Source organism: Streptomyces sp. NPDC056628 (genome assembly GCF_042792555.1).
Classification (GTDB): Bacteria; Actinomycetota; Actinomycetes; order Streptomycetales; family Streptomycetaceae; genus Streptomyces.
Genome location: NZ_JBHTWG010000043.1, coordinates 1 through 56,130, shown reverse-complemented (window position 1 = coordinate 56,130; position 56,130 = coordinate 1). Strand labels below are relative to the sequence as shown.

The window sequence follows — 56,130 nt, the reverse complement described above, 5'->3', positions numbered from 1 at the left end:
CCTGCACACCTACAACCACCACCGCTGCCACACCGCACTCGCAGGCCAGCCACCCATCAGCCGCGTGAACAACGCTGCGGGTCAATACACCTAGGCCCACACGGCGTCCAAGAACGGCTCCACGGCCGTGCGCCAGCCCTCCGGCTGGTCGTAGTGCACGAGGTGGCCTGCGTCCGCGACCTCCGCGTACTGCCCGCGCGGCAGGACGCGGACCATCTCCTGGGCCTCGGCCCGTCCCAGCTCGCCGTCGAGTCCGCGCACGACCAGCGCCGGGCACCTGACCTGTGCCAGTTCCTCCCAGTGCGCGTCGTACACCCAGGTCTCGCGGGTGCGCAGCATCTGCTCCGGGTCGAAGACCGGACGCCAGCCGTCCTCGCACTCGTGCATGACCTCGGCGTAGAACTCGCCGCGGGCGGGGTTGGGGCGCTCGACCCACGGGTCGTCCTCGCCGAACCACTTGCGTACGTCGGCGAGCGTGGCGAAGGGGACCGGCCAGGCCTTGAACCACTCCGCCCACTCGCGCTGCGAGGCCGCGCCGAGCGCGGAGGCCCGCATGTCGCAGATGACCACGCCGCTCACCAGGTCGGGGCGGCGCGCGGCGAGCTGCCAGGAGGTCAGGGCGCCCATGGCGTGGCCGACGAGGACGGCCCGGCTCAGGCCGAGCTGTTCGAGGGCCGCCTCGGCGTCGTCGACGTACGCCTCGCGGGTGTACGCGGCCCCGACGGGCTTGTCGCTGCGGCCGTGGCCCCGCTGGTCGAGGGCGATCGCGCGGTACCGCTCGGAGAGCCAGCGGGCGGTGGAGGCCCAGTGGGAGGCGCGGCCCATCAGGCCGTGCAATAAGAGCACTCCGGGGGTGTCCCTGGGTCCCGGATGAGGATCGGACTTCGGGGGGTCGCCGAACTCCCAGGCCGCGAGACGTACGCCGTCCGTCCCGGTCACGTCGATGCGCCGCGCCATTGGTCCTGGCACCCCCTAGCTCCACTCGGACCGCTCGCGTGGGCCGGTCCTGTGCTCCGCGTCCGCCTGCTGTGTCTGTGCCTGCCGTATCCGCCGTGACCCGTCCGAAGCACCGCGCCGCCCGCGTCACCCGCGGCGACGACTCCCTCGCGAACGATGTGCGTGTCGTGTGCGTCCGACGTGATCTTATGCGCACATCTCTGCAGCGCACGGCCCGCCCGACCTGTCACCGGAGACTATCGAACTCTTATTCGAAAATGCGGTTCTCGCGGACAACACCCCACGTTCGGGTGACCCCTTGTCACGATTGATCGCCTTCGCCCGGGGGAGACCTTCATCGGGAGGCGGACCGCTCGGGGAAAACGGTCCGAGGGGGATGACCCTGGGAGCTCGGGGCTCCGGGTCAGCAGGGGAGGACAGGCCCCGGCGCCACACGGCGCCGGGGCCCTCTCCACGGCGACGGCACATCTCCTCCCGCCCCTTCCCCGGCCGGACGCGGCGGCGCCGGGTCACGGCCAAGAGCTCTCAGGTCGCATGCCTCAGCCGACAGCCTCGCACGCGCGCGGGCCCCGCGCTGCGATTCGGAGCACTGGATCTTGCCGGACGGCCAGATCCGGGGAGCACCACGACTCCCCCTCGCACAGCCGCTTCGGGGCCGCACCCCGCGGGGCGCGGCCGGGCTCAGCGCTTCGCGACGAACACGTGGGAGGCGACCTCCGAGTCCAGCTCGGCCGCCTCACCGCTGCTGCCGACCAGGACACCGCCCGCCGACTCGGTCACGCTCACCACCGAGCCGGGCCGCACACCCGCCCGGCGCAGCGTGTACATCAGCTGCGCGTCGGTCTGGATCGGCTCACCGATCCGGCGCACGACCACCGTCTTGCCCTCGGCGCCCGGGTCCAGGTCGGCCAGCGAGACCATGCCCTCGTCGAGGAAGGGGTCGGCGCCGTCCTTCTCGCCCAGCTCCTCCAGGCCCGGGATGGGGTTGCCGTACGGCGACTCGGTGGGGTGGCGCAGCAGCTCCAGCACCCGCCGCTCCACGGCCTCGCTCATCACGTGCTCCCAGCGGCACGCCTCGGCGTGCACCTGCTCCCACTCCAGGCCGATCACGTCGACCAGCAGACACTCGGCCAGGCGGTGCTTGCGCATGACACGGGTGGCCAGCCGGCGCCCCTCGTCGGTGAGCTCCAGGTGCCGGTCGGTGGCGACGGACACCAGGCCGTCCCGCTCCATCCGTGCCACGGTCTGGCTCACGGTCGGCCCGCTCTGGTCCAGCCGCTCGGCGATCCGGGCGCGCATGGGGACCACACCTTCCTCCTCCAGCTCGAGGATGGTGCGGAGATACATCTCCGTGGTGTCGATCAGTCCGGACATACGTGCCCCTCGATTAGCTCTGCGATGAGATCAGCCGGAAGCGAGACAGCTCCGCGGCGCGTGCGCTGGCCCTGACTCAATTCTGCCGGATGGCGCTGACAACCGTGCCGCGCCACCGAAACCCCGACACCGTCCGGCCCGCGCGGGGCCGGGCCACCGCGCCGGCACCCCGTATTGACACCGCACTGGTCCAGACCGCACCGTGATCCGCGACACACCCCGACGCACCACCCGGCACCCCGGAGGGCCCCGCATGAGCGACAGCACGCCGGCCGAGCAGTTCTTCGACGCCGCGATCGGCCTGCTCCAGCGGGCCCGCGCCGAGGAGGCGGAGGCCATCGAGGCGGCCGGCACCCTGCTCGCGGACACAGCCGCCGGCGGGGGGCGGCTGTTCGCCTTCGGCGCCGGGCACTCCTCCCTGGCCGCCCAGGACGTCGTCTACCGCGCGGGCGGCCTGGCCCTGATGAACCTGCTCGCGGTGCCGGGCGCCGTGGGCGTGGACGTCGTGCCCGCCACGCTGGGCTCCGCCCTCGAACGCGTCGACGGGCTCGCGACCGCCGTCCTGGACAGCTCGCCGCTGCGCGCCGGCGACGCGCTCGTGGTCGTCTCGCTGTCCGGGCGCAACGCGCTGCCGGTGGAGATGGCCCGGCACGCGCGCTCCCTCGGGGTGCGGGTCATCGGCGTGACGTCGGTGGCGTACGCCGCGCAGACGACGTCCCGGCACGCCTCCGGCACCTTCCTGAAGGACCACTGCGACGTCGTCCTCGACTCGAAGATCGCGATCGGCGACGCGGAGCTGACCCTCGACACCATCCCGGCGCCCTTCGCCCCGGCGTCCACGGTCGTCACCTCGGCGCTCCTGCAGGCCGTCATGGCGACCGCCGCGGCCTCGCTGGCCGCCCGGGGCATCGAGGTCCCGCTGCTGCGCTCGGGCAACGTGGACGGCGGCCACGAGTGGAACCGCCGGATCTTCGAGGAGTACGGCGACCGGATCTTCTACCGGCACTGACCGGGAGCGGGCACCCCCTACGGGGTGTCCGCCGATCCCGCCAGGTCCAGCGCGGAGGCGATGCGCACCGCCACGTCCTCCGCGTACACCGCGTCGCTCCGCTCGAAGGCGGTGCGGCCGGCGCCGCGCAGGAACGTCACGACGCCCAACGTCCGGCCCCGGCTGCGCAGCACCGCGCACAGGGCGTACACCGCGTCCGCCGGCCACTGCCGGCTCACGGCCCAGGCACGCGCCCGCTCGGGCGGCACGTCGCCGGCCGCCGCACGGACCGACCCGGCCCGTGCCACGCACTGCAGCGCCGGGTGGCCCTCGCCGTAGCGCACGGGGAGACCGGCCTCCCCGCCGAGCCGGGAGGGGCCCGGGGCGCCGGACGGCGTGACCGCGACCCGGACCAGCCGGACCGGGCCCGCGGCCTCCGCGTCGCGCACCGCGCCGCCCGCGACCCGGTCGATCAGGGCGTGGTCGGCGAAGCCCGCCAGCGCGAAGTCCAGATGGACGGTCGCCGCCTCGGCGGGGTCCTCGCACTCCGCCGCGGCCCGCGCCGCCCGGTGCAGCTGGTTGGTCCGGAACCGCAGCAGCGCCGCCTCCTGCTCGGTCTGCTTGGCCTGGGTGACGTCCTGGAAGAACCAGCCGACGCCGAGCGGCACCGGCTCCTCCGCGAGCGGCGAGGCGAGGCGGACGAATCCGCACCGCCAGCAGCGGCGCCGGTCGCCCTCCGGGGTGCGCACGCTCACCCAGATCTCGGCCGGGGCGGGGGGCGCGCCCTCCGCCAGCACATGGGTGAGCGCGCTCTCCAGCTCCTCCACGCCCTGGGCGAGCAGGTCGCCGAGCGGCCGGCCGAGCACGGAGGTGCGGCCGATGCCGAGGGCACGGGCCGCGTGGGCGTTCACGACGGCGGGACGCAGGTCGGCGTCGACGAGGACCACGCCCCAGGACGCGTCATCGAGGAGCGCCTCGCTGAGCGCGATGGACCGCTCCAGGTCGATCTGGGTGTGCACCTCGCTGAAGGCGCAGTACACCCCGGCGGGCTCGCCGTCCGGGCCGCGCACGGCGGCCGACTGGGTGCGCACGAGGACCCGGCCGCCGTCCTTCGTCAGCAGCGCGAACTCGTGCACCTGGCGGCCGGGCGCCCGCATCGCGGACATCAGCCGGGCCTCGACCTCCTCGGCGTCCGCCGGGCGCACCGCCCAGCCGGCGAACCCGGGCCGGCCGACGGCCTCGGCGGCGGTCCAGCCGAGGATGCGCTCCGCCTCGCGGTTCCAGTGGGTCAGGACCCCGTCCGCGTCGAACGCGCACAGGGCCGCGTCCATCCCGTCCAGCAGGGCGGCCAGCAGATCGGACCCGCCCGCCGGACTCTCGGCACCGGCCGACGACTCGTCCGGACCGTCCCGCTCGGGTTCGTCCGGTCCCAGCTCGTCGGTGGTCCCACTACGCCGGGAAGCACTCACCTGGACCCCCTGCCAAGCCGCGCCCGTCGGTACGGCGCGCCGGTTCACTCACTCACCCTCATCTAACTGGAACGTGACTCAGCCCACACCGGGTTCCCGCAAGATTGAAGGAATCGTTGCACCGGCCGTCCCCGGCCCCTCCAGCCGCAGGTCCACCCATTCCCCGGCGGCCCCGTCCAGCACATAGCGGTCGGTCTCGACGAAGCCCCGGGCACGCGCGAACCGCAGCCCGTCCTCGTTGACGGCGAGCACACACGTCTCGACGGCCCGGGCACCCAGCGCCCGCGCGTGGGCGAGCCCGTCCGCGTAGAGGGCCGTGCCGTACCCGCGGCCCCGATGGCCGGGCAGCACGCGCGCGATGACCGTCGCGACCGCGTCCTCCCCCTGGGGCGGACGCACGGTCGAGCAGCCGACGAGGACGTCGCCCTCGTACGCGTTGCGCAGGCGGTACCGCCCGGCGCGCTCGCGCACCTCGTCGAGGCTCAGGGCGGCGGGCGGCACGATGACGTTGTGGACGTGGCGCCACTCCTGGAGCGCCGTCTCGCCGTCCACCGGCACGATCCGCGGCTCAGACACCCGACCCACTCCCCTTGCGGGCACAGACCTCGATCTCGATGCGCATCCGCGGGTCGGCGAGCCCGCACACCATCATCGTCGCCGCCGGGCGCACCTCGCCGAAGTACCGGCGCAGCACCGGCCAGCAGGGCTCGAAGTCGTCCCGGTCGGGCAGCAGGTAGCGCACCCGCACCACGTCGGCGAAGGACGCCCCCGCCTCCTCCAGCGCCGCCCCCACGTTGCGCAGGCACTGCTCGGCCTGCTCCACCACGTCCTCGGAGATGGTCATCGCCGTGTAGTCGAACCCGGTCGTGCCCGACACGTGCACCCGGTCGCCGTCGACCACCGCACGCGCGTACCCGATCTGCTCCTCGAACGGCGACCCGCTCAGGATCGCCGTTCGCACCCCGCCTCGCTCCGTCATACGCGGAACGCTAGGTGAGGGGCGTCGTCCGCGTCCAAGAAAAAAAGGGGTTGAGCGAGGCGGGTTCGGTTCTTAGGGTGGGCTGTACTTCGGAAAGGAGGTGGTTCGGCAGATGTATGCATACCGGACGGAAGAGGTGGCTGCGGGCTAGCGGCCCGTCACCCCACCACGTGCGGTGCCGGACCAGCGTGTGAGCCTTGCACGCAGCCGGCCAATTCCACGCAGTCACCCGACCCGCGAGCTCGCCGGTACGTCCGGCCGGCTCCCCCGCCCCGGCGGAGGGACCTGAGCTCGCGGGTCGCTGCGTTCCCGGGCCGTCCCGGGCGGCTCACGGGCTGAGCCGCTCCACCCGCCAGCCTCCGTCGGGCTCGGCCACGTACCGCAGCCGGTCGTGCAGCCGGTTCTCCCGGCCCTGCCAGAACTCGACCATGCTCGGCAAGACCCGGAAGCCGCCCCAGTGCGGCGGCACCGGCACCTGTTCCACACCCTCGGGATAGCGTGCGGCGAGCTCCGCGTACGACGCGTCGAGCTCGGCGCGGGAGGCCATGACGGACGACTGGGCGCTGGCCCAGGCGCCGAGCTGGGAGCCGTGCGGCCGGGTGCGGAAGTAGGCGGCCGTCTCGTCGCGGCCGGTGCGCCGTGCCACGCCCGTCACGATGACCTGGCGCGCCATCGGATGCCAGGGGAACAGCAGCGAGACGTACGGATTCTCGGCGAGGTCGCGGGCCTTGCGGGAGTCGTAGTTGGTGTAGAAGACGAAGCCCCGCTCGTCGAACTGCTTCAGCAGCACGGTGCGCGAGCTGGGCCGGCCCTCGCCGTCGGCCGTGGAGACGATCATGGCGTTCGGTTCGAAGAGGTGGGCCTGCGCCGCGGCCTGCCGGAACCAGCGCGCGAACTGTTCCACCGGGCCGTCGGCCAGGTCGTGCTCGGCGAGGCCCTCGGCCCGGTAGTGCTTGCGCATCGCGGCCGGGTCGAAGTCGGGCGCGGCGGGTTCGAGGGAGGCGTCTGGGTCGGTCACGCGGTCATCCTGCCGTATGAGGGACGCGGCACCGGGGACGGTCGCCACCGGATCCCCGCATGGCACTGAGTGCCGCGAGACCTCCCCAAAAGTGGCACTCAGGGATATCGTTCGGGGAAGTGGCCCGGGTTGGATGAGCGCCGGGCGCACGGGGCATCACAGGGATACGCCCCGGACCGCGAGTCCGACGAGGCCCGTGGCACCCGGACGATCCGGGGTAGCGGGTCCGTGACCGTGGATCCGCCGGGGGCGCGCATCCCGTCTCGCCGGCCGCACGAGTGTCGTTCCACCCACCACAACACCATCCGTCGCACCCATCACGAGGAGCCGCCTGATGTCCGACTTCGTACCCGGGCTCGAGGGAGTCGTCGCGTTCGAGACGGAGATCGCCGAACCCGACAAGGAGGGCGGCGCGCTCAGGTACCGCGGCGTCGACATCGAGGACCTGGTCGGTCATGTCTCGTTCGGCAACGTCTGGGGGCTGCTCGTCGACGGTGCGTTCCGTCCCGGGCTGCCGCCGGCCGAGCCCTTCCCGATCCCCGTGCACTCCGGGGACATCCGCGTCGACGTGCAGTCCGCGCTCGCCATGCTGGCACCCGTGTGGGGCCTGAAACCGCTCCTGGACATCGACGCGGAGCAGGCCCGCGACGACCTCGCCCGGGCGGCCGTCATGGCCCTGTCCTACGTGGCCCAGTCCGCGCGCGGCCAGGGCCTGCCCATGGTGCCGCAGAGCGAGATCGACAAGGCGCAGTCCGTCGTCGAGCGCTTCATGATCCGCTGGCGCGGCGAGCCCGACCCCAAGCACGTGGCCGCCGTCGACGCCTACTGGACGTCCGCCGCCGAGCACGGCATGAACGCCTCCACCTTCACGGCCCGCGTCATCGCCTCCACCGGCGCGGACGTGGCCGCGGCCCTCTCCGGAGCCGTGGGCGCCATGTCCGGTCCGCTGCACGGCGGGGCGCCCTCCCGGGTGCTGCACATGATCGAGGAGATCGAGCGCACCGGGGACGCCGAGGCGTACGTGAAGCAGACCCTCGACCGGGGCGAGCGCCTGATGGGCTTCGGGCACCGCGTCTACCGCGCCGAGGACCCCCGCGCCCGGGTGCTGCGCCGCACCGCGCGGGAGCTCGGCGCCCCCCGCTTCGAGGTCGCCGAGGCCCTGGAGAAGGCGGCCCTGGCGGAACTGCACAGCCGCCGCCCGGACCGGGTGCTGGCCACCAACGTCGAGTTCTGGGCGGCCATCGTGCTGGACTTCGCCCAGGTCCCGGCGCACATGTTCACGTCGATGTTCTCGTGCGCCCGTACGGCGGGCTGGTCCGCGCACATCCTGGAGCAGAAGCGCACCGGCCGCCTCGTCCGCCCCTCCGCGCGCTACGTGGGCCCGGGCCCGCGCAACCCGCGCGAGGTCGAGGGCTACGCCGACATCGCGCGCTGACCGCCCGGCCGGCGGGCGGCTCCACCCCCGCCGGCCACCTCACGCGGGCGGCGCACGCGGCGTCGGTGATCCACTGCGCCAGTATGCTGGGGCGGCTGCGGCACCCCCAGTCATCGCCCTTCCCGACAGGGCGAGTTGTGGCCGCGGCGACCCACACGTCCCCCGGCATGAGGATGGGAACAGGTGCTGATAGCGGGCCGCTACCGGCTGATCGAGTCGATCGGACGCGGGGGCATGGGGGAGGTCTGGCGGGCCTACGACGGGACCCTGGACCGGCAGGTGGCCGTCAAGCTGCTGCTGCCCCAGGACTCCGACCCGACCGCCGCCTCCCGGTTCCGGCTGGAGGCGCGGACCGCGTCACGGATCGACCACCCCAACGTGGTGGGCGTCCGCGACTTCGGCGAGCACGACAACCAGCTCTACCTGGTGATGGAGCTCGTCGAGGGCGACAGCCTCGCCCGGGTGCTCACGCGGTCCGGCGCCCAGCCCGCCGACCGCGTGGCCCGGATGGCCGCCGAGGCCGCCGCCGGACTCGCCGCCGCGCACCGGCAGGGCGTCGTCCACCGGGACATCAAGCCCGGCAATCTGCTGCTGGACGCCGACGGCGCCCTCAAGATCGGCGACTTCGGCATCGCCCGCTTCCTCGACGACCCCGGCGCCGCGCTGACCGCCACCGGGCAGATCGTCGGCACCAGCCTCTACCTCGCCCCCGAGCGGGCGCTGGGCAAGCCCGCCGGACCCGCCTCCGACGTCTACGCGCTGGGCTGTGTGCTCTACCAGATGCTCACCGGGCGCCCGCCGTTCAACGCCGACACGGCCGTCGCCATCCTGCACCAGCACCTGGACGCCACACCCGTGCCGCCGCGCGAGCTGGGTGTCACCGGGCTGCCGCCCGCCTTCGAGAACTATCTGCTGGGCCTGCTCGCCAAGGACCCCGAGCACCGGCCGGGCGCCCAGCAGGCCGCCGACTGGTTCGCCGCCGGCGCCTGGCGGGGCCGCCCCGAGCCGCTCCCCGAGCCGGCCGCACAGCCCTCCCGGCCCGCATCGACGGCCCCGGTCCCCGCCCCCGTGTCCCGGCGGCGTGGCGCGACCGGCGGCCCGACCACGTACATGCTGCCCTCGGCCCAGGCGGCCCCCGAGCCGCGCCCCCGGGCCCAGGCCCCCGTGCGCTCGCGCGCGCGGGCCCGGAGCCGGTCCGCGTCCCCGTCCGGGTTCGGCGCCCGGCGCATCGCCGCCACGGCCGCGGGCGCGCTGCTGTTCGTGGCCGCGATGCTGCTCGGCATGACGTGGTTCGCGCCGGACGACACCGGGGGTGCCGGGACGACGTCGGAGGCCCCGCCGACCGCGGGCGCCTCGGACCCGGCCGCTCCGCCGTCCCCGGCCGCCGTGCAGGACGACGAGGACGGGGACGACTGAGGCGCACCCGACGGCGCTCAGCCCAGGGCCTCGTCCAGCAGTCGGGCCCACTGCGCCACCACCCGGGCCCGGCGGCCGGTGTCGTCGGTGAGCAGGTTGGCCAGGCCCAGGCCGCGGGCCATGTCGAGCAGGCCCTGCACGGACTCCCGGACGCCGGGGCGCGACTCGTCGGCGTCCAGCAGCTCCACGGCGATGCGATGGGTCTCCCGGCCGACGCGGGCCTCCAGCTCGGTGACCCGGGGACGCAGCTGCTCCTCGTCGGACGCGGCGACCCACAGGTGCAGGGCCGCGCGGAACAGGGGGCCGGTGTAGAGGTCCACGAGGGCGGCGACGACCGTGTGCCGGTCGTCTGACGCGCCCTCGGGGAAGAGGGCGCGCAGGGCCGTGGAGCGCTCCTCGGCGACGTACTCGACGGCCGCCGTGAACAGGTCCTCGCGGGTCGGGAAGTGATGCTGGGCCGCGCCCCGCGAGACGCCGGCCCGTTCGGCCACGACGGACACCGTGGAGCCCGCCCAGCCGTGCTCGGCCAGACAGGCCACGGCGGCCTCCAGGAGCCGCTGCCGGGTGACGCGGCTGCGGTCCTGCTTGGGCACGCGGTCCACCCGGTCGCCGGCCGTGCTCACACCACCCATTCCGGATCCCGTCTTTCGAGGAAGGCCGTCATCCCCTCACGGGCACCGGAGGAGGAGAACAGCCGGGCCGAGAGCGCGGTCAGTCCGGCCGCGTCCCGGTCGAAGGTTTCCAGCACCCTAGCCGCGAGCAGCGCTTTCGTCTCGGCCAGGGCCTGGGGGGCGGCCCTGCGCAGGCCGTCCAGGACGGGTTCCAGGACGGCGTCCACGTCGTCGCCCTCGGCCGTCAGCAGGCCGACGCGGACCGCCTCCGGCGCGGTGAACCGCTCCCCGGTGAGGTAGTAGCGGGCGAGGGCGCGCGGGTCCGCGCGGGGCATCACCGGCAGCGAGATCACCGCCGGGGCCACCCCGATGCGGACCTCCGTGAACGCGAAGGTGGCCGTGCGGGCGGCGGCGGCGATGTCGCAGGCCGCGAGGAGCCCGAGGCCGCCGGCGCGGACGTGTCCGGTGACGCGGGCGACGACGGGTTTCGGCAGGGCGACGATCCCCCGCAGCAGCGCCACCAGCGCGTCCGGGTCCGGCGGGTCCCGCAGGTCGGCACCCGCGCAGAAGGTGTTCCCGGTGTGGGTGAGCACGACCGCGCGCACCTCGGCGTCCTCGCCGCACTCCGTCAGTGCCCCGGCCAGCTCGCCCACCAGGGCCGCCGACAGCGCGTTGCGGGTGTCCGGGGAGTCGAGGCTCAGGGTGTGCACACCGCGCGCGTGGGCGCGGCCGATCAGCGTCATGCGCTCTCCTTCGGCGTCCGCAGTTCGCGGCGCAGGATCTTGCCGGAGGCGGCCCGCGGGACACCGTCGATGAAGGTGACCCGGCGGACCCGCTTGTAGGGGGCGACGCGTTCGGCGACGTGCATCATGACGTCGCCCTCGGTCAGCTCCGGCGCGGACGGCTGGCGGACCACATAGGCGTGCGGGACCTCGTTGCCCTCGTCGTTGTAGCAGCCGATCACCGCGGCGTCCGCGATGCCGGGGTGGGTGAGCAGCAGGGCCTCCAGTTCGGCGGGGGCCACCTGGAAGCCCTTGTACTTGATGAGCTCCTTGACCCGGTCGACCACGAACAGCCAGCCTCCCCCACTCTCGGCTTCGCTCGAGCGGGAGGTGCCCCCACCGTCGACATAGCCCACGTCGCCGGTGTGCAGCCAGCCGTCCTCGTCGATCATCGCGGCGGTGGCGTCGGGGCGGCCCAGATAGCCCTTCATGACCTGGGGCCCGCGGATCAGGATCTCGCCGGACTCGCCGACGCCGAGGTCCTTGTCCGGGTCGTCGAGGGAGACGATGCGCATCTCGGTGCCGGCGATCAGCTTGCCGACGGTCCCGGGCGGCGCGTCGGCCATGGCGGCCAGCGGGACGACATGGGTGCCGGGCGACAGCTCGGTCATGCCGTACGCCTGGCCGACCGGCGGCAGGCCGAGCCGCTGGGAGCAGGCGGCGGCGAGCCTGGCGTCCAGGGGCGCGGCGGCGCTGACGATGTGCTCCAGCGACGACAGGTCGTACTCGGCGACCAGCGGGTGCTTGGCGAGGGCCAGCACGATGGGCGGGGCCACGTACAGGCCGGTGATGCGGTGGTTCTGGATGGCCGCGAGGAACGTCTCCAGGTCGAAGCGGGGCAGCACGACGACCGTGGCGCCGACCCGCAGGGGCGCGTTCATCAGCGCGGTGAGGCCGTAGATGTGGAAGAACGGCAGCACGGCGAGGATGCGGTCGCCGGGCCCGGCCGGCATGGAGGGTTCGAGCTGGGCGAGGTTGGTGGCGATCTGCCGGTGGGTGAGCATCACGCCCTTGGGGATGCCGGTGGTGCCGGAGGAGTAGGGCAGCGCCGCGACGTCCTCCACCGGGTCGATGGCGACCCGCGGCTCGGGGGCGGTGGAGCCCAGCATGTCGATCAGCGACCGGTGTCCGGGCGCGCTGTCGCACACGAGGATCTCCTGGACGCCGCCCGCGAGTTCGGCGGCCCGGCGCGCCGTCTCCAGCAGCGGCGACACGGTGACGATCCACCGGGCCGCGCAGTCCTTGAGCTGCTTGGCGAACTCCTCGGGGGTGGCGAGCGGGTGCACCGTGGTGACGGAGGCACCCGCGCGCGTGGCCGCGTAGAACGCGGTGGGGAAGGCGATCGTGTTCGGGCTGTGCAGGGCGAGCACGTCACCCTTGCGCACGCCCGCCTCGGCCAGACCGGCGGCGACCCGCCGGTGGAAGCGGTCGAGCTGTTCGTAGCTGAGGGTGGTGCCGTCGGTGCCGTCGATGAGCGCGGGGGCGTCCCCGAACTCGGCGGCCCGGCCCAGCACCGCCTCGTGGATGGGGAGTTCTACGGCCGGGACGTCTGCGTACTCGCTGCGGAACACGGTTCCTCCTCGCGACACGGTGCCGGTCGGCTGCCGGTCAGTACGACTTGGGCAGACCCAGGGTCTGGTGGGAGACGTAGTTGAGAATCATCTCCCGGCTCACCGGGGCAATACGAGACACGCGCGCGGCGGTTATCAGCGACGCGAGCCCGAACTCGCGCGTGAGGCCGTTGCCGCCGAGGGTGTGCACGGCCTGGTCGACGGCCTTCACACACGCCTCCCCGGCCGCGTACTTGGCCATGTTGGCCGCCTCGCCCGCGCCCACGTCGTCCCCGGCGTCGTACAGGTAGGCCGCCTTCTGCATCATCAGACGGGCCAGCTCCAGGTCGATGTGCGCCTGCGCGAGGGGATGCGCGATGGCCTGGTGGGCTCCGATGGGCGTCTTCCAGACCGTGCGGTCGCGGGCGTACTCGACGGCGCGGGCCAGCGCGAAGCGGCCCATGCCGATCCCGAACGCGGCCGTCATGATGCGTTCGGGGTTGAGGCCGGCGAACAGCTGGAGCAGGCCCGCGTCGTCGTCGCCGACGAGCGCGTCGGCGGGCAGCCGCACGTCGTCCAGGGTCAGCTCGAACTGCTTCTCCACGGCGCTGAGTTCCATGTCGATCTGGCGCCGCCCGAAGCCCTCGGTGTCGCGCGGGACGATGAACAGGCACGGCTTGAGCTTGCCGGTGCGGGCGTCCTCGGTGCGGCCGACGATGAGGGTCGCGTCGGTGATGTCGACGCCGGAGACGAACACCTTGCGCCCGTTGAGGATCCAGTCCCCCGAGTCCAGGTCGCGGCGGGCGGTGGTGGTGATGCGGTGGCTGTTGGACCCGGCGTCCGGCTCGGTGATGCCGAAGGCCATGGTGAGGGAGCCGTCGGCGAGGCCGGGCAGCCACTGCCGCTTCTGCTCCTCGGTGCCGAAGCGGGCGATGACCGTGCCGCAGATCGCCGGGGAGACGACCATCAGCAGCAGCGGGCAGCCCGCGGCGCCCAGTTCCTCCAGGACGATGGAGAGTTCGGAGATGCCGCGGCCTCCGCCGCCGTACTCCTCGGGCAGGTTGACGCCGAGGTAGCCGAGCTTGGCCGCCTCCGCCCAGAGGGTCTTCTGGTCGTACCCGCGGCCGTGGCGTCTGCCCAGGGCCGCCACGGCGGCCCGCAGGGCCTTGTGCTCGTCGGTCTCGATCGTGGCCATGTGACTCCTTCGTCGTGGCTGGCCGTGCAGTTCGGCAGTGCGAGGGCGTCAGGCGGAGGGCTGGACCACCGCCAGGAGGGCGCCGACGGACACCTGTTGTCCGGGGGCGGCGTGCAGGGCGGTGAGCGTGCCCGCGCTCGGTGCGGTGATCCGGTGCTCCATCTTCATCGCCTCCAGCCAGAGCAGCGGCTGGCCGGCCTCCACGGCCGAGCCCTCCGCCAGGCCGTCGGCGACGCGGACGACCGTCCCCGGCATGGGGGCCACCAGGGACCCCGGGGCGAGCTGTGCCGTGGGGTCGGGGAAGCGGGGCAGCGCGGTGAGACGGGTGCCGTTCACGTGCACCTCGTCGCCGTACCGCGCCACCTCGAAGGTGCGCCGTACGCCGTCGGCCTCGAGGACGACCCGGTGCGCGTCCGCGTGCAGGACGCGCACCCCGTCGGCCTCCGGGCCGGTGCGGGTGTGCCGGTAGCGGACCTCGTGCTCCTCGTCCCCGACGGCGTACCGCTTGACCTGCGGCTGGGAGGAGACGTTGCGGAAGCCGCCGAAGCGGGAGCGGCCGTGCGCGTCGGCGAGGGCGGCGGCCAGCGGGGCGTACGGGTCGGGCTCGGGCGTCGTCAGGCCGGCCAGGTGGCGGTCGTAGAAGCCGGTGTCCATACGGGCCCGCGCGAACTCCTCGTGGCGCAGGGAGCGGACGAGGAGGTCGCGGTTGGTGACGGGGCCGTGGATCACCGCGCGCTCCAGCGCCGCGGCCAGCGTGCGGACGGCTTCGGCGCGGGTGGGGGCGTGGGCGATCACCTTGGCGAGCATCGGGTCGTAGTGGACGCCGATGTCGTCGCCGCCGGTGAAGCCGGTGTCCAGGCGGACGGCGCCGGGGACGGCGAGGCGGTGCAGGCGCCCGGTCTGCGGCGCCCAGTCGCGGGCCGGGTCCTCGGCGTACAGGCGGGCCTCGACGGCGTGCCCGCGCGCGGGGGGCGGCTCGGGGTCCAGGGCGTGGCCCTCGGCGATCCGCAGCTGCTCCGCGACCAGGTCGACGCCGAACACCTCCTCGGTCACCGGGTGTTCGACCTGGAGCCGGGTGTTCATCTCCAGGAAGTGCGCGGTGTCGCCGGCGACCAGGAACTCGACGGTGCCGGCGCCCACGTAGTCGACGGCACGGGCGGCCCGGACCGCGAGCGCGTGCAGCTCGGCCGTGAGGGCGGCGGGCAGCCCGGGCGCCGGGGACTCCTCGACGACCTTCTGGTGGCGGCGCTGCAGCGAGCAGTCCCGGGTGCCCAGCGGCCACACCGTGCCGTGGGTGTCGGCGAGGATCTGCACCTCGACGTGGCGGCCCCGCTCGACGTACGGCTCGACGAACACCTCGCCGTCGCCGAAGGCGCTCGCGGCCTCCGCGCGGGCGCCGGCGAGCGCCGCGTCGAGCTCGTCCAGGCGGCGCACGATCCGCATCCCGCGCCCGCCGCCGCCCGCGGCGGCCTTCACCAGGACGGGCAGGTCGGCCTCGGTGACCTCGCCGAGCGGGGCGAGGCCCATCAGTTCCTTGGCCCGGGTCTTGGACGCCATCGCCTCGATGGCCTCGGGCGGCGGGCCGATCCAGACCAGGCCCGCGTCGAGGACGGCGCGCGCGAAGCCGGCGTTCTCGGAGAGGAACCCGTAGCCGGGGTGCACGGCGTCCGCGCCGGCGGTCAGCGCCGCCTTCACGATCAGGGCGCCGTCCAGGTACGTCTCGGAGGGCGCCGCCCCGGGCAGCCGTACGGCCGTGTCGGCCTCGCGGGTGTGCAGGGCGTTCGCGTCGGCGTCCGAGTACACGGCGACCGTGCGGACGCCCAGGTCGCGGCAGGTGCGGAAGACGCGGCAGGCGATCTCGCCCCGGTTGGCGACGAGGACAGAAGTGATCACTGGTGGTTCCCTCACATCCGGAAGACGCCGAAGCCGCCGCGCGCGCCCTCGTAGGGGGCGGTGTGGACGGCGGACAGGCACAGGCCGAGGACGGTGCGGGTGTCGCGGGGGTCGATGACGCCGTCGTCGTACAGCCGCCCGGACAGGAACATCGGCAGCGACTCCGACTCGATCTGCTGCTCCACCATGGCCCGCAGCGCGGCGTCCGCCTCGTCGTCGTACGGCTGCCCCTTCGCCGCCGCCGACTGCCGGGCGACGATGGAGAGCACCCCGGCGAGCTGCTGGGGTCCCATCACCGCCGACTTGGCGCTCGGCCAGGCGAACAGGAAGCGCGGGTCGTAGGCCCGGCCGCACATGCCGTAGTGCCCGGCGCCGTAGGAGGCGCCCATGAGGACGGACAGGTGCGGGACGCGGCTGTTGCTGACCGCGTTGATCATCATGGCGCCGTGCTTGATGATGCCGCCCTGCTCGTACTCCCTGCCGACCATGTAGCCGGTGGTGTTGTGCAGGAACAGCAGCGGGATGTCGCGCTGGTTGGCCAGCTGGATGAACTGGGCGGCCTTCTGCGACTCCTCGCTGAACAGGACGCCCTGTGCGTTGGCGAGGACGCCGACGGGGTAGCCGTGCAGGCTCGCCCACCCGGTCGTGAGGCTGGTGCCGTACAGGGGCTTGAACTCGTCGAAGTCGGAGCCGTCGACGATCCGGGCGATGACCTCGCGCGGGTCGAAGGGGGTCCTCAGGTCGCCGGGGACGATGCCGAGGAGTTCCTCCGGGTCGTACTTGGGCGGCTCGGCCGGTCCCGGATCCGGGTAGGCCTTGCGGTGGTTGAGCCGGGCGACCACGCGGCGCGCCCGGCGCAGGGCGTCCGGCTCGTCGGCGGCGAAGTGGTCGGCGAGGCCCGACACACGCGCGTGCATCTCGGCACCGCCCAGCGACTCGTCGTCGCTCTCCTCGCCGGTCGCCATCTTCACCAGCGGCGGGCCGCCGAGGAACACCTTGGCGCGCTCCTTGACCATGATCACGTGGTCGGACATGCCGGGCACATAGGCGCCGCCCGCGGTCGAGTTGCCGAAGACGACGGCGACGGTGGGGATGCCGGCCGCCGACAGCCGGGTCAGGTCCCGGAAGATGGCGCCCCCGGGGATGAAGATCTCCTTCTGGGAGGGCAGGTCGGCGCCGCCGGACTCCACGAGGTTGATCACGGGCAGCCGGTTGGCGAGGGCGATGTCGTTGGCGCGCAGCGCCTTCTTCAGCGACCACGGGTTGCTGGCCCCGCCGCGCACGGTCGGGTCGTTGGCGGTGATCAGGCACTCGACGCCCTCGACCACCCCGATGCCGGTGACCAGGGAGGCGCCGACGGTGTAGTCGCTGCCCCAGGCGGCCAGCGGGGACAGCTCCAGGAAGGGGGTGTCCGGGTCGAGCAGCAGCTCGACGCGTTCGCGGGCGAGCAGCTTGCCGCGCCCCCGGTGCCGCTGGACGTATTTCTCGCCGCCGCCCGCGAGGGCCTTGGCGTGCTCGGCGTCGAGTTCGGCCAGCCTGGCGAGCATGGCCTCGCGGTTGGCCCGGTGGTCGGGGCTCGTCGGGTCCAGGGCGGTGGGCAGGACGGTCACAGCAGACTCTCCGGGATGTCGAGGTGGCGGCTGCGCAACCATTCACCGAGGGCCTTGGCCTGCGGGTCGAAGCGGTGCTGGGCGGCGACGCCCTCGCCGAGGATGCCCTCGACGGCGAAGTTCAGGGCGCGCAGGTGCGGCAGGACGTGGCGGGTCACCGCCAGCTCGCGGCTCTCCGGGATCAGCTCCCGGAACCGGTCCACGGTGAGCGCGTGCGCGAGCCAGCGCCAGGCGTCGTCGGTGCGGGCCCAGACGCCGACGTTGGCGTCCCCTCCCTTGTCCCCGCTGCGGGCACCCGCGACCAGGCCGAGCGGGGCGCGCCGGGTGGGCCCGGCCGGCAGGGGGGCCGGCGGCGAAGGCTCCGGGACGGCGTCGAGCACGGCCGTCTCCTGGGGCGGAGGCACGCTGATCCGGCGTCCGTCATAGAGGACGGCCACATGGTCGACGGCACCATGGGGGACGTACACACCCTCGAAGACCCCATAGGGGGTTCCCTTTCCCGGGGGCGCGAGCACATGGAAGCCGGGGTAGCTGGCGAGCGCCAGCTCGATGGCCGCCCCGCTGAGCGCCCGTCCGACGTTCTCCTGGGACGGGTCCCGCACGACCAGCCGGAGCAGGGCGCTGGCCGTCTCCTGCGTCGGCGCGTCGGGCCGGTCGGTGCGGACCAGGACCCACCGCACCTCGGCGGGGCGGGACTTGGCGAACGCGTCGTCCATCTGCCCTCGTACGAGCGCCGCCTTGGCCTCGACGTCCAGTCCGGTGAGCACGAAGACGACCTCGTTGCGGAAGCCCCCGAGCCGGTTCACGCCGACCTTGAGGTCCGGGGGCGGGGCCTCGCCGCGCACCCCGTCGATCCGCACCCGGTCGGGGCCGTCCTGGGTGAGCCGTACCGTGTCCAGCCGGGCGGTGACGTCGGGTCCCGGATAGCGGGCGCCCGCCGTCTCGTAGAGCAGCTGGGCGGTGACCGTGCCGACGTCGACGAGGCCGCCGGTGCCGGGGTGCTTGGTGATGACGCAGCTGCCGTCCTCGTGCAGTTCGGCGAGGGGGAAGCCGGGGCGGGTCGCGGCGGCCGCGTCGAAGAACGCGTAGTTGCCGCCGGTCGCCTGCGCACCGCACTCCAGGACGTGCCCGGCGACGACGGCGCCCGCGAGCCGGTCGTGGTCGCCGGGCTGCCAGCCGAAGTGGGCGGCGGCGGGCCCGGTCACCAGGGCCGCGTCGGTCACCCGGCCGGTGACGACGACGTCCGCGCCCTCCCGCAGGCAGGCGGCGATCCCGAAGCCGCCGAGGTAGGCGTGGGCGGCGAGCGCGCCGGGGTGGCGGGCGGCCAGGTCGTCGCCCTCGACGTGGGCGACGCGCACGGGGACGCCGAGCCGGTCCGCGAGGGCCCGTACGGCGTCGGCGAGCCCGGCCGGGTTGAGCCCGCCCGCGTTGGCGACGATCCGCACGCCCCGTTCGTGCGCGAGGCCGAGGCACTCCTCCAGCTGGCGCAGGAAGGTGCGGGCGTAGCCGGCGCCGGGGTCCTTCAGCCGGTCGCGGCCGAGGATGAGCATGGTCAGCTCGGCGAGGTAGTCACCGGTGAGGACGTCCAGCTCGCCGCCGGTCAGCATCTCGCGCATGGCGTCGAAGCGGTCGCCGTAGAAGCCGGAGGCGTTGCCGATCCGCAACGGCCGGGCGGCCGCCGTCACCGGGCCTCCCCCTTCGGGCCGCGTCCGGCGCCGGGCGGGCCCGCGAAGACCTGCGCGATGTCGAACCAGCGGTCGGCGTCGGGGCCTTCGGCGCGCAGGTCCAGGTCGGAGCGGTGGGCGCGCTGGGTGACCAGGCGGCAGAAGTCGACGGCGGACCCGGTCACGCGCTGGTCGGCGTCCTCGGGCCCGTAGGTCCACAGGTCGCCGGAGGGGGCGGTCAGTTCGATCCGGAACGGCTCGAACGGCACGGGCAGTCCATGGACGCCGAAGGCGAAGTCACGGGTGCGCACCCCGATCCACACCACATGCCGGAGCCGGTCGGTGGGTGGGCGCACCACACCGAGGGCGTCGGCGATGTCCAGTCCGTGGGCCCAGGTCTCCATGAGTCGGGCCGTGGCCATGGAGGGCGCCGACATGGGCGGGCCGTACCAGGGGAACCGGGCGCCCTGGGGCGCCGCGCGCAGGGCCGTGTCGAGGGCGGCCCTGCCTTCGCGCCAGCGCGCCAGCAGCTCGGCGGGCGGCAGTGCGGCCCCCTCCTCGGCACCGTCGTCGACGAAGGAGCCCGGCGACACCAGCGCCTTCTCCACCAGGGCGTGGAAGGCGTCCGTGTCGGTCGCGGCCAGCAGCGCCGAGTGGTCCGTCCAGGCCAGGTGCCCGATCTGGTGGGCGACGCTCCAGCCGGGCGCCGGCGTGGCGAGCGCCCACTGCTCGGGACTCAACTCGGCCACCAGCCGGTCGAGTTCCTCGCTCTCCTCGCGCAGGTCGTCGAACACGGGCGTCGGATCGGACACGGGACGCTCCCCTCGGGGCACGGCGGTGTGCGGCGTGCTGAGGAGCATGGCAGCGCGGAATAAAACAAGCAAGCACGCTTGCATAATTGCGGTCGTTCGGTGCATGACCCGGGGTGAGGGCCATGCGGCCGCTGCGTGCTCAATACACTCGGCGATCGCGCCCATCGCGGCGCCAACTCGCATATCGGGGGACGAACCATGAGCAACTGGAACCCGGGCGGGCAGCCGCCCCAGGGGCCCCAGCCCTACCCGCCGCAGCCGCCTCAGCCCTATCCGCCCCAGCCCTACGTGCCGCCGCAGCCCCACCCGGGACCGCCGATGCCGCCGCCCGGCGGGCCGATCACCCGGCTGCGGCGGCGGATCGGCCCCATCCACACCGCGCGCCGGGTCTTCACCCCGTCACGGCCGGGCATCGTCTCGGACCCGGAGGTGGCGCGCATGCGGAAGATCAGGACCCTGGTCGGCGTGGGCGCGTTCATGTGGATGTCCTACACCTACAAACTCGCCCCCAGGCTCGGCGACGCGGCGGACGAGCAGGTCGACCAGTCGTGGACCAGCGCCCTCGTGCTGGCGGCCACCCTCCCGGTCGTCGTCGGCATCCTGTACGGCCTGGCCGCTCCGGCGGCGCGACGGGACCTGCTGCGCCGGGCCGGGCGGTGCTTCGGCGCGATCGTGGCCATGATGGCGGCGGCCTCCGTCTTCCCGGCCATCGTGCTCTCGGGGTTCTACGAGGGCAGTCCGCTCGGGGAGGGCCCGCTGACGGCGACGAAGATCTTCCAGCTTGTGGCCACCCTCTTCGTCCTCTTCTGGGTGCTGCCGTTCGTCGTCTGGGGCGTGGGACTCGCCGTCCAGCACGTCTTCCGCACCGCGGACATCCACGAGACGGTGCCGCCGCTGCTGATCATGGCGATGGCGTGGGAGATGGCGCTGATCGACGTGCTCACCGGTGCCCACGCGGGCGTGCCGGCGCTGATCCGGTACGTGTTCATCCTGGGTGCCCCGGTCTCCGTCACGGCGGTGGGCCTGTGGGAGCTGCGCCGGTTGCGCGTGCACTACGGGCTGGGTCTGCGGGGACTCCTGATGCGCTAGGAAAGCGCCTTCGAGGACGTGCCGGGGGGTGCGGCCTTCGCCTTCCTCCGGCCCACCTGGGTCCGCACCGCCCCCATGCTCGCCGCGATGACGAGCGCGATGGCGAGCGCCTGCGGGGTGGACAGGGCCTGGTCGAGGACGAGGAACCCGGCGGTCGCGGCGATCGCCGGCTCCAGGCTCATCAGGATCGCGAAGGTGCCCGCGGGCAGGCGGCGCAGGGCGAGGAGTTCGAGCGTGTACGGCAGGACCGAGGAGAGCATCGCCACGGCCGCGCCCAGCCCGATCGTCACCGGATCGGCCAGCTTGGCGCCCGATTCGGCCAGGCCCAGGGGCAGGAACAGCACCGCCCCCACCGCCATCGCCAGCGCGAGACCGTCGGCCTGCGGGAAGCGCCGGCCCGTACGGGCGCTGAAGACGATGTAGGCCGCCCACATGGCGCCCGCGCCCAGGGCGAAGACCACACCGAGCGGGTCGAGGCTGCTGAAGCCGCCACCGCCGAGCAGGAAGACACCGGCGAGGGCCAGTCCCGCCCACACGAGATTGAGGGCGCGCCGTGAGCTCAGCACGGACAGGGCGAGCGGGCCGAGCACCTCCAGGGTGACGGCTGGGCCGAGCGGGATGCGGGCGACCGACTGGTAGAAGAGGCCGTTCATCGCGGACATGGTGACGCCGAAGACGACCACCGTGCCCCAGTCGGTCCGGGAGTGGCCGCGCAGCCGGGGCCGGCAGACCAGCAGCAGGACGACGGCCGCGACCAGCAGCCGCAGCGCCACCACGCCGAGCGCGCCGGCCCGCGGCATCAGGCTGACCGCGAGGGCGCCGCCGAACTGGACCGAGATGCCGCCGGCGAGCACCAGGCCCACCGGGCCGAGGGAGCCCCGGCGGACGGGGGTGCCGGCGGCCGGTGCGGAGGGGACCGGGGCGCCGGCGTGCGCGGGCGCGGCGGCTTCGGGGATGCTCACGGGCGTTCCAGGGCTCGACTGGGGATGCGTTCAGCTTGCTGTACTGCCAAGTCCAGAGTAGTGGACTCGGTCAGGCGTGTGAACCCGTCATGCCACTGTCCCAGAGTATGGACGCCGGAGCCGCCCCGGCCCTACCTGCGGGCCATGTACAGATGCAGGGCCCGGTGCAGCAGCCGGTTGACCGGGAGGTCCCACTCGCCCAGGTACTCGACGGCCTCACCGCCCGCGCCCACCTTGAACCGCAGCAGGCCCAGGAGGTGGTCGGACTCCTCCAGGGTGTCGGTGATGCCCCGGAAGTCGTAGACGGCGGCGCCCGCCGCGTGCGCGTCGGCGATCATGTGCCACTGCATGGCGTTGTTCGGCTGGACCTCGCGCCGGCGGCTGGTGGAGGCGCCGTAGGAGTACCAGACGTGCTCGCCGACGGTGAGCATCGTGGCGGCGGCGAGGACCTCGCCGTCGTGGTGGGCGAGGTAGAGCCGCATCCGGTCGGGGTCCTCGGCGGTGAGCGCGGTCCACATGCGCTCGAAGTAGGGCAGCGGACGTGGGACGAACCGGTCGCGCTCGGCGGTCTCCCGGTACAGCTCGTGGAAGACGGGCAGGTCCTCGCGGCCGCCCCGCACGATCTTGACGCCCGCCTTCTCGGCCTTCTTGATGTTGCGCCGCCACTGCTGGTTGAGCCCCCGTCGGACGTCGTCCAGCGACCGCCCGGCCAGCGGCACCTGGCAGACGTACCGGGGCTGGCCCGCGGCGAAGCCCTCCTCGCCCGCCGGCTCGGACCGCCGCCATCCGGCGGCCCGCAGCCGCTCCTCGACCTCGGCGGCGCGCGGGTCGTACGCCGTGGGCTCCACGTCGCGCAGCCGGTGCGCGGCGGGGTCGGCGATGGCCGCCTTCACCGTGTCGGGGCTCCACCGGCGCGCGACGACGGGCGGACCCATCCGCACCGAGAACGCCCCCTTGCGCCGCAGGTGCGCCACCATCGGCTCCAGCCACCGCTCGGCCAGATCGGGCGCGTGCCAGTCGATGAGCGGCCCCTCCGGCAGATAGGCCAGGTACTTCCTCAGGCGGGGCAGCGGGCGGTACAGCACGAGGCCCGCGCCCAGCAGCCGCCCCTCCTCGTCGAACCACCCCAGGCTCTCCGCCGTCCAGTCCGGCTTCACCTCGCCCCAGGACGGGACCTGGGTGTGGCTGGCGGAGCGGCGGGCCGCGACGAACGCCAGGTGCTCGTCGCGCGTGATGGGCCGGAGGAGGAGGGGCATGGGGGCTCCTGTCGGTGACCGGACGGACGGTCCGGGAGGGGGCCGCGGCCGGGGCGGCGTTCCACTGATCGTCAGCCTAGGCGCGCCCCGCTCCCCCCTCATCTCCTGCGGGCCCATCCGATCCCGGACGGCCCAATCCCGCCGTCTCCAGCGCCTCCGCGAGGACCTCGGCCAGGTGCCGGCCCCGCACGCCCGCGAGCTGCGCCAGCTGGGTCCGGCAGGAGTAGCCGTCCGCCAGGACCACGGCGTCCTCCCCTGCGTCCCACACGGCGGGCAGCAGCTGCTCCTCCGCGCATGCCACGGACACGTCGTAGTGCCCCTTCTCGAACCCGAAGTTCCCCGCGAGGCCGCAGCAGCCGCCGCTCAGCTCGCCCGTCAGCCCGGCCGCCTCCCGCAGCCGCCGGTCGGGTCCGTCGCCGAGGACGGCGTGCTGGTGGCAGTGGGTCTGCCCGACCGCCGGCCGCCCGATCCGGGGCGGCGCCCAGCTGGGCGCGTACCGCTCCAGGGCCTCGGCGAAGGTCAGGACGCGGTCGGCGAGCCGCCGGGCACGGGGGTCGTCGTGCAGCAGCTCGGGCAGGTCCGAGCGCAGCGACGCGGCACAGCTGGGCTCCAGGACCACCACGGGCGTGTCCCGCTCCAGCAGCGGCTCCATCAGGTCCAGCGTGCGCCGCAGCACCGCGCGGGCCCGGTCGAGCTGACCGGTGGAGACGTACGTCAGCCCGCAGCAGACACGCTGCCGGCCGCGCAGCACGGACAGCGGGTCCATCGCCACCCGCATCCCTTCGCCCCGCCCGGACGGGGTCATGCGCACCGTCGGCGGCAGCGCGACCCGCAGACCGGCCGCCTCCAGCACCCGGACGGCCGCCTGCCCGACGGACGGCGTCAGATGCTCGGTGAAGGTGTCCGGCCACAGCACGACCCGCTCCCCGCCCGCCGGGGCCGCGGGCCTCTCCCTCGTCTCCCACCAGCGGCTGAAGGTGCGGGTCGCGAGTCGCGGGAGCCGCCGCTCGGGCGCGATCCCGCCGAGCCGTTTCGCCAGCCGGGCCAGCGGCCGGACGGCGGCGAGGGCGTTGACCAGGGCCGCCGTCCGCGTACGGTCCACCAGGCGCAGCCACCGGGGCAGCCGGCCCATGCTGTGGTGCGCGGCGGGCCGGCGCCGGCCCGCGTAGTGGTGGTGCAGGAACTCCGCCTTGTACGTGGCCATGTCCACGCCCACCGGGCAGTCGGAGCGGCACCCCTTGCAGGCCAGGCACAGGTCCAGCGCGTCACGCACCTCGTCCGAGCGCCACCCGCCAGTCACCAGTTCCCCGGCGAGCATCTCGTGCAGCAGCCGGGCACGCCCGCGCGTGGAGTGCTCCTCCGCTCCGGTCACACGGAACGACGGACACATCACGGCGGACCCGGACACCGACGTCGTACGGCACTTGGCGACACCGACGCAGCGCCGTACGGCCGCCGCGAAGTCACCGCCGTCCGCCGGGTAGCCGAAGGCGACGTCCACCGGCTCGCGGGGCAGGACCGCGAAGCGCAGGTTCGTGTCGAGCGGCGCCGGGCGCACCAGCATCCCCGGGTTGAGCAGGCCGTCCGGGTCCCACACACCCTTGGCCCGCTCGAAGAGGCGGACCATCTCCTCCCCGTACATCCTCGGCAGCAGCTCGGCCCGCGCCTGCCCGTCGCCGTGCTCCCCGGACAGCGAGCCGCCGTGCGCCACGACCAGGGCGGCCAGCTCCTCGGAGAAGCGCCGGAAGCGGCCGACGCCCCGCTCGGTGAGCAGGTCGAAGTCGATCCGCACGTGGATGCAGCCGTCCCCGAAGTGCCCGTACGGCGCCCCGCGCAGCCCGTGGGCGGCCAGCAGCGCCCGGAACTCCCGCAGATACGCCCCGAGCCGGCGCGGCGGCACCGCGCAGTCCTCCCAGCCGGGCCACGCCTCCGTGCCGTCCGGCATCCGCGTCGCCGTGCCGCTCGCGTCCTCCCGCAGGCGCCACAGGGCCCGCTGCCCGGCCGGGTCGGTGACGACCGCCGCGTCGAGCACGTCGGCGGCGCGCACGACCGCCTCCGCCCGCGCGCGTGCCTCGCCCGCCGACTCCCCGCCCGTCTCCACGAACAGCCACGCGCCGCCGCGGGGCAGCGCGGCCGACGCCGGCACGAGGTCGGCGGCCATGCCCTCCACGGTGAGCGGCCCCAGCGGCAGCAGCCCGGCGGCCGCCTCGGCGGCGGCACTCTCGTCGGCGTACGCCAGCACCGCGAGCGCCCGCGCGCGGGGCGCCGGCACGAGCTGGACGACCGCCTCGGTGAGCACGCCGAGCGTGCCCTCGCTGCCGCAGAACGAGCGGGCCACGTCGGCGCCGTTCTCGGGCAGCAGCGCGTCCAGCGCGTACCCGGAGATCCGGCGGGGCAGCTCGGGGAAACCGGTCCGCAGCCGCGCCAGGTCGCCCTCCACCAGGGCGCGCAGCCCCTCCGGCGCGCCCGCCCACTCCCGGCCCAGGCGCAGCCGCTCGCCGCGCGCCGTGAGCACGTCCAGCTCGCGCACGCTGTCGGCGGTCGTCCCCCACGCCACGGAGTGGGATCCGCAGGAGTTGTTGCCGATCATGCCGCCGAGGGTGCAGCGGCTGTGCGTGGACGGGTCGGGCCCGAAGCGCAGGCCGTGCGGGGCGGCGGCCTCCTGGAGCCGGTCGAGGACGAGTCCGGGCTGCACGACGGCGGTGCGCGTCCCCGGGTCCAGTGACACCAGCCGGTCCATGTGCCGGGTGAAGTCCAGGACGACACCGGTGCCGGTGGCCTGCCCGGCGATGGACGTGCCCCCGCCGCGCGCCACCACCGGCACCCCGTGCTCCCGGCACACCGCCAGCGCGGCGGCGACGTCGTCGGCGTCCCGGGGGGCCACCACCCCCAGCGGGACACGCCGGTAGTTGGACGCGTCCATCGTCGTCAGCGCACGGGACGTGACGTCGAACCCGACCTCGCCCCGGACGGCCGCCCGCAGTTCCGTCTCCAGTTCCGCCATGCGTCCACTCAACCAGCCCGGTGACGGCGGGCACCGGCGCGGGGCCGGGACCACGCCGTCTCACCGGACGGACGAGGTTTCACCCGGGTTTCCTCCACCGGCTACCCTCCGTGTCGTGGCTGAGATCCAGATTCCCGCTGACATCAAGCCCGCCGACGGACGTTTCGGCGCTGGCCCCTCCAAGGTGCGGACGGAAGCGCTGGACGCGCTGGCCGCCACCGGTACCTCCCTCATGGGCACCTCCCACCGCCAGGCCCCGGTGAAGAACCTGGTCGGCCAGGTGCGCGAGGGCATCAAGGAGCTGTTCTCCCTGCCCGACGGGTACGAGGTGATCCTCGGCAACGGCGGCTCCACCGCGTTCTGGGACATCGCGACGCACGGCCTGATCGAGAACAAGTCGCAGCACCTCACGTTCGGCGAGTTCTCCTCCAAGTTCGCCAAGGCCGCGAAGCTCGCCCCCTGGCTGGCCGACCCGGACGTCGTCTCCACGGACCCGGGCACCCACCCCGAGCCGGTCGCGGCGGCGGGCGTCGACGTCTACGCCTTCACCCACAACGAGACCTCCACCGGTGTCGCCATGCCGATCAAGCGCGTGGCCGGCGCCGACGAGGGCGCGCTGGTCCTGGTCGACGCCACCTCCGGCGCCGGCGGCCTGCCGGTCGACATCGCCGAGACGGACGTCTACTACTTCGCCCCGCAGAAGTCCTTCGCCTCCGACGGCGGCCTGTGGATCGGCGTCTTCTCCCCGGCCGCGATCGAGCGCGCCGAGCGCGTCCACGCGAGCGGCCGCCACATCCCGGAGTTCTTCTCGCTGCCCACGGCGATCGACAACTCCCGCAAGAACCAGACGTACAACACCCCGGCCCTCGCCACCCTCTTCCTGCTGAACCAGCAGCTGGAGTGGATCAACGGCCAGGGCGGCCTGGACTGGGCGGTCCGCCGCACCGCCACCTCCGCCCGCACGCTGTACGGCTGGGCCGAGGACATCAAGTACGCGAACCCGTTCGTCACCGACCCGGCCAAGCGCTCGCAGGTCATCGGCACGATCGACTTCACGGACGAGGTGGACGCCGCCGCCGTCGCCAAGGTGCTGCGCGCCAACGGCATCGTCGACACCGAGCCGTACCGCAAGCTCGGCCGCAACCAGCTGCGGGTGGCGATGTTCCCGGCGATCGACCCGGCGGACGTCGAGGCGCTGACGAAGTGCGTCGACTACGTCATCGAGAAGCTCTGACCTTCCCGCGTACGTGACGAAGGGGGCGCCCAGCGAGTGTCGCCGGGCGCCCCCTGTCGTTGTGTCGGTCGATCAGCGGGCGGAGCCCAGGATCGCGCTCAGGGTGCCGGTGCCGGCCGCCTTCCGCGCCGCGGGCTGCGGCGTCGGGTCGGGAAGCTTGTCGCACACCGCGTCGACCGTGCCCTTGCCGTGCGGGACCTTGCCGTTGGTGAGGTACGCCGCGAGGTGCTTGTCGAGGCAGGCGTTGCCGCTCAGCGTGATGCCGTGGTTGCCGCCGCCCTGCTCCACCACCAGGCTGGAGCCCTTCAGCAGCCGGTGCATGGTCACGCCGCCCGGGTAGGGCGTGGCCGCGTCGTCCGTCGCCTGGAACAGCAGCACCGGCGGGAGCTTGCTGTTGACGACGTTCACCGGCTTCAGCGTCTTCGTCGACCAGTACGCGCACGGCGCGTTGTACCAGGCGTTGTTCCACGCCATGAACGGGGCCTTCTCGTACACCGCCCAGTTGTCCTTGCGCCACTGCTTCCAGTCGCGCGGCCAGGAGGCGTCACGGCACTGCACGGCGGTGTAGACGCTGTAGCCGTTGTCACCGGAGGCGTCGATCGCCGCGATGTTGTCGTACGCCGTCACCAGCGCCGCCGTGTCGTGGTCGTTGACGTACGCCGCGAACGTCTTGGCCAGCGTCGGCCAGTACCCGTTGTAGTAGCCGCCCGGTATGAAGATGTCCTCCAGCTCGGAGGCGCCCACCTTGCCGCCGGCCGGCTTCTTGGCCAGGGCCGCCCGCATGGCGTACCACTTGGCCTCGATCCTCTTCGGGTTCGTGCCGAGCTTGTACGTGGAGTCGTACTTGGCGATCCACGCCATGAAGGCCTTGTGGCGCTTGTCGAAGGCGTAGTCCTGCTGGATGTTGTCGTCGTACCAGACACCGGTCGGGTCGACGATCGAGTCCAGCACCAGGCGCCGCACCCGCTCGGGGAACAGCTTGGCGTAGACGGAGCCGAGGTAGGTGCCGTACGAGTAGCCGAAGTAGTTGATCTTCGACGCGCCGAGGCCCTTGCGGATCGAGTCCATGTCCTTCACGGCGCTGACCGTGTCGATGTACGGCAGGACGTCCGCGTATTTCGTGCCGCAGGCCTTCGCGAAGGCCTTGGCGCGCGCCAGGTTGGCCTTCTCCAGCGCCGGGGTGCTCGGCACGGAGTCGGGGCGCACGGGGTCGAAGTGGCCCGGCTTGCAGTCCAGGGCGGGCTGGCTCTCGCCCACTCCGCGCGGGTCGAAGCCGATGACGTCGTACTGGGCGGCGACGTCCTTGGGCAGGGAGGACGCGACGAACTCGGCCAGCGACAGGCCACTGCCGCCCGGGCCACCGGGGTTGACGAGCAGCGGGCCCTGGGACTTCGGCGCGGTGTGCGGCACGCGGGAGAGAGCCAGCGTGATCTGCCTGCCGCGCGGCTTCGCGTAGTCGAGCGGCACCTTGACCGACCCGCACTGGAGCGTCGGGGTGTCGTCCGTCCCGCACTTCTTCCAGGCGACCTTGGCGACGGCGGTCGACAGGGCCGTGCTCGCGGAGTGTGGCGAGCTGGCGTTGGCGGGAACGGCGGTGAGTGTCCCGGCCAGGACGACCGTGGCGCCGCACAGTACGGCTGCGCTTCTTCTCATGGAGTTCTCTCGCAACGGTGTCGGGGTCAGACCCACGAGTGACGCGGGCCGTGCCGCATCGTCGCCGAAGTGCGCACCGTTCATATGCGAATTCGAGCAAGACTTGACCAAATCGAGGCACAGCCCGCTCTCAGAAACCCCACGGAAAATGGGAGTTACGGCAATTCCGGACACCCGGCCGGCCCGGCTCCCCCCCCCTCGTCAGGCGAAGGACGGAGCCGGGCCGGGCACGACCTACCGGCTCAGCTTCTGGAACCGCCGCACCGCCAGCGGCAGGAAGATCGCCGTCAGGATCACCGGCCACACCCCGGCCATCAGCAACGCGTGCTGCTCCACCCAGGAGTCGCCGCCGCCCACCGGCGTGCCGAACAGTTCGCGGGTCGCAGCGGCCGTGGAGGAGATCGGGTTCCAGGCGGCCACCCAGCCCAGCCAGTCGGGCATGAGCTGCGGGGCGACGAAGATGCTGGAGATCATCGTCAGCGGGAAGGCCACCGCGAACAGACCGCCCGCCGCCTCCGGGTTGGGAACCAGCAGACCAAGCCAGACGCCGAGCCAGATCAGTGCGAACCGCAGCCACAGCAGCAGCCCGAACGCGGCGAGGAAGCCCCAGCCGCCGTCCGGACGCCAGCCCATGGCCAGCGCGGTGAGCATCAGGATGGCCAACTCGGCGCAGGCGACGATCAGATCGGTCACCCCGCGTCCGGCCACCACCGCGGAGGACGCCATCGGCATGGAGCGGAAGCGGTCGATGACGCCCTTGGTGGAGTCGTACACCACGACGGTCGCGGTGTTGATGAAGCCGAAGGCCATGGTCATCACGAACATGCCCGGCATCAGGAAGTCCTGGTAGTCGCCGCCCCCTGGCACCCTCATCGCGCTGCCGAAGACATAGCCGTACAGGAGGACGGAAAGGATCGGGAAGCCCAACTGCCAGGCGATGTTGACCGGCTGGCGCTGGTAGTGGGTCAGGCCCCGGCGGACGATGTTCCAGCAGTCCGCGAGCGCCCAGTACACCCGGCCGCGGCCGGCCGGTCCGGTCAGGTCGAGCGCGCTCATGCCGCCGCCTCCTTCTCCGTGCGATGTCCGGTCAGGCGCAGGAACACGTCGTCGAGGCTGGGCCGGCGCAGACCGATGTCCTCGACCCGTACGCCCTCGTCCTGCAGCGTGCGGGCGACGTCCGTGAGGGCGGCCACCCGGTCGGTCACGGCGGCGTGCACCCGCAACTCGGTCTCGTCCGCCTCGGGTTCGCCGTCGGCGACCCGGGCGATGACCTTTGCCACGCGCGGGATCTCGGAGCGTTCGGCGACCACCACCTCGATCCGGTCGCCGCCGACCCGGTTCTTCAGGGCGTCCGGGGTGTCGTCGGCGATGGCCCGACCCTGGTCGATGACGGTGATCCGGGAGGCCAGCCGGTCGGCCTCCTCCAGATACTGCGTGGTCAGCAGCACGGTCGTGCCGTCCGCCACCAACGCCCGTACGGAGTCCCACACTTCCCCGCGGCTGCGCGGGTCGAGCCCCGTCGTCGGCTCGTCCAGGAACAGCACGGCCGGGGCGAGGATCATCGACGCGGCCAGGTCCAGCCGGCGCCGCATGCCGCCGCTGTAGTCGCCGACGCCCTTGTCGGCGGCGTCGGTGAGGTCGAACTGCTCCAGCAACTCGGCGGCCCGCAGCCGGGCCCGCCGGCCGCCCAGGTGGAACAGCCGCCCGAACATCTCCAGGTTCTGCCGCCCGGTGAGCACCTCGTCCACCGCCGCGTACTGCCCGGTCAGTCCGATCCGCGCCCGCACCTCGCGCGGCCGGCGGGCCACGTCGAGCCCGGCCACGGCCGCCCGTCCGCGGTCCGCCCTGATCAGCGTCGACAGGACGCGGACGGCGGTGGTCTTGCCCGCGCCGTTCGGGCCCAGCAGTCCATGCACGGTGCCCGCGCGGACGGCGAGATCGAAACCGTCCAGGGCGCGCTTCTCGCCGTACCGCTTCTCCAGGCCCTCCGCCCGTACGGCGTGACCGTCGTCGTTCATGGGGTCCCCCTTCCATTAACCGGGTACACCGTACCCGATGGCGCGTACGGTGTACCCAGTTTTCGGACGCGGATCTAGACTGCCCGTATGAGCAGCGGTGGCGGCGGTACGGAGACCAGTGGCAGCGGCGACATCGCGCGCACCCTCGACCTGCTCTGGGGCACGGGGCAGATGCCCAGCCGGGGGCCGAAGCCGGGCCTCACCCTCGACCGCATCGTGGAGACCGCCGTCGAGGTCGCCGACCGCGACGGGATCGGCGCGCTGTCGATGCGCCGGATCGCGGCGGAGCTCGGCACCGGCGCCATGTCCCTGTACCGCTACGTCCCCGGCAAGGCGGAGCTGCTCGACCTGATGCTGGACCGGGTGCAGCGCGTCTCGGCGGACGCGGCGGAGCTCGGCGACGGCGGCTGGCGCTCGGCCCTGGAGGCCCTCGGCCGGGCGACCCTCGCCCTGTACCGGCGGCACCCCTGGCTGCTGGAGGTCAACCAGTCCCGGCCGATCCTCGGCCCGAACGCCCTGGACGGCCTGGAGAAGATGCTCGGCCGGATCAAGCCGATGGGCCTGACCGACCCGGAACTGCTGTCGGCGATCATCATGATCGACGGATACGTCGTCGGAGCCGCGCGGACCCAGCTGTACCAGGAGGAGGCGGAGCGCAGCTCGGGGCTGACGGACGCCCAGTTCTGGGAGGCCCAGCGGCCGGCGCTGGAGAAGGCCATGCTCAGCGGGCGCTACCCCGTCCTGGCCGGCCTCTCCGAGGACACCTTCGGCCCCGACTTCGACCACTTCGAGTTCGGCCTGCAGCGCATCCTGGACGGCCTGGAGGTGTTCGTCGCCCGTCGCACGGCGGGCGACGCGGACCGAGCAGGCACAGGGCGCACGGCGGGCGACGCGGACTGAGCGACGCTCACGCCCGCCGGAACAGCCTCCGCAGGGCGAAGAACACGACCAGGACGGCCAGCACCGCCACGGCACCGACCTTCAAGGTTCCGTCCGTGCCGTCGTCCCCGTCCGGGGAGGCCGAACTCCCGCCCGACGACGACGAGTCGGAGCCGGTGTCCCCCGGCGCGTCCTTCGCCACCACCGCGCTGTTCACGCCCTCGCTGCCGAGCATGATCTTGCTTCCGTCGGGCGAGTACGCCACGGACTCCCCCTGCCCGAGCGGCACGCCGACCCGCCCCAGGCGCTTGAGCCTCCCGCCGTTCCAGTCGTAGGCGAGGCCCCCGAAGTAGCCGCGTACGACCAGGGTCTTGCCGTCCGGGGAGAAGGCGGCGTCGGTGGCCCACAGGTCCACGGGCGTGACCGGCTCGAAGACGTTCGCGCCGGACGGGGAGAGCTCGGCCGGTCCCTCGTACAGGTGCCCGCCGTCCTCCTGCTTGTCGATGAGGTAGACGCGCCCGGTCTTCGGGTGCACCACCATCGACTCGGCGTCGCGGGTGCCGTCGGAGTACTTCACGACGTACTGCGTGGCCCGGACCGTCTGGTCCTTCAGGACCTTCGGCTCGGGCAGCCGGTAGATCCACACATAGGGCCACTCCACACCGTCGTTGTCGCCGATGTCGCCGACGTACAGCTGGTTGTCGGGGCCCATGGAGATCGCCTCCACGTCCCGCGGGGTGCCCACGCCGGTCATCGTGATCCGGGCGACCGTCCTGCCGGTGGCGCTGTCGACGGCGTACAGGTAGGCGCCGGTGTCCTGGTCGTTGTGCGTCCAGTAGACGCCCTTGTGCTGCCGGGAGGCGGCCAGGCCGCTGGACTCGGTGATCCGCGGGTCCTTGATCGTGAAGTCCTCGTTCCCCTTCCCGTCGGCGGCAGACGCGGGCAGCGTCAGCGCACCGGTGAGCAGGACCCCGGCGAGTACGGCGAGCGGTCGGCGCATGCCCCAAGCCTGCCATCCCGCCCGGGGGTTCGGAGCCGGGGTCCGCGCGGCGCCGCCCCGGACGGGGCGCCGCGTGGCGGGCTTCACACCCCACCGGCCCCTCGCGCCCTCGGAGATCGTCCATCATGAGCGGATGCTCAGGTTCATGCCCGTCGGCGACTCCATGACCATCGGCAGCGCCGGCGAACACACATGGCGCTACCGCATGTGGCAGCACCTGCGGGACACCTACGGCGGCCCCTTCGCCCTCGTCGGCCCACGCGAGACGCTGTACGACAAGGCCACGGAGGCCCCGAGCTCGTACGAGTACGCCGACCCCGACTTCCCCCGCGCGCACCTCGCCGGCTGGGGCGAGGGCTGGCAGCACATGGCCCCGCTGATCGCCGACGCGGTCCGCGCGCACCGGGCCGACGTGCTCCTCGTCTCGCTGGGCCTGATCGACCTGGGCTTCTACACGAACGCCGAGCAGACGGCCGAGAACGTACGGGCCTTCGTCGCCGAGGCACGGACGGCCGGCCCGCGCGTGCGCATCGTCGTGCTGCCGGTGATACCCAACGTCCGGGCCACCAACGACGCCCCTTTCGCCGCGCAGGTCACCCGCTTCAACGAACTCCTGGCGAAGGCGGTCGCCGACCTGGACCGGCCCGGCTCCCCCCTGCTACTGGCGTCGCCGCCGCCGTCGTACGACATCGATCGGGACACGTACGACGGCACCCATCCGAACGCGAGGGGCGAACACAAGATCGCCGCCGCCTTCGCGGACGCGATGCACCAGGCGTGGGATCTGGGCGGGCCGTACGACTCCCCGCTGTGACGGGACGCCGGCCTGTGAGCTTCGTCTCCGTGCCGCCGTCACCCTGCGTACCGTTGTACCGCGCGGCCGCACCTGACCGTGGGGCGGCTGGGGAGAAGCGCCACGATGACCGTCCTCGAAGGCAGGATCGCGATGGCCGACGCCGAAGCCGACACCCCGAGCCTGGGCGCGTGGTTCGTGCGGCAGCAGCGCATCGCTGACGATCACCGCTCCTGCGGACCCCGAGTGGAAGCGACGAAGCCGCCGCCCCCTACTCGCCTCGAAGGCACGCTGAAGGCGACGGCTCCGACACAGACCCGCTACCTCACCACGCGAAGGCTTCGGGAGACGGTCCGGGACCGGGGAAGATCTCGTCCAGAGTGCTCAGCATCTCCTCGCTCAGCTCCAGCTGCAGGGCGCGCAGCGCCGAGTCCAACTGCGCCTGCGTGCGGGGGCCGACGATCGGACCGGTGACGCCGGGGCGGGTCAGCAGCCAGGCGAGCGCCACTTCACCGGGCTCCAGGCCGTGCTTGTCGAGGAGGTTCTCGTACGCCTGGATCTGCTCGCGTGTCTTGGTGTCCTTGAGCGCGTCGGCAGCGCGGCCGCTCGCCCGGCGCCCCTGTGTGGCCTCCTTCTTGAGGACGCCGCCGAGCAGTCCTCCGTGCAGCGGAGACCAGGGGATGACACCGAGGCCGTAGTCCTGCGCGGCCGGGATGACCTCCATCTCGGCGCGGCGCTCAGCGAGGTTGTAGAGGCACTGCTCGCTGACCAGGCCGATGGTGCCGCAGCGCCGGGCGGCGATCTCGTTGGCCTGGGCGATCTTGTAACCGGGGAAGTTGGACGACCCCGCGTAGAGGATCTTGCCTTGCTGGACCAGCACCTCGATCGCCTGCCAGATCTCCTCGAACGGCGTCGCCCGGTCGATGTGATGCAACTGGTAGATGTCGATGTAGTCCGTCTGAAGCCGCTTGAGGGAGGCGTCGACGGCCCGGCGGATGTTCACCGCGGAGAGCTTGTCGTGGTTGGGCCAGGCGTCCCCGTCACCCGCCATGTTCCCGTACACCTTGGTGGCGAGGACGACCTTGTCGCGCCGCCCGCCGCCCTGGGCGAACCACGTACCGATGATCTCCTCGGTGCGGCCCTTGTTCTCACCCCACCCATAGACGTTGGCCGTGTCCAGAAAGTTCAGACCCGCGTCGAGAGCGGCGTCCATGATGCCGTGGCTGGTTGATTCGTCTGTCTGCGGACCGAAGTTCATCGTGCCGAGAACGAGTCGGCTGACCTTGAGTCCGGTGCGTCCGAGCTGGGTGTACTTCATGGGCCACAAGCCAACTGCTTCGAGTCCGCTCCAGGCAAGGACATCAGGTTCCGCCGTCAGGAGTCGTCTCCGAGGTGCCGGTACAGCGTGGCACGGGAGACGCCCAGAGCCTTGGCCAGGGCACTGACACGCTCTTTTCCTTCGCCTTTCTCGCGCGGGCCACGGCCAGCGCGTCCTCGTTCACGACGGAGGGTCGTCCACCGGTACGCCCCTGCGCCCTGGCTGCGTCGAGTCCGGCGCGGGTGCGCTCCTTGATGAGGCTGCGCTGCGCTTGCTGGTGTTCTCGTCCAGCTTCTTGTTGGCCAGCTCCCACTCCTCGTGCGCGATCAGAGGCTCCGCGCGCTGGAGGGGCTGGCCGTCCGCGTCCCGGACGACCCGGCGTCGTGTCGTCCTCTTCCCGTCGACCGTCACCTCCTCGGACACCTCCATCTGCCCCAGGATGCAACGGGAACGTACGACCTTGGCCGTGTTCGCGGCGGTCCAGCGGCTGCCCTTCGGGGTCTTGCCGCTACGGATCATCTGGGCGTCGAGTGACGTCGGGGTCTTCGACACGTCCTCGTTGAGCCACTGCGCGATGCTGTTCGCCGACTCGCCCGCGATGAGACGGCGAACGATCTCACGGAGCGTCCCGGCCGTGTCGGTCCCGTAGTCGTCCGGGACGAGCTTCCATCCGTCGCCGGTCTCCTGTTTCTCCTCCCGGTAACCGTACGGAGTGCGGCCGCCGCGCCAGCGCCCCTCCTTCACCAGGTGGTTGTACGAGGACTTGGCCCGCGCCTTGATGGCTTCGAGCTCCCCTTCCGCGAAGGACGCGATCAGGCTGAAAAGGAGCTTCCCCATCTGCGTGTTGAGGTTGATCCCGTCCTCGACGGTGGCGACCTCCTTGCCGTTCTTCTCGCACCACTCCAGGAGGGCGTGCACGTGGAGCACGCGTCGCGAGAGACGGTCGATCTTCAGCGCGCAGATGATGTCGTACTCGTCGGCGCGCGACCCCTCCACCGCGATCCGGTGCTCGACCGCGCTGACCTCCTTCCCGATGGTCGAGGGAAGCCACTTGCCGAACTCCGGACGCTTCCACGGCTCGACCCCGCCGGACACGTCGATGTCCTCGACCCACCCCACGACGATGTGCCCCTCCTGATCGGCCCATCGCTGGATGGATCGACGCTGACGCTCCGGCGATGTGGTCTCGTCCGACACCCTCGACAGACGGACCACGCCCAGAATTCTCGCCATGCTCGCCCCCCTCCCCTGTGTTACGCATCGCACACAAGGAGTGACGGTATGAGGTTCGGATCATGCCGTCAAAATTGATCTTTGGATATCGCCGACGTGTACGGCTGGGGCGAAGACAAGGGCCGCACCGAAACGATCAGCGGCAACTGGATCGCCAAGGGCGGCGACCGGCGCGACAAGGTCGTCCTCGCCACCAAGATGTGCGGCAACATGGGCGCCGACGGCGAGGCGTGGCGCCACCACGACAAGCTCTCCGCGCCGCGCGTCCGGGCGGGCGGCGGACACCCTCGCCGACCCGGCGGCACGCGCCCGTCTGCAGGCCTACGAGGACCTGCTCGACAAGCACGGTCTGGAGCCCGGCGAGGTCGCCCTGGCCTGGCTGCTGACCCGGCCCGGCGTCACGGGCCCGATCGTCGGCCCCCGCACGGCCGGTCAGCTGGAGTCGGCGCTGCGGGCCATGGAGCTGGAGCTGGGCGAGGAACTGCTGGACAGCCTGGACGAGGTGTTCCCGGGCCCGGGGCCGACGCCGGAGGCGTTCGCCTGGTAGGCGCCCGAGGGGCGGCGTGAGGGCGTCACCGTCCGAGCGCCGCCGCCAGGGCCACGAGGACGAACATCAGCACGAGCGCACCGGCCATGATCCGGTTACGGGTTTTCGGGTCCACGCCACGAGGTTAACCGGCGGCGCCGAACGGCCGGCGGGCGACCACCTCGTAGCGGGGCTGCTCGCCCGGCACACCGGAGGTGGGCAGGTGGCTGCGGACCAGCGCCAGCTCCGCCACCGTCCAGGTGCGGCTGGCGAAGTCCGCGAGGGCCGTCACATACGGCCGGGTGTCCACGGCGGTACGGCTGCGGGCCAGCGTCAGATGGGCCTTGTACCGGCGGTGCTCCCCCATCGGCACGCCCGCCTTCTCGGCCGCCGCCTCGCAGCGCCCGGCCAGCACGCGCAGTTCGGGCACCTCGCCCCGCACGCCCGTCCACAGGGCCCGTCCGTGCCCGAACTGGCCCCCTCCGCGCAGCGCCAGCCGGAAGGGGGCGGTCCGGTGGGCGGCGCGCTCCAGTCGGCCGGTCAGGCCGGCGAGCAGATCGTCGTCGACCTCGCCGAAGAAGGCGAGGGTGAGGTGCCAGCCGGACCGGGCGGTCCAGCGCAGCCGGTCGGCGCCGGGCAGGCTCCGCAGGGCGGCGACCTCGGTGTCCAGTTCCCGTACCACGTCGTCCGGCGGCAGCACGGCGGCGAAGAGTCTCATGGGGGAAGTCTCGCCGCCGTGCCCGTGTCCGTCCCGGGAACTCAGGCGGCCGTGGCCAGCTGCTCCCGCTCGCGGGGCACGAACCGCACCTTCGGGTGGCCGCGGCACCAGCCGACCGCGAGGCGCAGTCCGCCGAGGCGGGCCAGCACCAGGGCGACGGTGACGGCCGCGGCGGCGGTCACGGCGCCGCCCGAGGCGAGGCCGGCCCGGACGCCGTACGCGTCCGTGACCCAGCCGGCGATCGGCGCGCCGACGGGGGCGCCGCCCATGAAGACCATCATGTAGAGGGCCATCACCCGGCCGCGCATGCTCGGGTCGGTGCCCATCTGGATGCTGCTGTTGGCGGTGACGTTGACCGTCATGCCGAACATGCCGATGGGCACCATGAGCACGGCGAACAGCCACAGGGAGGGGGCGACGGCCGCCACGATCTCCATCGCGCCGAAGGCCACCGCCCCGGCGATCAGCACCCGCATCCGGGCGGTGCCGCGCCGGGCGGCGAGCAGTGCCCCGGCGAGGGAGCCGACGGCCATCAGGGTGTTGAAGAGGCTGTAGGAGCCGGCGCCCGCGTGGAAGACGTCGTCGGCGAAGGCCGACAGGAAGACCGGGAAGTTGAAGCCGAAGGTGCTGACGAAACCGGCGAGGGTGATGGTCCAGATCAGGTCCGGACGGCCGGCGACGTAGTGCAGGCCCTCGCGCAGCTGTCCCTTGCGGCGCGGCGCCCGTTCAACGACGTGCAGTTCGCGGGCCCGCATCAGGAGCAGGCCGGTGATGGGCGCGACGAAGGACAGGCCGTTGGCGAGGAAGGCCCAGCCGGTGCCGACACCGGTGATCATCAGGCCGGCCACGGCGGGCCCGACGAGCCGGGCGGACTGGAAGTTCGCGGAGTTGAGGCTGACGGCGTTCTGCAGCTGGCCGGGGCCGACCATCTCGGAGACGAACGACTGCCGGGCCGGGTTGTCGAGGACGGTCGCGAGGCCGACGGCGAGGGCGGCCAGGTAGACGTGCCAGACCTGGACGTGTCCGGTGAGGGTGAGGGCGGCCAGCGCGATGCCGGTGAGGGCCATCGCGGACTGGGTGGCGATCAGCGTGGGGCGCTTGGGCAGCCGGTCGACGAGGACGCCGCCGTACAGTCCGAGCAGCAGCATGGGCAGGAACTGCAGGGCCGTGGTGATGCCGACGGCGGTGGCGGAGCCGGTGAGGCTGAGCACCAGCCAGTCCTGGGCGATGCGCTGCATCCAGGTCCCGGTGTTGGAGACGACCTGGCCGAGGAAGAACAGCCGGTAGTTCCGGACGCTGAGCGAGCTGAACATCGAGGAGCGGCGCTCGGGGACGGGCGGGGAGTCGTGGGTGGTCGGTGCGGGGGCGGAGTCTGCTCCGGGTCCCGAACTCAAAAGTGGTCGCCTCCTCGGTGACTGCTTACAGGTGCGCGAGCTTCTCCAGCACGGGGGCGGCGGCGCGCAGGGTCGCCCACTCCTCCTCGTCGAGGCCTTCGACGAGGGTGGCCAGGAAGGCGTTCCGCTTGGTGCGGCTCTCGGCGAGCATCGTCTCGGCCTGCTCGGTCTTCGAGACGACCTTCTGGCGCCGGTCCTCCGGGTGCGGCTCCAGCCGGACCAGGCCCTTGGCCTCCAGCAGGGCGACGATGCGGGTCATCGACGGCGGCTGGACGTGCTCCTTGCGGGCCAGCTCACCGGGGGTGGCGCTGCCGTAGAGGGAGAGGGTGCCGAGCACCGACATCTCGGTGGGGCTCAGCGACTCGTCGACCCGCTGGTGCTTGAGCCGGCGGGAGAGGCGCATCACGGCGGAGCGCAGGGAGTTCACGGCGGCAGCGTCGTCGCCGTGGGTGAGGTCCGACATGTTCATTAGCGTAACTCATTACTCTGGCTAAATACCACTGGGATGCCCCGCGCCACCCGTGACTCCCGCCACGTCACCCCACCATCACTCATACGGGTGATCCAGCAGCGGAACGGGACACACCGCACCGGAAAGTGCCGCGACCCTCATGTACATGGGGACCAGCGTGCTCAGCCTGCGGATAGACCACGAGCTGCTCGACCGGCTGCGCCGGCATGCCGCCAAAAGAGGAATGAGCGTCCAGGACTATGTCGTCCGGACGCTCATCCGCGATGACTTCGACGAGCGGTTCCAGTCCGCTGTCGAGGAGACCGAGAGGTTCTACGGCGTCACGTGAGACCCAGCGCCGGCATCAGGTAGTAGAAGCCGAAGACCGCCGCCACCACGTACATCGCGACCGGGACCTCCCGGCCGCGGCCGGCGGCCAGACGCAGGACCACGAAGGTGATGAAGCCCATGCCGATGCCGTTGGTGATCGAGTAGGTGAACGGCATCATCACCATCGTCACGAAGGCCGGGATCGCGATCGTGTAGTCCGCCCAGTCGATCTCCTTGACGGAGTTCGCGAGGATCAGGAAGCCCACCGCGAGCAGGGCCGGGGTGGCCGCCTGGGACGGCACCATCGTGGCGATCGGCGTCAGGAACAGCGCCACCGCGAACAGACCACCGGTGACGACGTTGGCCAGGCCCGTCCGGGCGCCCTCGCCGACACCGGCCGTGGACTCCACGAACGCCGTCGTGGCCGAGGAGGAGCTGGCGCCGCCCGCGGCGACGGCGAGGCCGTCGACGAACAGCACCTTGTTGATGCCCGGCATCTGGCCGCGGGCGTCGGTCAGCTTCGCCTCGTCGCTGACGCCCATGATCGTGCCCATGGCATCGAAGAAGCAGGACAGCAGGACGGTGAAGACGAAGAGGACACCGGTCAGCACGCCGACCTTGCCGAATCCGCCGAACAGGCTGAACTGGCCGATCAGGCCGAAGTCGGGGCTGGCGACGGGGTTGCCGGGCCACTTCGGGGTGGTGAGACCCCAGGACGGCACCTTCGCGACGGCCTCGATGACGACGGCGACCACGGTCATCGCGACGATCGAGATGAGGATCGCGCCGGGGACCTTGCGGACGATGAGCGCGAGGGTGAGCAGCGCGCCGAGGACGAAGACCAGCACGGGCCAGCCGTCGAGGTGCCCGCCGGTGCCGAGCTGGAGCGGGACCGTGGTCTGGGCGACGTCCGGGATGCGGGTGACGAAGCCGGAGTCGACCAGGCCGATCAGCATGATGAACAGGCCGATACCGATGGCGATGGCCTTGCGCAGGCCGAACGGCACGGCGTTCATGACGCGCTCGCGCAGACCGGTGGCGACGAGCAGCATGACCACGAAGCCGGCCAGGACCACCATGCCCATCGCGTCGGGCCAGGACATGCGCGGGGCGAGCTGGAGGGCGACGACGGAGTTCACGCCGAGGCCGGCGGCGAGCGCGATCGGCACATTGCCGATGACGCCCATCAGCAGGGTGCTGAAGGCGGCGGTGACGGCGGTCGCGGTGACCAGCTGGCCGTTGTCCAGATGATGCCCGTACATGTCCTTCGCGCTGCCCAGGATGATCGGGTTCAGCACGATGATGTACGCCATCGCGAAGAAGGTGGCGAGACCGCCGCGGATCTCGCGCGGCACGGAGCTGCCGCGTTCGGAGATCTTGAAGAAGCGGTCGATTGCGCCATAGGCGGGCCCGGCTCCCGGCTGTTCAGGGGTGGGGGCCTTGGCAGGAGCCGAGGTGGACATCTTTTTGGCGTTTCCTACGAAGAGAAGTGGTCAGACTCAGACAGTTTCAGTATGAACATATAAAGCCCGGAAGAGCCATCTCCGCGCGTAGACCTGATCACCTCGTAAGCTGTGTCGCATGGCGAAGTGGACCCCCAAGCACGAGGCGCCGGAGCCCCTGGAGGGCCCCGTGGTCGCGACCATCACCAGCGGCACCATCATCTGGTTCGTCCTCTTCGTCGCGCAGCTGCCGTTCTACGGCTGGTTCGACGACCACGGGCACACCTGGTGGGTGTGGACCTGCCTGGCCGGCGGCGGGCTCGGCCTCATCGGCATCTGGTACGTCCGCAGGCGCGACGCGGCCCTCAAGCGGGCGGCGGCGCACCAGGAGACCTCCGGCGCGCGCACCGAGCAGCCGGCGGCCCCCTCCGCCGAATAGCGGCCGTCCACCCCTGGTACGAGCCCGCTCCTCCCCCGGTCGGAACTTCCGCGCACTCGGCGGGTGAACTCCCGCACGCGCACGTACCGTCGAATGCATGACGCATGCCGACGCGGGCACCGATGTGGACCACCCCGTGCACAGCGCCTCCGGCACCGTCGCGGCGACCGGACTCACCGCGGCCGAGGTGGCCGAAAGGGTCGCCCGGGGGGAAGTCAACGACGTACCGGTGCGCAGCAGCCGGTCGATGGCCGAGATCGTCCGCGCCAACGTCTTCACCCGCTTCAACGCGATCATCGGCGTGCTCTGGCTGATCATGCTGTTCGTCGCGCCGATCCAGGACAGCCTGTTCGGGTTCGTCATCCTCGCCAACACCGGCATCGGGATCATCCAGGAGTGGCGGGCCAAGAAGACCCTGGACTCGCTCGCGGTGATCGGCGAGGCACGGCCCACGGTGCGCCGCGACGGGGTGGCCGTGGAGATCGCCACCTCCGAGATCGTCCTCGGCGACCTGGTGGAGATCGGGCCCGGGGACAAGGTCGTCGTGGACGGGGTGTGCGTGGAGGCCGACGGTCTGGAGATCGACGAGTCCCTGCTCACCGGCGAGGCCGACCCGGTGGTCAAACGGCCCGGCGACCCGGTCCTGTCCGGCAGCTTCGTGGTCGCCGGCAGCGGCGCCTACCAGGCCACCAAGGTCGGGCGTGAGGCCTACGCCGCCCAGCTCGCCGAGGAGGCGTCCCGGTTCACGCTCGTCCACTCCGAGCTGCGGTCGGGCATCTCGACCATCCTCAAGTACGTGACCTGGATGATGGTCCCGGCCGCCATCGGCCTGATCATCACCCAGCTGTTCGTCAAGGAGAACGACCTCGACGACTCGATCGCCCGGACCGTCGGCGGCATCGTGCCGATGGTCCCGGAGGGGCTGGTGCTGCTGACCTCCGTCGCCTTCGCCATCGGCGTCATCCGGCTGGGCCGCAGGCAGTGCCTGGTGCAGGAGCTGCCCGCCATCGAGGGCCTGGCCCGCGTCGACACCGTCTGCCTCGACAAGACCGGCACCCTCACCGAGGGCGGCATGGACGTCACCGCCCTGCGCACGCTGGACGGCTTCGAGGAGCCCTACGTCCGCACGGTCCTCGGCGCCCTCGGCGCGTCCGACCCCCGCCCCAACGCCTCGCTCCAGGCGATCATCGCCGCCTTCCCCGACCCGGAGGACTGGCGCTGCACCGCCGTCCTGCCCTTCTCCTCCGCCCGCAGGTACAGCGGCGCCACCTTCAGCGAGGGCGACGGGCAGACCGGGACGTGGCTGCTGGGCGCGCCCGACGTGCTGCTCCCCGACGGGCACCCCGTGCTCGGCGAGGCCGACCGGCTGAACGAGCAGGGCCTGCGGGTGCTGCTGCTCGCCCGCGCCCACCGCGAGCTCGACGATCCCGAGGTCGCCCGGGGCGCCGAACCGGCCGCCCTCGTCGTCCTGGAGCAGCGGCTGCGGCCCGACGCCGCCGACACGCTGCGCTACTTCGCCGAGCAGAACGTCCGGACCAAGGTGATCTCCGGGGACAACCCGGTCTCGGTGGGCGCGGTCGCGTCCAAGCTCGGGCTGGCCGGGACGGTCGTCGACGCGCGCCGGCTGCCCCGGGACCGGGACGAGATGGCGCAGGCCATCGAGAACGCCACCGTCTTCGGGCGGGTCACCCCCCAGCAGAAGCGGGACATGGTGGGGGCGCTCCAGTCGCGCGGGCACACCGTCGCGATGACCGGCGACGGCGTGAACGACGTGCTCGCGCTGAAGGACGCCGACATCGGGGTGGCCATGGGCTCGGGGTCGGAGGCGACCCGGGCCGTCGCGCAGATCGTGCTGCTGGACAACAGCTTCGCGTCGCTGCCGTCGGTGGTGGCCGAGGGGCGGCGGGTGATCGGCAACATCACCCGGGTGGCGATCCTGTTCCTGGTCAAGACCGTCTACTCGGTGCTGCTGGCGCTGATGGTGGTGCTCTGGCAGGTGGAGTACCCCTTCCTGCCGCGCCATCTGACCCTGCTGTCCACGCTCACCATCGGGGTCCCCGCCTTCTTCCTGGCGCTCGCGCCGAACCGGGAGCGGGCGCAGCCCCACTTCGTGCGGCGGGTCATGCGCTACGCGATCCCGGGCGGCGTGGTGGCGGGGGTGGCGACGTTCGCGACGTATCTGATCGCCCGCCACCACTACTCGGGGGCGGACAGCCTGCCCGCGGAGACCAGCGCGGCCACCCTGACGCTGTTCCTGGTCTCGATCTGGGTGCTGGCGATCATCGCCCGCCCGTACACCTGGTGGCGGATCGCGCTGGTGGCCGCGATGGGCTTCGCGTTCCTGCTGGTGCTGGTCGTGCCCTGGCTGCAGGAGTTCTTCGCGCTGCGGCTGGTCGGGACGACGCTGCCGTGGGTCGCGGTGGGCATCGCGGCGGTGGCGGCGGTCGCCCTGGAGTTCCTGTGGAAGTGGGTCGACCGCCGGGTCCCGTGCTGAGTCGCGGGGTGTGCGTCTAGCGCACGTCGACGAAGTCGCCCGCGGCGGTGGCCGCCGGGGTCGTCGAGGTGCCCGCGAAGGTGTAGCGGAAGTAGCCGTCCACGGAGGCGGTGACGGTGGCCTTCAGCTCACCCGTCGCGCTGGTGGTGACGGTCTTCACCGTGGTGTAGGTGCTGCTGTCCTTCTTGCGGAACTGCAGCTTCACCGGCTGGCCGGTGTAGCCGTGGTACTTGTTGTCCTCCCAGTTGGCGCGGGACAGCTTGCCGGTGACCGTGATGGTCTTGCCCTTCGCCACCGGCTCCGGCGAGGCGTCCACCGTCTGCTTGGAGTAGCGCTGCAGGAGGGTGGTGCCCAGGCCGCCCTGGCTCTGGTAGCCGACCTTGGTGATGTCGAAGAGCTCGGCGTCCGGGTCCTCGCCGTTGAAGGCGGTGGCCTCCGCCGACGCCTTCCAGCTGCCGGCGTCGGAGTTGATCAGCTCGCTCGCGGCCGGGTAGACGTCGATGGTGCCCGTGCAGGTGGCCGTCGTCGCGGAGGTGGACGTGCAGGTGGCGGGCTCGTCGCCGTAGAGCCGGTTCTCCGGGGCGGTGAGGGAGCCCTTGTAGAGGATCGGGTCGGTGAGGAAGTCGTCGGCCGCGATGTCGACGTCCGCGCCGTGGGTCAGCGTGTAGCTGACGGCCGTGGAGACGTGGTTGGTGGTGCCCACCGCGACCGTCTTGGCGATCTTGAAGTTGGAGAAGGAGACGTTCAGGGCGTACGGCTTGCCGTCGGCGGCCGCGGCACGGCCGGTGGTGGCGACGGCGGCACGGCGGACCTTCGCCACGTCCGCGCGGCCCACGGAGGAGCCGTCGGCCTGGGCGGCCGGGACGGCGAGGGCGGAGAGGGCCAGGGCGCCGGAGACGGCGGCCACGGTGGCTCTGATGCGCATGCGTTCCCCTGGTACGGAAAGGGGCCCCGCTGGTCACGACGGGGCCCGGGTGATCGGGGGCCTGTTGACCCATGTGATCAGATACGCGCCCGCCGGTGCCGGTTGTCTCACCCGCGGGGGAATTCAGTGACCTTCGTCACCAACCCCCGGACGGCTTCCGGGGGTTGGCGCTCCGCGGCTAGCGCACGTCGACGAAGTCACCCGCGGCGCTGACCGCCGGGGTCGTCGAGGTGCCCGCGAAGGAGTAGCGGAAGTAGCCGTCGACGGTGGCCGTGACCGTGGTCTTCAGCTCACCCGTCGAGTTCGACTTGATGGTCTTCAGCGTGGTGTAGGTGCTGCTGTCCTTCTTGCGGAACTGCAGCTTCACCGGCTGGTTGGTGTAGCCGTGGTACTTGCCGTCGTCCCAGTTGGCGCGGGACAGCTTGCCGGTGACCGTGATGGTCTTGCCCTTCGTCACCGGCTCCGGCGAGGCGTTGACCGTCAGCTTCGAGTAGCGCTGCAGGCTCGTGGACGCCAGGTCGCCCTGCATGGCGAAGCCGACCTGGTCCCAGTCGATGTCGTCCGACATCGGGTCCTGGTCGTTGAAGTCGTAGGCGTAGCCGCCGGCCTTCCACGACGTGGCGTCGGCGTTGGTCAGCTCGTAGCCCGGGTAGATGTCGAGGGTGCCCTGGCAGGTGGCGGTCGTCGACGTGGTCGGCGTGCACACCGGCCAGTCGTCGCCGAGCAGCACGTTCGTCGCGTCGGCGTAGGACGAGCCGCGGTAGATCTCGACGTCCAGGAAGACCTCCGGGGCGTCGAGGTCGAGGTCCGCGGCGTGCGTGACCTTGTACGTCACCGGGACGGTCACCGTGTTGGTGGTGCCCACGACGATCGGCTTGCCGTTGTTGACCTTCACGCCGGAGAAGGTGAGGTCCAGGGCGTAGGGCGAGCCCGTGTCCTGCGCGGCGTAGGTGCTGCGGGCGGAGTTGCCGGTCGCCTGCCGTGCCGCCTGCACGGCCTCGCGGATCGCGTCCTTGCCGTGCGAAGGACCGCCGTCGGCCTGCGCGGCCGGGACGGCGAGGGCGGAGAGGGCCAGGGCGCCGGAGACGGCGGCCACAGTGGCTCGAATGCGCATGCGCTCCCCTGGTGGGAAGAGGGCCTGGCCGCGGCCGTCCTCACGGAAGGAGGACGGCCGCGAGCCGGCCCAGGTGATCGTGGAGCCTGTTGACTCGCATGATCAGATCACCGGCGGATACGAATGGTTGTACGCGTGGTGAAGATTTTGTGGCCGCGTGACCTTGCGCGTCCGTCAGTCGAACCAGCGGTCCCGCGCGAGCTCCGCGGTCCGTGACGGATCCTCCAGCAGAGCCGCCACCTCGAAGCGGCGCGGCCACTGCCCGGCCGCCCAGGCAAGCCCGGCGGCCACGCCCTCCAAGGTCGCCGCGTGCAGGACGCCGTCGTCGGTCAGCCGCCAGTCGATCTCCACGCCGTCCACGACGAGTTCCTCGTGCTCCACGTACGACGCCGGGGTCCGTGCCCCGAGCAGCACCCGCACCGCCTCCGGCACCTCGTGCTCGGTGCCCTCGGAGTCCACGCGGCCGGTGACGGACTCGCTCAGCCGCCGCACCTGGAACAGCTCGGCGAGCTCCGCCGCCCGGGCCGGCCGCACCGGCAGCAGCGGCACGCCCGCGGTGAACGGCAGCAGGTCGGGCGAGTCGACGACCACCGCGTCGGCCGCGTCGACCACCTCGACCCGCCCGTCCACGACGGCCCGCAGGTCGTCCGGCAGGGTCACCTGCTCCGGGTCCAGCTCGGCCAGCGCCCCGTACAGGGCGTGCAGTTGGGCCACGGTGACGGTCCGCTCCGGATCGGCGAGGCGGTCCAGGAGCTCGGCGGCGCCGCCCGGCTCGTCCAGCAGCGCGGCGACCGAGGTGCGCACGCCCAGGGCCCGCAGCACCTGCTCGTCGTCGAAGCCGGTCGCGTCGGCCTCCTCGTACAGGCCGCGCAGCAGCGGGTCGCCACCGGCGGCCAGCAGGCCCGCGGGGCGGCGGCCGTCCAGCACCGGGTGCCCGCGCAACCACCAGGCGGTGTAGGGCCGTACGACCTCGTGGGTGCCGTCGGGGAGCAGGACGCGCACCGGCTGGGTGAGGGCGTCCCTCAGCGGCGGCCGGGCGAGCAGGGCCAGGGCCTGCGGCCATTTGTCGTCGTCGACCAGCTCCAGGTCGCGTACGGCGACGAGTTCGGTGGCGACCGGCGGCACCGGGGTGTCCGGGAACCGGTCCAGGACGTCCTCGCACCACACGTCGACCGCGTCCAGCAGTCCCGCGTCGTCGGGCTCGGCGAAGTCGCCGTCCCGGGGCTCCAGTTCGTCCGGGTCGAGGACGACGTCGGTGGCGCGCACCAGGGCGAACCCGGCGAGCACACCGCAGGCCGCGAGCGGCTGCTCGCCCCAGCGCTCGGCCAGCTCCGCGTCCACGAAGGGCAGTTCGCCCTCCCGCATGACCTCGGCGAAGGCGCTGCCGGGCATGGCCAGTTCGCCGGCCGCCGCGAGCTCCCCGTCCTCGTCGGGCAGCGCGAGCGCCCCCAGCCACGGCTCGTCGCCGGGCTCCAGGCCGGCGTCGCGGACGAGGGCGAGCACGGTGTCGGCGAGTTCCTCGGCGTCGGGCGCGTCCTCCTCCCAGTTCGGCGCGCCGTCCTCGTCGAGGGAGGCGGAGACGGCGGCCCGCACCTGAGGCGTGGTCAGGACCGCGCGCGGGGTGGCCGCGAGGGCACCGAGCTTCTCCAGCAGCGGGTGCGCGGCGTCCGGGTGGGCGACCTTGAGGCCGAGGCGGGCGAGGACGTCCGGGGCGACGGAGGTGCCGCCGGGGGTGGGGAGCAGGACCTGCCGGGGGCCGATGGTCGTGCGCCCGTCGGCCAGCGGCACGGGCAGCCCGGACAGCCGGTCCGGGTCGACCCCGGCGAGGCTGTCGTAGAGGCGGTGCCACCAGCCGGGCTCCTTCTCCAGCCCGGCGAGGCGGTCCACGGCGTCGGTGAGCGGCACCCGGGCGACTCCCAGGGTGCGCAGCTCCACCCTCCGCTCCAGCCCGGCGGGCAGCAGGGTGGGCAGTACCTCGGCCAGCACCCGTACGGTGTCGGCGCCGGCGCCCTCGACGACCTCGGCGTCCCGAGGGCGCAGCGACTCGGGCAGCTCGGAGTCCGGCTCGTGCGGGCGCAGGGCGGGCGGCAGGAAGGAGGTCCGCGGCAGCCGCTCCAGGACGGCCCGGCGCAGGGCGCCGTCCAGTTCGCCCTGGCCGAGCGGGCCGGGCACGAGCGTGATGACGCCCTCGTCCACCGGGCGCCAGCCGGCGAGCAGTCCGGCGTAGGCGTCGGCCGCGCGCTCCACGAGGAAGTCGGTGAGCGGGCCGGGGGCGGCGTGCCGGCGGGTGGTGTCGAGCGGGAACGAGGCGATGAGCAGGGCGGGCACGCCCAGCGGTTCGTCGCTGGGGGTGGGGGCGTGCACGACCGGCGCGGTGCGGGGGCGGGCGGGGCTTCCGTCGGCGGTGTCCACGGGGACGGCCCAGGTCAGCGACCAGTGCGGCCGCAGCCGTTCCTCGACGGGGCGGTCGGCGAGCAGGTCGGGGGTGAGCGGGCCGTGGGCCGTGGCGGTGCGCCAGCGGGTGACGCCCGACGCGGAGTCCTCCACGACGGTGAAGGGGCCCTCGGTGCGGCGGCGCAGCGTGCGCGGCGGGGCGTCGCCGATCTCCACCACGACCTCCTCCAGGCCGGGCAGGGCGAGCAGCAGCGCATCGTCGACGGCGCCGAGCAGCCGCTCGGCCAGGTCGGCGGCGGCGGTGTCGCGCAGCGGAAGGATGACGACGGTGTCGTACGGGTCGGGGGCGGTGCCCTCGGCGGCGAACGGCAGCCGCAGCAGCGGCACATGGCCGTCCCGGCGCCGGATCTCTTCGCCCAGTCCCGGGCTGTGGCGGGCGGTGTCCTGGGCCAGCTCGCGGGCCTCGGCGAGCGACCAGCGCACCCCGCCGTGGCGTCCGACGACGGCGGGCTCGTCGGTGACGGCGACGACGGCCGCGAAGCCGACGCCGAACCGTCCGACGGCCTCGCTGTCCCGTTTCGCGGAGGCCCGCAGCGTGGACAGCGACTCGACACCGGCCGCGTCCAGGGGTGCGCCGGTGTTGGCGGCGACGAGCACGCCCTCGCGCAGGGTGAGCCGCAGACGTCCGGGCACTCCGGCCCGGCCGGCGGCGTCGGCGGCGTTCTGCGCGAGCTCGACGACCAGCCGGTCCCGGTACCCGCCGAGGACGAGGTCCTCCTCGGCGTTGGCGTCCTCCCGGAAACGGGCGGGGCTGGTGGCCCACGCGTCCAGCACTCCACGCCGCAGACGCGCCGTACCGAACGGGTCGGCGCCCTCGGCCGCGGGCCGCACGAACTTGCTCACGTTGACACTCCTCATCGCCGTCGCGACGAAGGTACCGCTCATGGACGGCCGATGCGCGGGGCGTCCGACCAGGCCCCCTGAGGAGGGGGATTCCCGCGGGCGGCGCCCGTCAGGAGTGGCCGAGTTCCGCCGAGTCCTCGTCCGTCGTGGCCGGGACCGAGCCCGAGTCCGGGGACGGGCGCAGCGGGAAGGGGTCGACGCGGGTCTCGTCGACGACCGGCTGGGCCGGGCGGAGCGGCTTGGGCATGACGGCCGCCTCCGAGTGCCCGCCGCAGCCGTAGGTCAGGGAGACCACATGGCCGTCGGCCGGGGAGAACTCGTTCGCGCAGATGCCGAAGGCCTGGCCGAGGGAGCCGCCGATCGGGATGAGGAAGGCGCAGGTGGCACAGGTGGCGGGGGCCGCCTGTGCCATGGGCGTCTTCGGGCCGAACGCCTCCTCCCAGCGGTCGGCGGCGAGGTGCAGGCCGTAGCGGGACAGGACGCGGGCGCGGCGCAGGCCCAGTTCGTCCGCGATGGCGGCGATGGAGCCGCGGGAAGGGGCCATCGGCAGGTTCGCCGGGGTGCCGCCGGTGACTTCGGCGTCCTCCGCGTCGACCAGCTCGGCCATCTCGTCGGAGACGGGCGCGTTGGGGCCGGGCTCGTCCACGCCGGTGTAGCCGGGCTCCAGGCGCAGGTCGTCGGCGTCGGTGGGCAGCAGGTCGCCGGGGCCCATGTCGCCGGGGCGCAGCCGCTCGCTCCACGGGACCCACTCGGGGGCCAGCAGGGCGTCGGGGCCGGGCAGCAGGACGACCTCGTCGAGCGTGACGACCTTGGCGCGCGAGGCGCGGGCCACCGTCACCGCCCAGCGCCAGCCGCGGTACGCGAGCTCCTTGCACTCGAAGAAGTGCGTGACCACGCGGTCGCCCTCGGACACCACGCCCGCGTGCTCCCCGACGACACCGGGTGCGGCGGCCTCCTCCGCGGCGCTCCGGGCGAGGTCGACGGCCTCGGCGCACAGACGATCGGGGGTGCGGCTTCGCGTGGTCGCTGCGCTCACAGGTATCGCTTCTCTCCTACGCCGTCTTACGGGTGCGGGTGCCTCAAGGCGGCGGAGCGGACGGAGCGGACCTGTGGGCCGCGTCGACGTCCGCGTCCGAATCGCGCTCGGGCGCACCTACGTCATCCATTGTGCGGGATGGCTGAGATACGCACGCTACCTGTTCGCGGGCGCTGGGCCTACACCGACGGTGCTTCTCGGCGCTCCGCGATGCGCGCCGAGCGGCGGCCCGTGGCCTCCATACGCGCCGCAACCGCACTAGCCACCCCCATTACGGGGCACTATTGCGTGGTGGCGACCGCGAGGCAGCCCGACGGAGCCACCGGTGTCGGTGGGCCCGGGGGCGGCCGCAACCAACGTGGCGGATCGGGCCGGAGGCGCGGCTCCCTCCGCGCGATCGGCCGTGCCCTGCACTTCCCGTTCACCGGCCCGGCGCGCGGCATCCGCAAGGCCACGCACGCGCACGGGGCGGGCGAGTCGGGCCTCGGCAAGCTGATCGAGCTGCACGGGGTGAACGGCGCGGGCGACGTCATGATCACCGTCGCGCTCGCCTCCACCGTGTTCTTCTCCGTCCCCACCGACGAGGCCCGCGGCCGGGTCGCGCTCTACCTGGGCATCACCATGGCGCCGTTCACGCTCCTGGCCCCCGTGATCGGCCCGCTCCTCGACCGCCTCCCGCACGGCCGGCGCGCCGCCATGGCGGGCGCGATGCTGGCCCGCGCGCTGCTCGCCCTGGTCCTGTCCAGCGCCGTGGTCAGCGGTGACCTGCAGCTGTATCCGGCCGCGCTCGGGGTGCTGGTCGCCTCGAAGGCGTACGGGGTGGTCAGAAGCGCGGTCGTGCCCCGACTGCTGCCACCGGGGTTCTCGCTGGTGAAGGCCAATTCGCGGGTCACCCTGGGCGGGCTGCTGGCCACCGGGGTGGCCGCGCCGATCGGCGCGGGCCTGCAGGCGATCGGACCGCGCTGGCCGCTGTACGGCGCCTTCGTGATCTTCATCGCCGGTACGGTCCTGTCGTTCACGCTGCCCCCGAAGGTCGACTCGGCCAAGGGCGAGGACCGGGCGCTGCTCGCCGCCGACGAGCAGCATCTGCACGGCCCGCACCGGCAGCCCGTCAAGCGCCCGAACCTGCGCACGGTCGGTATCGCGGTCACCCACGCCCTGGGCGCCAACGCCGCCCTGCGCTGTCTGTCCGGGTTCCTGATCTTCTTCCTGGCGTTCCTGCTGCGGGAGCACCCGATGTCCGGGCAGAGCGCCGCCGTGTCCCTCGGCATAGTCGCCGTGGCGGCCGGCACCGGCAACGCGCTGGGCACGGCGGTCGGCGCCTGGCTCAGATCCCGGGCGCCGGAGGTCATCATCGTGACCGTCGTGGGCCTGGTGATGGCCGTGGCGCTCACGGCGGCGGCCCTGTTCGGGGCGGTCATGGTGGCCTGCCTCGCGGCGGTCGCCGGGTTCGCGCAGGCGCTGGCCAAGCTGTCCCTAGACGCGCTGATCCAGCGGGACGTCCCGGAGTCGGTGCGCACGTCGGCGTTCGCCCGCTCCGAGACACTGCTGCAGGTGTCGTGGGTGCTCGGCGGAGCCGTCGGCATCGTGCTGCCGCTGCGCGGCTCGCTCGGGCTGCTGGTCGGTGCCGCCATCGTCGCCACCGGCTGGCTGACCACCGTCAGGGGCCTGCTCGGCTCGGCCCGGCACAGCGGGTACGCCCGGGCACGGGTCGAATGAGGGGCTCCGGGCGAGCGGCCGTGCCACGCCCGACACACGGCACGCCGCCCCCGCATGGAGAGCGCACGACACACGCCCGATAGCCTTCGCCCATGACCACGCTGCAATCCGTTGTGCGACGCCGCCGCGCGCTCGCCGCCGCCGGCGCCGTTTCCGCCGGACTGCTCGTCCTGTCGGCCTGCGACAAGCCGACGCCGATCGCCACGGTGACCGTCGGCACCTCCTCCGTCCACGCGGAGGCCACCTGCGGTGGCGAGAGCGGTGAGACCGTGAAGACCTCGGACCTCGCCAAGTGCCTGAAGGGCAAGGACATCAAGTCCATCAAGGTGGACCCGGACGAGACCGTGCGCTTCGGTGTCGACCCGGAGATCGCCGACGAGGGCTGGACCATCCTCATGAACGGCCAGCCGCTCACCGACTCCAGCACCAAGACCTACCGGACCGTCCCGGGCAGCGTGTTCTTCAACGCCCAGTACGGCGCCAGCGGCAACTCGACGCTCGTCTCCATCAAGGAGGGCGAGCGGGGCGTCACCGGCCTGTGGTCCTTCAAGCTGAAGAAGGACAGCTGATCACGTCCGCTGCACGGATCCTCGTGGCCACCGCGGTCCCCGCCGAGCGGGACGCGGTGTCCCGGGTGCTCGACCTGCCGGACGCGGAGGTGATCGCCGCCGGTGTCGGGCCGGCCCTCGCCGCCGCCTCCACCGCCACGGCCCTGACCACCGCCGCCCTGAGCGGCCGCCCCTTCGGGCTGGTCGTCTCGGCGGGTATCGCCGGCGGCTTCGCGCCGTACGCGCCCGTCGGCTCCCTCGTCGTCGCCGACGAGATCACGGCCGCCGACCTCGGCGCGGAGACCCCCGACGGCTTCCTGCCGGTCACGGAGCTGGGCTTCGGCACCGTCACCCACCGCCCGCCCGAGGCGCTCGTGCGCGAGGTGGCGTCCGCGACGGGCGCCCGCCCCGGAGCCGTCCTGACCGTCTCGACCGTCACCGGCACCGCCGCACGCGCCGCCCGTCTGCGCGAACGCCACCCCACCGCCCTCGCCGAGGCCATGGAGGGCTTCGGTGTCGCCGAGGCCGCGACCGCGCACGGCACCCCGGTGCTGGAGCTGCGCGCCGTCTCCAACCCCGTCGGCCCGCGCGAGCGCGCCGCCTGGCGGATCGGGGACGCGCTGGCCGCGCTCGCCGAGGGCTTCGGGAAGATCACCCCCGTCCTCCGGAGTTGGAACCCACATGACCGCTGACCCATTGCAGATCGCCTACTCCCCCTGCCCGAACGACACGTTCGTCTTCGACGCCCTCGCCCACGGCCGCGTCCCCGGCGCCCCCGCCCTGGACGTCACGTTCGCGGACATCGACGTCACCAACGGCATGGCCGAGCGCGGCGAGTTCGACGTGCTGAAGGTGTCCTACGCCGTACTGCCGTACGTCCTCGGCGACTACGCGCTGCTGCCCTGCGGCGGCGCGCTGGGCCGGGGCTGCGGGCCGCTGGTGCTGACCCGCGAGCCCGGCACCGATCTGGCCGGGCGCACGGTCGCCGTGCCGAGCGAGCGGTCGACGGCGTATCTGCTGTTCCGGCTGTGGGCCGCCGACACGGTGCCCGGCGGCGTCGGGGAGATCGTGGTGATGCCGTTCCACGAGATCATGCCCGCCGTCCGCGACGGCAAGGTCGACGCGGGTCTCGTCATCCACGAGGCGCGCTTCACGTACCGGAACTACGGGCTGCACAAGCTCGCCGACATGGGCGAGCACTGGGAGGACACCACGGGGCTGCCGATCCCGCTGGGCGCGATCATCGCCAAGCGGTCGCTGGGCGCCGAGCGGCTGACCGGGCTGGCGGACGCGATCCGCGCCTCGGTGCGGGCCGCCTGGGACGACCCGGAGATCTCCCGGCCCTACGTCATGGAGCACGCGCAGGAAATGGACTCGGCGGTCGCGGACCAGCACATCGGTCTGTACGTCAACGAGTTCACGGCCGATCTCGGGGAGCCCGGGTACGCGGCCGTCCGCGGACTGCTGACCCGCGCGGCGGCCGAGGGGCTCCTTCCGCCCCTCGACCCGCACGCACTGGATTTCCCCTAGAAATCCCGGAAATCCCCCCGCCCGTGCCGTCTATACGTCGAGCTGGTCCGCGACGGCCCGGAGCAGGCCCGCGATCTTCTTGCCGGAGTTCTTCTCGGGGTAACGGCCCCTCTCCAGCATGGGCGTGATGTTCTCCAGCAGGGTCGTCAGGTCCTGGACGATGGAGGCCAGTTCGTCCGGCTTCTTGCGCTGGGCCGCCGCGACGGACGGCGTCGGGTCGAGCAGGACGACCGACAGCGCCTGGTCACCGCGCTGACCGGCGACGACGCCGAACTCCACCCGCTGGCCCGGCTTGAGCGCGTCGACTCCGGCGGGGAGGACCGAGGAATGGACGAAGACGTCACCGCCGTCGTCGCGGGAGAGGAAGCCGAAGCCCTTCTCGCTGTTGAACCACTTGACCTTGCCAGTCGGCAAAGCACACGCTCCCTCGATCGCTCCCGGACTGGCCGGACACCCTTGATCTGCCGTTGCGACAGCCTACCGGGGGTCTCTCCAGCCGAACACGCGTTAAAACGAGACTGAGCCCCTACCGGTGAAGGCAGGGGCTCAAGGTGGTGAAGGACGCGTGAGGGGCCACCCGACGTGCCGGGAGAGCGTGGCGCGGGAGACTCCGAGAGCCTTGGCGGCAGTCAGGTGGTTTCCGGCGAGAGTGCCGGTGAGGAGGGCGCTCCGAGCGAACCCCAACGCTTTCCGTCGGAATTCTTCGGGATGACGTTACGGCTGATCACCATTCCCTTTCGCTTTCGTCCGCCCTCTTGTCCCAGGCCCAGACCTTTACGCCAGGGGCGGAGGAATTCCCTACGGTCTTCCTGGCCTTCGGACTCCCGGACTTCCCCGTGCGGAGGCAGGCGAGGTGGCGCAGACCTGCGGCCGGTCGACCTCGACCCGCCGGTACCCGGGCTGATGGTCCCGGGGCCGGTGACGAGACGTCGCCGGGTCGTTCCCTCGCGCAGGGAACTACCCTGGTCCGGTGCGTGACAAGACCCCAACGAATTCCGCAGCGCCCGGCGACCGGCTGATCCGGGCCGGCGCGATCGTCTTCTTCGTCGGCGCCGTGGCCACACTGGTCACGGTGGCCCCGTTCCTGCTCGGTACGACGCCCTTTCCGACCTTCATGTTCGGTCTGAGCATGCTCATGGGCGTCGGATTCGCCGTCGCCGGCGCCGGGGTGCTCCGGTCGATCGCGGCCGGACGGCGTCAGGCGCGTCAGGCCGCGCGGTAGCCGGCCAGCCAGTCCGGGAATCCGGTCAGGTCCGCGAGGACGACGTCCGCGCCCAGCTCGGCGAGCTCGACCGCGTCGAACGGCCCGGTGGCCACGGTGACCGACAGCGCGCCCGCCGCGCGGGCCGCCCGGATGTCGCCCTGGTGGTCGCCGACGTAGACGCCCGCCCCGTGTTCGCGCAGGGCGACGGCCTTCCGCTCGGCCCACAGGTCGCCGACGACCGCGTCGGGTTCGATACCGAGGTGCTCCAGGTGGAGCTTGGCGTTCGGTTCGTGCTTGGCGGTGACGACGATCGCCCGCCCGCCCGCCTCCCGTACGGCGGCTATCGCCTCGCGGGCGCCCGGCAGCGCGGTCGTGGCGGTGACGGCGAACGCCGGGTACATCGCCCGGTACTCCTCGGCGACGGCCGCGACCCGCTCGGCCGGGAACCAGTTCGCCAGCTCCTCCTCCAGCGGCGGCCCGAGCCGGGTCACCGCGAGGTCGGCGTCGATGTACGTCCCGGTCCGCTCGGTCAGCGCCCGGTAGCAGGCGTGGATCCCGGGACGGGAGTCGATGAGGGTCATGTCGAGGTCGAAGCCGACGGTGAGTGCCATATGCGCCATTGTGCCCAGCCACCGCGCACGGCCGTCCCACGGGCCCGGGCGGGCACCGCCCCCTAGCTTGTTCTTTTTCTTCCGGCCTCGAACGGTGTCTCGAACTGAGTCGCTCACCTGGGGATTCGCCGGATGTGGGGGCGGCCTTCGTCTGATCATG

Annotated in this window: 48 protein-coding genes and 1 pseudogene; 16 read left to right on the top strand and 33 right to left on the bottom strand. The window is 72.7% G+C overall.

Annotation, left to right across the window (positions count from 1 at the left end; all coding sequences use genetic code 11):
• Positions 1–90 precede the first annotated feature (90 nt).
• Together ACFRAC_RS32545 and ACFRAC_RS32540 are read right to left on the bottom strand one after the other, a co-directional pair.
• On the bottom strand, positions 91–957 hold the full coding sequence (locus ACFRAC_RS32545; protein WP_382937023.1) for an alpha/beta fold hydrolase: 867 nt from the start codon (positions 955–957) through the stop codon (positions 91–93).
• A gap of 681 nt (positions 958–1,638) precedes the next feature.
• Entirely contained in the window at positions 1,639–2,331 is a 693-nt protein-coding gene (locus ACFRAC_RS32540) for a metal-dependent transcriptional regulator (protein WP_382937020.1), read from the bottom strand.
• Between the two features lie 253 nt (positions 2,332–2,584).
• Between ACFRAC_RS32540 and ACFRAC_RS32535 the strand changes: the two genes are divergently transcribed.
• A complete protein-coding gene (locus tag ACFRAC_RS32535) occupies positions 2,585–3,340 on the top strand; it encodes an SIS domain-containing protein (RefSeq protein ID WP_382937018.1) in 756 nt (251 codons plus the stop codon).
• Positions 3,341–3,357: 17 nt separating this feature from the next.
• On the opposite strand, the gene ACFRAC_RS32530 is transcribed toward ACFRAC_RS32535, so the two are convergent.
• The 4 genes from ACFRAC_RS32530 to pdxH form a co-directional block, all read right to left on the bottom strand.
• On the bottom strand, positions 3,358–4,788 hold the full coding sequence (locus tag ACFRAC_RS32530; protein WP_382937014.1) for a PAS domain-containing protein: 1,431 nt from the start codon (positions 4,786–4,788) through the stop codon (positions 3,358–3,360).
• A 78-nt stretch (positions 4,789–4,866) separates the two neighbouring features.
• The gene (locus tag ACFRAC_RS32525) at positions 4,867–5,364 is read right to left on the bottom strand and encodes a GNAT family N-acetyltransferase (RefSeq protein WP_382937009.1); all 498 of its coding nucleotides are present in this window, start codon (positions 5,362–5,364) and stop codon (positions 4,867–4,869) included.
• Complete coding sequence (locus ACFRAC_RS32520) at positions 5,357–5,767, bottom strand: RidA family protein (protein ID WP_382937004.1); 411 nt, start codon at positions 5,765–5,767, stop codon at positions 5,357–5,359. Before ACFRAC_RS32520 ends, ACFRAC_RS32525 begins: the two co-directional genes overlap by 8 nt.
• A gap of 328 nt (positions 5,768–6,095) precedes the next feature.
• Entirely contained in the window at positions 6,096–6,728 is a 633-nt protein-coding gene (gene pdxH, locus ACFRAC_RS32515) for a pyridoxamine 5'-phosphate oxidase (RefSeq protein ID WP_382937030.1), read from the bottom strand.
• Positions 6,729–7,119: 391 nt separating this feature from the next.
• Here pdxH and ACFRAC_RS32510 point away from each other — a divergent pair, with 391 nt between their 5' ends.
• On the top strand, positions 7,120–8,220 hold the full coding sequence (locus ACFRAC_RS32510) for a citrate synthase 2 (RefSeq protein ID WP_382937001.1): 1,101 nt from the start codon (positions 7,120–7,122) through the stop codon (positions 8,218–8,220).
• A gap of 183 nt (positions 8,221–8,403) precedes the next feature.
• Positions 8,404–9,636, top strand: a complete 1,233-nt coding sequence (locus ACFRAC_RS32505; protein WP_382936995.1) for a protein kinase — start codon at positions 8,404–8,406, stop codon at positions 9,634–9,636.
• Positions 9,637–9,653: 17 nt separating this feature from the next.
• Here ACFRAC_RS32505 and ACFRAC_RS32500 read toward each other — a convergent pair whose 3' ends face one another.
• From ACFRAC_RS32500 to ACFRAC_RS32465, 8 genes are all read right to left on the bottom strand, one after another.
• Positions 9,654–10,268 (bottom strand): TetR/AcrR family transcriptional regulator, encoded by a 615-nt coding sequence (locus tag ACFRAC_RS32500; protein ID WP_382936990.1) that lies wholly within the window; start codon positions 10,266–10,268, stop codon positions 9,654–9,656.
• Positions 10,256–10,990, bottom strand: coding sequence for an enoyl-CoA hydratase family protein (locus ACFRAC_RS32495; protein WP_382936987.1), 735 nt, complete (start codon positions 10,988–10,990; stop codon positions 10,256–10,258). The genes ACFRAC_RS32500 and ACFRAC_RS32495 overlap by 13 nt, the downstream gene beginning before the upstream one ends.
• Complete coding sequence (locus tag ACFRAC_RS32490; protein WP_382936983.1) at positions 10,987–12,600, bottom strand: 4-coumarate--CoA ligase family protein; 1,614 nt, start codon at positions 12,598–12,600, stop codon at positions 10,987–10,989. Before ACFRAC_RS32490 ends, ACFRAC_RS32495 begins: the two co-directional genes overlap by 4 nt.
• Positions 12,601–12,637: 37 nt before the next feature.
• Entirely contained in the window at positions 12,638–13,774 is a 1,137-nt protein-coding gene (locus ACFRAC_RS32485) for an acyl-CoA dehydrogenase family protein (RefSeq protein WP_382936980.1), read from the bottom strand.
• A 48-nt stretch (positions 13,775–13,822) separates the two neighbouring features.
• Positions 13,823–15,667, bottom strand: a complete 1,845-nt coding sequence (locus ACFRAC_RS32480) for a biotin carboxylase N-terminal domain-containing protein (RefSeq protein WP_382936974.1) — start codon at positions 15,665–15,667, stop codon at positions 13,823–13,825.
• Between the two features lie 11 nt (positions 15,668–15,678).
• Positions 15,679–17,277, bottom strand: coding sequence for an acyl-CoA carboxylase subunit beta (locus ACFRAC_RS32475; RefSeq protein WP_382936971.1), 1,599 nt, complete (start codon positions 17,275–17,277; stop codon positions 15,679–15,681).
• Entirely contained in the window at positions 17,274–18,893 is a 1,620-nt protein-coding gene (locus tag ACFRAC_RS32470) for an acyclic terpene utilization AtuA family protein (protein WP_382937027.1), read from the bottom strand. Before ACFRAC_RS32470 ends, ACFRAC_RS32475 begins: the two co-directional genes overlap by 4 nt.
• Positions 18,894–18,958: 65 nt before the next feature.
• Positions 18,959–19,753 carry a TIGR03084 family metal-binding protein gene (locus ACFRAC_RS32465; protein WP_382936969.1) on the bottom strand — a complete coding sequence of 265 codons (795 nt, stop codon included), beginning with the start codon at positions 19,751–19,753 and terminating at the stop codon, positions 18,959–18,961.
• Between the two features lie 198 nt (positions 19,754–19,951).
• On the opposite strand from ACFRAC_RS32465, the gene ACFRAC_RS32460 reads away from it, so the two are divergent.
• A complete protein-coding gene (locus ACFRAC_RS32460; protein WP_382936966.1) occupies positions 19,952–20,842 on the top strand; it encodes a hypothetical protein in 891 nt (296 codons plus the stop codon).
• On the opposite strand, the gene ACFRAC_RS32455 is transcribed toward ACFRAC_RS32460, so the two are convergent.
• The 3 genes from ACFRAC_RS32455 to ACFRAC_RS32445 all read right to left on the bottom strand — a co-directional run bounded on the left by ACFRAC_RS32455 (position 20,839) and on the right by ACFRAC_RS32445 (position 26,064).
• Complete coding sequence (locus tag ACFRAC_RS32455) at positions 20,839–21,804, bottom strand: DMT family transporter (RefSeq protein WP_382936963.1); 966 nt, start codon at positions 21,802–21,804, stop codon at positions 20,839–20,841. The genes ACFRAC_RS32460 and ACFRAC_RS32455 overlap by 4 nt on opposite strands.
• Positions 21,805–21,935: 131 nt before the next feature.
• A complete protein-coding gene (locus tag ACFRAC_RS32450; protein WP_382936960.1) occupies positions 21,936–23,060 on the bottom strand; it encodes a lipid II:glycine glycyltransferase FemX in 1,125 nt (374 codons plus the stop codon).
• Between the two features lie 76 nt (positions 23,061–23,136).
• Complete coding sequence (locus ACFRAC_RS32445; RefSeq protein WP_382936958.1) at positions 23,137–26,064, bottom strand: FAD-binding and (Fe-S)-binding domain-containing protein; 2,928 nt, start codon at positions 26,062–26,064, stop codon at positions 23,137–23,139.
• A gap of 115 nt (positions 26,065–26,179) precedes the next feature.
• On the opposite strand from ACFRAC_RS32445, the gene serC reads away from it, so the two are divergent.
• The gene (serC, locus tag ACFRAC_RS32440) at positions 26,180–27,298 is read left to right on the top strand and encodes a phosphoserine transaminase (RefSeq protein ID WP_382936953.1); all 1,119 of its coding nucleotides are present in this window, start codon (positions 26,180–26,182) and stop codon (positions 27,296–27,298) included.
• Positions 27,299–27,370: 72 nt separating this feature from the next.
• Here serC and ACFRAC_RS32435 read toward each other — a convergent pair whose 3' ends face one another.
• The 3 genes from ACFRAC_RS32435 to ACFRAC_RS32425 all read right to left on the bottom strand — a co-directional run bounded on the left by ACFRAC_RS32435 (position 27,371) and on the right by ACFRAC_RS32425 (position 30,969).
• Positions 27,371–28,951 carry an alpha/beta hydrolase gene (locus ACFRAC_RS32435; RefSeq protein WP_382936948.1) on the bottom strand — a complete coding sequence of 527 codons (1,581 nt, stop codon included), beginning with the start codon at positions 28,949–28,951 and terminating at the stop codon, positions 27,371–27,373.
• Between the two features lie 234 nt (positions 28,952–29,185).
• A complete protein-coding gene (locus ACFRAC_RS32430) occupies positions 29,186–30,007 on the bottom strand; it encodes an ABC transporter permease (protein WP_382936945.1) in 822 nt (273 codons plus the stop codon).
• A complete protein-coding gene (locus ACFRAC_RS32425; RefSeq protein WP_108707456.1) occupies positions 30,004–30,969 on the bottom strand; it encodes an ATP-binding cassette domain-containing protein in 966 nt (321 codons plus the stop codon). Before ACFRAC_RS32425 ends, ACFRAC_RS32430 begins: the two co-directional genes overlap by 4 nt.
• A gap of 87 nt (positions 30,970–31,056) precedes the next feature.
• Here ACFRAC_RS32425 and ACFRAC_RS32420 point away from each other — a divergent pair, with 87 nt between their 5' ends.
• Positions 31,057–31,869, top strand: coding sequence for a TetR/AcrR family transcriptional regulator (locus ACFRAC_RS32420; RefSeq protein WP_235072042.1), 813 nt, complete (start codon positions 31,057–31,059; stop codon positions 31,867–31,869).
• A gap of 7 nt (positions 31,870–31,876) precedes the next feature.
• Here ACFRAC_RS32420 and ACFRAC_RS32415 read toward each other — a convergent pair whose 3' ends face one another.
• The gene (locus ACFRAC_RS32415) at positions 31,877–32,848 is read right to left on the bottom strand and encodes a WD40 repeat domain-containing protein (RefSeq protein WP_382936931.1); all 972 of its coding nucleotides are present in this window, start codon (positions 32,846–32,848) and stop codon (positions 31,877–31,879) included.
• Between the two features lie 133 nt (positions 32,849–32,981).
• On the opposite strand from ACFRAC_RS32415, the gene ACFRAC_RS32410 reads away from it, so the two are divergent.
• Positions 32,982–33,662 (top strand): SGNH/GDSL hydrolase family protein, encoded by a 681-nt coding sequence (locus tag ACFRAC_RS32410; protein WP_382936926.1) that lies wholly within the window; start codon positions 32,982–32,984, stop codon positions 33,660–33,662.
• 304 nt (positions 33,663–33,966) lie between these two features.
• Here ACFRAC_RS32410 and ACFRAC_RS32405 read toward each other — a convergent pair whose 3' ends face one another.
• On the bottom strand, positions 33,967–34,959 hold the full coding sequence (locus ACFRAC_RS32405; protein WP_382936922.1) for an aldo/keto reductase: 993 nt from the start codon (positions 34,957–34,959) through the stop codon (positions 33,967–33,969).
• A 180-nt stretch (positions 34,960–35,139) separates the two neighbouring features.
• Positions 35,140–36,192, bottom strand: coding sequence for a recombinase family protein (locus ACFRAC_RS32400; RefSeq protein ID WP_382936919.1), 1,053 nt, complete (start codon positions 36,190–36,192; stop codon positions 35,140–35,142).
• 84 nt (positions 36,193–36,276) lie between these two features.
• On the opposite strand from ACFRAC_RS32400, the pseudogene ACFRAC_RS32395 reads away from it, so the two are divergent.
• Positions 36,277–36,739: pseudogene (locus ACFRAC_RS32395) on the top strand (aldo/keto reductase); the annotation flags it as partial.
• 124 nt (positions 36,740–36,863) lie between these two features.
• On the opposite strand, the gene thpR reads toward ACFRAC_RS32395, so the two are convergent.
• From thpR to ACFRAC_RS32380, 3 genes are read right to left on the bottom strand one after another with little or no spacing between them, the layout of a single operon-like run.
• Positions 36,864–37,436, bottom strand: a complete 573-nt coding sequence (gene thpR / locus ACFRAC_RS32390) for an RNA 2',3'-cyclic phosphodiesterase (RefSeq protein WP_382936916.1) — start codon at positions 37,434–37,436, stop codon at positions 36,864–36,866.
• 41 nt (positions 37,437–37,477) lie between these two features.
• Positions 37,478–38,830 carry an MFS transporter gene (locus ACFRAC_RS32385; protein WP_382936911.1) on the bottom strand — a complete coding sequence of 451 codons (1,353 nt, stop codon included), beginning with the start codon at positions 38,828–38,830 and terminating at the stop codon, positions 37,478–37,480.
• 25 nt (positions 38,831–38,855) lie between these two features.
• Positions 38,856–39,293 (bottom strand): MarR family transcriptional regulator, encoded by a 438-nt coding sequence (locus ACFRAC_RS32380; RefSeq protein WP_361341483.1) that lies wholly within the window; start codon positions 39,291–39,293, stop codon positions 38,856–38,858.
• 148 nt (positions 39,294–39,441) lie between these two features.
• On the opposite strand from ACFRAC_RS32380, the gene ACFRAC_RS32375 reads away from it, so the two are divergent.
• Entirely contained in the window at positions 39,442–39,630 is a 189-nt protein-coding gene (locus ACFRAC_RS32375) for a ribbon-helix-helix protein, CopG family (protein ID WP_382936902.1), read from the top strand.
• Here the strand turns inward: ACFRAC_RS32375 and ACFRAC_RS32370 are convergent.
• Positions 39,623–41,074: an NCS2 family permease gene (locus ACFRAC_RS32370; protein WP_382936896.1), complete on the bottom strand. Its 1,452-nt coding sequence runs from the start codon at positions 41,072–41,074 to the stop codon at positions 39,623–39,625. The genes ACFRAC_RS32375 and ACFRAC_RS32370 overlap by 8 nt on opposite strands.
• Positions 41,075–41,192: 118 nt before the next feature.
• Here ACFRAC_RS32370 and ACFRAC_RS32365 point away from each other — a divergent pair, with 118 nt between their 5' ends.
• Both ACFRAC_RS32365 and ACFRAC_RS32360 read left to right on the top strand, forming a co-directional pair.
• Positions 41,193–41,492, top strand: a complete 300-nt coding sequence (locus ACFRAC_RS32365; protein WP_382936892.1) for a DUF2530 domain-containing protein — start codon at positions 41,193–41,195, stop codon at positions 41,490–41,492.
• 97 nt (positions 41,493–41,589) lie between these two features.
• The gene (locus ACFRAC_RS32360) at positions 41,590–43,986 is read left to right on the top strand and encodes an HAD-IC family P-type ATPase (RefSeq protein WP_382936886.1); all 2,397 of its coding nucleotides are present in this window, start codon (positions 41,590–41,592) and stop codon (positions 43,984–43,986) included.
• 16 nt (positions 43,987–44,002) lie between these two features.
• Here the strand turns inward: ACFRAC_RS32360 and ACFRAC_RS32355 are convergent, their stop codons facing one another.
• The 4 genes from ACFRAC_RS32355 to ACFRAC_RS32340 form a co-directional block, all read right to left on the bottom strand.
• On the bottom strand, positions 44,003–44,911 hold the full coding sequence (locus ACFRAC_RS32355; protein WP_382936882.1) for a hypothetical protein: 909 nt from the start codon (positions 44,909–44,911) through the stop codon (positions 44,003–44,005).
• 178 nt (positions 44,912–45,089) lie between these two features.
• On the bottom strand, positions 45,090–46,025 hold the full coding sequence (locus ACFRAC_RS32350; RefSeq protein ID WP_382936877.1) for a hypothetical protein: 936 nt from the start codon (positions 46,023–46,025) through the stop codon (positions 45,090–45,092).
• A gap of 174 nt (positions 46,026–46,199) precedes the next feature.
• The gene (locus tag ACFRAC_RS32345; protein ID WP_382936873.1) at positions 46,200–49,322 is read right to left on the bottom strand and encodes a sacsin N-terminal ATP-binding-like domain-containing protein; all 3,123 of its coding nucleotides are present in this window, start codon (positions 49,320–49,322) and stop codon (positions 46,200–46,202) included.
• Between the two features lie 109 nt (positions 49,323–49,431).
• Entirely contained in the window at positions 49,432–50,358 is a 927-nt protein-coding gene (locus ACFRAC_RS32340; RefSeq protein WP_382936869.1) for a DUF3027 domain-containing protein, read from the bottom strand.
• Positions 50,359–50,649: 291 nt separating this feature from the next.
• Here ACFRAC_RS32340 and ACFRAC_RS32335 point away from each other — a divergent pair, with 291 nt between their 5' ends.
• The 4 genes from ACFRAC_RS32335 to ACFRAC_RS32320 all read left to right on the top strand — a co-directional run bounded on the left by ACFRAC_RS32335 (position 50,650) and on the right by ACFRAC_RS32320 (position 54,155).
• Positions 50,650–52,077 carry an MFS transporter gene (locus tag ACFRAC_RS32335; RefSeq protein ID WP_382936864.1) on the top strand — a complete coding sequence of 476 codons (1,428 nt, stop codon included), beginning with the start codon at positions 50,650–50,652 and terminating at the stop codon, positions 52,075–52,077.
• A gap of 92 nt (positions 52,078–52,169) precedes the next feature.
• Complete coding sequence (locus tag ACFRAC_RS32330; protein ID WP_382936859.1) at positions 52,170–52,646, top strand: DUF2771 domain-containing protein; 477 nt, start codon at positions 52,170–52,172, stop codon at positions 52,644–52,646.
• 23 nt (positions 52,647–52,669) lie between these two features.
• The gene (locus ACFRAC_RS32325) at positions 52,670–53,317 is read left to right on the top strand and encodes a futalosine hydrolase (protein ID WP_382936856.1); all 648 of its coding nucleotides are present in this window, start codon (positions 52,670–52,672) and stop codon (positions 53,315–53,317) included.
• Positions 53,307–54,155, top strand: a complete 849-nt coding sequence (locus tag ACFRAC_RS32320; protein ID WP_382936851.1) for a 1,4-dihydroxy-6-naphthoate synthase — start codon at positions 53,307–53,309, stop codon at positions 54,153–54,155. Before ACFRAC_RS32325 ends, ACFRAC_RS32320 begins: the two co-directional genes overlap by 11 nt.
• A gap of 30 nt (positions 54,156–54,185) precedes the next feature.
• On the opposite strand, the gene ACFRAC_RS32315 is transcribed toward ACFRAC_RS32320, so the two are convergent.
• A complete protein-coding gene (locus ACFRAC_RS32315) occupies positions 54,186–54,569 on the bottom strand; it encodes a cold-shock protein (RefSeq protein WP_361341519.1) in 384 nt (127 codons plus the stop codon).
• A 556-nt stretch (positions 54,570–55,125) separates the two neighbouring features.
• On the opposite strand from ACFRAC_RS32315, the gene ACFRAC_RS32310 reads away from it, so the two are divergent.
• A complete protein-coding gene (locus tag ACFRAC_RS32310; RefSeq protein WP_382936840.1) occupies positions 55,126–55,377 on the top strand; it encodes a hypothetical protein in 252 nt (83 codons plus the stop codon).
• Here the strand turns inward: ACFRAC_RS32310 and ACFRAC_RS32305 are convergent.
• Positions 55,362–55,979, bottom strand: coding sequence for an HAD family hydrolase (locus ACFRAC_RS32305; RefSeq protein ID WP_382936835.1), 618 nt, complete (start codon positions 55,977–55,979; stop codon positions 55,362–55,364). The two genes, ACFRAC_RS32310 and ACFRAC_RS32305, sit on opposite strands and share 16 nt — an antisense overlap.
• Positions 55,980–56,130: the final 151 nt, after the last annotated feature.

Bases quoted from the DNA above. Each gene is read 5' to 3' on its own strand.
- ACFRAC_RS32545 (WP_382937023.1), bottom strand. From the start codon at position 957: ATGGCGCGGCGCATCGACGTGACCGGGACGGACGGCGTACGTCTCGCG.
- ACFRAC_RS32540 (WP_382937020.1), bottom strand. From the start codon at position 2,331: ATGTCCGGACTGATCGACACCACGGAGATGTATCTCCGCACCATCCTC.
- ACFRAC_RS32535 (WP_382937018.1), top strand. From the start codon at position 2,585: ATGAGCGACAGCACGCCGGCCGAGCAGTTCTTCGACGCCGCGATCGGC.
- ACFRAC_RS32520 (WP_382937004.1), bottom strand. From the start codon at position 5,767: ATGACGGAGCGAGGCGGGGTGCGAACGGCGATCCTGAGCGGGTCGCCG.
- pdxH (WP_382937030.1), bottom strand. From the start codon at position 6,728: ATGCGCAAGCACTACCGGGCCGAGGGCCTCGCCGAGCACGACCTGGCC.
- ACFRAC_RS32510 (WP_382937001.1), top strand. From the start codon at position 7,120: ATGTCCGACTTCGTACCCGGGCTCGAGGGAGTCGTCGCGTTCGAGACG.
- ACFRAC_RS32500 (WP_382936990.1), bottom strand. From the start codon at position 10,268: ATGGGTGGTGTGAGCACGGCCGGCGACCGGGTGGACCGCGTGCCCAAG.
- ACFRAC_RS32495 (WP_382936987.1), bottom strand. From the start codon at position 10,990: ATGACGCTGATCGGCCGCGCCCACGCGCGCGGTGTGCACACCCTGAGC.
- ACFRAC_RS32485 (WP_382936980.1), bottom strand. From the start codon at position 13,774: ATGGCCACGATCGAGACCGACGAGCACAAGGCCCTGCGGGCCGCCGTG.
- ACFRAC_RS32470 (WP_382937027.1), bottom strand. From the start codon at position 18,893: ATGCGCGAGATGCTGACCGGCGGCGAGCTGGACGTCCTCACCGGTGAC.
- ACFRAC_RS32460 (WP_382936966.1), top strand. From the start codon at position 19,952: ATGAGCAACTGGAACCCGGGCGGGCAGCCGCCCCAGGGGCCCCAGCCC.
- ACFRAC_RS32450 (WP_382936960.1), bottom strand. From the start codon at position 23,060: ATGCCCCTCCTCCTCCGGCCCATCACGCGCGACGAGCACCTGGCGTTC.
- ACFRAC_RS32445 (WP_382936958.1), bottom strand. From the start codon at position 26,064: ATGGCGGAACTGGAGACGGAACTGCGGGCGGCCGTCCGGGGCGAGGTC.
- ACFRAC_RS32435 (WP_382936948.1), bottom strand. From the start codon at position 28,951: ATGAGAAGAAGCGCAGCCGTACTGTGCGGCGCCACGGTCGTCCTGGCC.
- ACFRAC_RS32430 (WP_382936945.1), bottom strand. From the start codon at position 30,007: ATGAGCGCGCTCGACCTGACCGGACCGGCCGGCCGCGGCCGGGTGTAC.
- ACFRAC_RS32425 (WP_108707456.1), bottom strand. From the start codon at position 30,969: ATGAACGACGACGGTCACGCCGTACGGGCGGAGGGCCTGGAGAAGCGG.
- ACFRAC_RS32420 (WP_235072042.1), top strand. From the start codon at position 31,057: ATGAGCAGCGGTGGCGGCGGTACGGAGACCAGTGGCAGCGGCGACATC.
- ACFRAC_RS32415 (WP_382936931.1), bottom strand. From the start codon at position 32,848: ATGCGCCGACCGCTCGCCGTACTCGCCGGGGTCCTGCTCACCGGTGCG.
- ACFRAC_RS32410 (WP_382936926.1), top strand. From the start codon at position 32,982: ATGCTCAGGTTCATGCCCGTCGGCGACTCCATGACCATCGGCAGCGCC.
- ACFRAC_RS32405 (WP_382936922.1), bottom strand. From the start codon at position 34,959: ATGAAGTACACCCAGCTCGGACGCACCGGACTCAAGGTCAGCCGACTC.
- ACFRAC_RS32400 (WP_382936919.1), bottom strand. From the start codon at position 36,192: ATGGCGAGAATTCTGGGCGTGGTCCGTCTGTCGAGGGTGTCGGACGAG.
- thpR (WP_382936916.1), bottom strand. From the start codon at position 37,436: ATGAGACTCTTCGCCGCCGTGCTGCCGCCGGACGACGTGGTACGGGAA.
- ACFRAC_RS32380 (WP_361341483.1), bottom strand. From the start codon at position 39,293: ATGTCGGACCTCACCCACGGCGACGACGCTGCCGCCGTGAACTCCCTG.
- ACFRAC_RS32375 (WP_382936902.1), top strand. From the start codon at position 39,442: ATGTACATGGGGACCAGCGTGCTCAGCCTGCGGATAGACCACGAGCTG.
- ACFRAC_RS32370 (WP_382936896.1), bottom strand. From the start codon at position 41,074: ATGTCCACCTCGGCTCCTGCCAAGGCCCCCACCCCTGAACAGCCGGGA.
- ACFRAC_RS32365 (WP_382936892.1), top strand. From the start codon at position 41,193: ATGGCGAAGTGGACCCCCAAGCACGAGGCGCCGGAGCCCCTGGAGGGC.
- ACFRAC_RS32360 (WP_382936886.1), top strand. From the start codon at position 41,590: ATGACGCATGCCGACGCGGGCACCGATGTGGACCACCCCGTGCACAGC.
- ACFRAC_RS32355 (WP_382936882.1), bottom strand. From the start codon at position 44,911: ATGCGCATCAGAGCCACCGTGGCCGCCGTCTCCGGCGCCCTGGCCCTC.
- ACFRAC_RS32350 (WP_382936877.1), bottom strand. From the start codon at position 46,025: ATGCGCATTCGAGCCACTGTGGCCGCCGTCTCCGGCGCCCTGGCCCTC.
- ACFRAC_RS32330 (WP_382936859.1), top strand. From the start codon at position 52,170: ATGACCACGCTGCAATCCGTTGTGCGACGCCGCCGCGCGCTCGCCGCC.
- ACFRAC_RS32320 (WP_382936851.1), top strand. From the start codon at position 53,307: ATGACCGCTGACCCATTGCAGATCGCCTACTCCCCCTGCCCGAACGAC.
- ACFRAC_RS32305 (WP_382936835.1), bottom strand. From the start codon at position 55,979: ATGGCGCATATGGCACTCACCGTCGGCTTCGACCTCGACATGACCCTC.